Origin of the sequence: Motilimonas cestriensis (assembly GCF_021295315.1) — a bacterium.
In the GTDB taxonomy this organism is placed as follows: Bacteria; Pseudomonadota; Gammaproteobacteria; order Enterobacterales; family CBDFNC01; genus Motilimonas; species Motilimonas cestriensis.
The window spans coordinates 38,883-96,553 of record NZ_JAIMJA010000012.1; the positions used below are offsets into that span (position 1 = coordinate 38,883).

General features: G+C 44.5%; 52 protein-coding genes and 7 tRNA genes (1 of these 59 only partly in view). 25 read left to right on the top strand and 34 right to left on the bottom strand.

Features of this window, described 5'->3' with window-relative positions; all coding sequences use genetic code 11:
- Positions 1–45 precede the first annotated feature (45 nt).
- The 10 genes from K6Y31_RS12625 to K6Y31_RS12670 all read right to left on the bottom strand — a co-directional run bounded on the left by K6Y31_RS12625 (position 46) and on the right by K6Y31_RS12670 (position 4,647).
- Positions 46–121 (bottom strand) — tRNA-Gly (locus K6Y31_RS12625).
- Positions 122–317: 196 nt separating this feature from the next.
- Positions 318–404: transfer RNA gene (locus K6Y31_RS12630), tRNA-Leu, on the bottom strand.
- An 18-nt stretch (positions 405–422) separates the two neighbouring features.
- Positions 423–496 (bottom strand) — tRNA-Cys (locus K6Y31_RS12635).
- A gap of 14 nt (positions 497–510) precedes the next feature.
- A tRNA-Gly gene (locus tag K6Y31_RS12640) sits at positions 511–586 on the bottom strand.
- A gap of 198 nt (positions 587–784) precedes the next feature.
- A tRNA-Leu gene (locus K6Y31_RS12645) sits at positions 785–871 on the bottom strand.
- A 20-nt stretch (positions 872–891) separates the two neighbouring features.
- Positions 892–967, bottom strand: a tRNA-Gly gene (locus K6Y31_RS12650).
- 217 nt (positions 968–1,184) lie between these two features.
- Entirely contained in the window at positions 1,185–1,730 is a 546-nt protein-coding gene (pgsA, locus tag K6Y31_RS12655) for a CDP-diacylglycerol--glycerol-3-phosphate 3-phosphatidyltransferase (protein ID WP_233053200.1), read from the bottom strand.
- Positions 1,731–1,767: 37 nt separating this feature from the next.
- A complete protein-coding gene (uvrC, locus tag K6Y31_RS12660) occupies positions 1,768–3,600 on the bottom strand; it encodes an excinuclease ABC subunit UvrC (RefSeq protein WP_233053208.1) in 1,833 nt (610 codons plus the stop codon).
- 80 nt (positions 3,601–3,680) lie between these two features.
- Entirely contained in the window at positions 3,681–4,325 is a 645-nt protein-coding gene (uvrY, locus tag K6Y31_RS12665) for a UvrY/SirA/GacA family response regulator transcription factor (RefSeq protein ID WP_233053210.1), read from the bottom strand.
- A 231-nt stretch (positions 4,326–4,556) separates the two neighbouring features.
- Positions 4,557–4,647, bottom strand: a tRNA-Ser gene (locus K6Y31_RS12670).
- Positions 4,648–5,010: 363 nt separating this feature from the next.
- Here K6Y31_RS12670 and K6Y31_RS12675 point away from each other — a divergent pair.
- From K6Y31_RS12675 to K6Y31_RS12685, 3 genes are all read left to right on the top strand, one after another.
- The gene (locus tag K6Y31_RS12675; RefSeq protein ID WP_233053212.1) at positions 5,011–5,667 is read left to right on the top strand and encodes a Bax inhibitor-1/YccA family protein; all 657 of its coding nucleotides are present in this window, start codon (positions 5,011–5,013) and stop codon (positions 5,665–5,667) included.
- A gap of 139 nt (positions 5,668–5,806) precedes the next feature.
- Complete coding sequence (yccS, locus tag K6Y31_RS12680; RefSeq protein WP_233053213.1) at positions 5,807–7,951, top strand: YccS family putative transporter; 2,145 nt, start codon at positions 5,807–5,809, stop codon at positions 7,949–7,951.
- Positions 7,952–7,986: 35 nt separating this feature from the next.
- The gene (locus tag K6Y31_RS12685; RefSeq protein ID WP_233053216.1) at positions 7,987–8,316 is read left to right on the top strand and encodes a TusE/DsrC/DsvC family sulfur relay protein; all 330 of its coding nucleotides are present in this window, start codon (positions 7,987–7,989) and stop codon (positions 8,314–8,316) included.
- Between the two features lie 82 nt (positions 8,317–8,398).
- Here the strand turns inward: K6Y31_RS12685 and serS are convergent, their stop codons facing one another.
- The 6 genes from serS to lrp all read right to left on the bottom strand — a co-directional run bounded on the left by serS (position 8,399) and on the right by lrp (position 15,153).
- Positions 8,399–9,685, bottom strand: coding sequence for a serine--tRNA ligase (serS, locus tag K6Y31_RS12690; RefSeq protein ID WP_233053231.1), 1,287 nt, complete (start codon positions 9,683–9,685; stop codon positions 8,399–8,401).
- A gap of 9 nt (positions 9,686–9,694) precedes the next feature.
- Positions 9,695–10,078: a fluoride efflux transporter CrcB gene (gene crcB / locus K6Y31_RS12695; RefSeq protein WP_233053232.1), complete on the bottom strand. Its 384-nt coding sequence runs from the start codon at positions 10,076–10,078 to the stop codon at positions 9,695–9,697.
- Complete coding sequence (locus tag K6Y31_RS12700; RefSeq protein WP_233053234.1) at positions 10,071–11,399, bottom strand: replication-associated recombination protein A; 1,329 nt, start codon at positions 11,397–11,399, stop codon at positions 10,071–10,073. The genes crcB and K6Y31_RS12700 overlap by 8 nt, the downstream gene beginning before the upstream one ends.
- A complete protein-coding gene (gene lolA / locus K6Y31_RS12705; RefSeq protein ID WP_233053243.1) occupies positions 11,399–12,019 on the bottom strand; it encodes an outer membrane lipoprotein periplasmic chaperone LolA in 621 nt (206 codons plus the stop codon). Before lolA ends, K6Y31_RS12700 begins: the two co-directional genes overlap by 1 nt.
- A 1-nt stretch (position 12,020) precedes the next feature.
- Entirely contained in the window at positions 12,021–14,579 is a 2,559-nt protein-coding gene (locus tag K6Y31_RS12710) for a DNA translocase FtsK (protein ID WP_233053246.1), read from the bottom strand.
- A gap of 79 nt (positions 14,580–14,658) precedes the next feature.
- Positions 14,659–15,153 carry a leucine-responsive transcriptional regulator Lrp gene (lrp, locus tag K6Y31_RS12715; RefSeq protein WP_232800566.1) on the bottom strand — a complete coding sequence of 165 codons (495 nt, stop codon included), beginning with the start codon at positions 15,151–15,153 and terminating at the stop codon, positions 14,659–14,661.
- 150 nt (positions 15,154–15,303) lie between these two features.
- Here lrp and ald point away from each other — a divergent pair, with 150 nt between their 5' ends.
- The 3 genes from ald to K6Y31_RS12730 all read left to right on the top strand — a co-directional run bounded on the left by ald (position 15,304) and on the right by K6Y31_RS12730 (position 18,847).
- A complete protein-coding gene (gene ald, locus K6Y31_RS12720) occupies positions 15,304–16,422 on the top strand; it encodes an alanine dehydrogenase (protein WP_233053248.1) in 1,119 nt (372 codons plus the stop codon).
- Between the two features lie 191 nt (positions 16,423–16,613).
- Positions 16,614–17,570 (top strand): thioredoxin-disulfide reductase, encoded by a 957-nt coding sequence (gene trxB / locus K6Y31_RS12725; RefSeq protein ID WP_233053256.1) that lies wholly within the window; start codon positions 16,614–16,616, stop codon positions 17,568–17,570.
- A gap of 14 nt (positions 17,571–17,584) precedes the next feature.
- Positions 17,585–18,847, top strand: a complete 1,263-nt coding sequence (locus K6Y31_RS12730; RefSeq protein ID WP_233053258.1) for a diguanylate cyclase — start codon at positions 17,585–17,587, stop codon at positions 18,845–18,847.
- Between the two features lie 11 nt (positions 18,848–18,858).
- On the opposite strand, the gene K6Y31_RS12735 is transcribed toward K6Y31_RS12730, so the two are convergent.
- Positions 18,859–19,362 carry an outer membrane lipoprotein gene (locus K6Y31_RS12735; protein WP_233053260.1) on the bottom strand — a complete coding sequence of 168 codons (504 nt, stop codon included), beginning with the start codon at positions 19,360–19,362 and terminating at the stop codon, positions 18,859–18,861.
- Between the two features lie 28 nt (positions 19,363–19,390).
- Here K6Y31_RS12735 and aat point away from each other — a divergent pair, with 28 nt between their 5' ends.
- The 3 genes from aat (at position 19,391) to infA (ending at position 21,093) form a co-directional block, all read left to right on the top strand.
- Positions 19,391–20,104, top strand: coding sequence for a leucyl/phenylalanyl-tRNA--protein transferase (aat, locus tag K6Y31_RS12740; protein WP_233053268.1), 714 nt, complete (start codon positions 19,391–19,393; stop codon positions 20,102–20,104).
- Entirely contained in the window at positions 20,065–20,790 is a 726-nt protein-coding gene (locus K6Y31_RS12745; protein ID WP_233053275.1) for an arginyltransferase, read from the top strand. The genes aat and K6Y31_RS12745 overlap by 40 nt, the downstream gene beginning before the upstream one ends.
- 84 nt (positions 20,791–20,874) lie before the next feature.
- On the top strand, positions 20,875–21,093 hold the full coding sequence (gene infA / locus K6Y31_RS12750) for a translation initiation factor IF-1 (protein WP_119910160.1): 219 nt from the start codon (positions 20,875–20,877) through the stop codon (positions 21,091–21,093).
- A 62-nt stretch (positions 21,094–21,155) separates the two neighbouring features.
- On the opposite strand, the gene clpA is transcribed toward infA, so the two are convergent.
- Positions 21,156–23,417, bottom strand: coding sequence for an ATP-dependent Clp protease ATP-binding subunit ClpA (gene clpA, locus K6Y31_RS12755; RefSeq protein WP_233053277.1), 2,262 nt, complete (start codon positions 23,415–23,417; stop codon positions 21,156–21,158).
- Between the two features lie 43 nt (positions 23,418–23,460).
- Positions 23,461–23,778 carry an ATP-dependent Clp protease adapter ClpS gene (gene clpS / locus K6Y31_RS12760; RefSeq protein ID WP_233053279.1) on the bottom strand — a complete coding sequence of 106 codons (318 nt, stop codon included), beginning with the start codon at positions 23,776–23,778 and terminating at the stop codon, positions 23,461–23,463.
- 218 nt (positions 23,779–23,996) lie between these two features.
- On the opposite strand from clpS, the gene cspD reads away from it, so the two are divergent.
- From cspD to K6Y31_RS12795, 7 genes are all read left to right on the top strand, one after another.
- Complete coding sequence (gene cspD, locus K6Y31_RS12765) at positions 23,997–24,209, top strand: cold shock domain-containing protein CspD (RefSeq protein WP_232800557.1); 213 nt, start codon at positions 23,997–23,999, stop codon at positions 24,207–24,209.
- A gap of 183 nt (positions 24,210–24,392) precedes the next feature.
- On the top strand, positions 24,393–25,064 hold the full coding sequence (locus K6Y31_RS12770) for a pseudouridine synthase (RefSeq protein ID WP_233053281.1): 672 nt from the start codon (positions 24,393–24,395) through the stop codon (positions 25,062–25,064).
- Positions 25,057–25,515, top strand: coding sequence for an NUDIX hydrolase (locus tag K6Y31_RS12775; protein WP_233053284.1), 459 nt, complete (start codon positions 25,057–25,059; stop codon positions 25,513–25,515). The genes K6Y31_RS12770 and K6Y31_RS12775 overlap by 8 nt, the downstream gene beginning before the upstream one ends.
- A 146-nt stretch (positions 25,516–25,661) precedes the next feature.
- Positions 25,662–26,783, top strand: a complete 1,122-nt coding sequence (gene mnmA / locus K6Y31_RS12780; protein WP_233053291.1) for a tRNA 2-thiouridine(34) synthase MnmA — start codon at positions 25,662–25,664, stop codon at positions 26,781–26,783.
- Positions 26,776–27,399, top strand: a complete 624-nt coding sequence (gene hflD / locus K6Y31_RS12785; RefSeq protein WP_233053297.1) for a high frequency lysogenization protein HflD — start codon at positions 26,776–26,778, stop codon at positions 27,397–27,399. The genes mnmA and hflD overlap by 8 nt, the downstream gene beginning before the upstream one ends.
- Before the next feature lie 79 nt (positions 27,400–27,478).
- Positions 27,479–28,846, top strand: coding sequence for an adenylosuccinate lyase (purB, locus tag K6Y31_RS12790; protein WP_233053299.1), 1,368 nt, complete (start codon positions 27,479–27,481; stop codon positions 28,844–28,846).
- Positions 28,847–28,900: 54 nt separating this feature from the next.
- Positions 28,901–30,064: a cupin domain-containing protein gene (locus K6Y31_RS12795; protein ID WP_233053301.1), complete on the top strand. Its 1,164-nt coding sequence runs from the start codon at positions 28,901–28,903 to the stop codon at positions 30,062–30,064.
- Positions 30,065–30,103: 39 nt separating this feature from the next.
- Here the strand turns inward: K6Y31_RS12795 and K6Y31_RS12800 are convergent, their stop codons facing one another.
- Both K6Y31_RS12800 and K6Y31_RS12805 read right to left on the bottom strand, forming a co-directional pair.
- Positions 30,104–30,958, bottom strand: coding sequence for a PA4780 family RIO1-like protein kinase (locus K6Y31_RS12800; protein ID WP_233053303.1), 855 nt, complete (start codon positions 30,956–30,958; stop codon positions 30,104–30,106).
- Positions 30,955–32,031, bottom strand: coding sequence for a peptidase M42 (locus K6Y31_RS12805; protein ID WP_233053310.1), 1,077 nt, complete (start codon positions 32,029–32,031; stop codon positions 30,955–30,957). The genes K6Y31_RS12800 and K6Y31_RS12805 overlap by 4 nt, the downstream gene beginning before the upstream one ends.
- A 507-nt stretch (positions 32,032–32,538) precedes the next feature.
- On the opposite strand from K6Y31_RS12805, the gene K6Y31_RS12810 reads away from it, so the two are divergent.
- From K6Y31_RS12810 to K6Y31_RS12840, 7 genes are all read left to right on the top strand, one after another.
- On the top strand, positions 32,539–34,281 hold the full coding sequence (locus K6Y31_RS12810) for an ABC transporter ATP-binding protein (protein WP_233053319.1): 1,743 nt from the start codon (positions 32,539–32,541) through the stop codon (positions 34,279–34,281).
- A 97-nt stretch (positions 34,282–34,378) separates the two neighbouring features.
- On the top strand, positions 34,379–35,935 hold the full coding sequence (locus K6Y31_RS12815) for an ABC transporter substrate-binding protein (protein ID WP_233053331.1): 1,557 nt from the start codon (positions 34,379–34,381) through the stop codon (positions 35,933–35,935).
- 108 nt (positions 35,936–36,043) lie between these two features.
- Entirely contained in the window at positions 36,044–37,018 is a 975-nt protein-coding gene (locus tag K6Y31_RS12820; RefSeq protein WP_233053333.1) for an ABC transporter permease, read from the top strand.
- 3 nt (positions 37,019–37,021) lie between these two features.
- The gene (locus K6Y31_RS12825; RefSeq protein ID WP_233053335.1) at positions 37,022–37,966 is read left to right on the top strand and encodes an ABC transporter permease; all 945 of its coding nucleotides are present in this window, start codon (positions 37,022–37,024) and stop codon (positions 37,964–37,966) included.
- 189 nt (positions 37,967–38,155) lie between these two features.
- The gene (locus K6Y31_RS12830) at positions 38,156–39,784 is read left to right on the top strand and encodes a methyl-accepting chemotaxis protein (RefSeq protein ID WP_233053337.1); all 1,629 of its coding nucleotides are present in this window, start codon (positions 38,156–38,158) and stop codon (positions 39,782–39,784) included.
- 148 nt (positions 39,785–39,932) lie between these two features.
- Positions 39,933–40,694, top strand: coding sequence for a hypothetical protein (locus K6Y31_RS12835; protein WP_233053339.1), 762 nt, complete (start codon positions 39,933–39,935; stop codon positions 40,692–40,694).
- Between the two features lie 288 nt (positions 40,695–40,982).
- Positions 40,983–41,459 carry a hypothetical protein gene (locus K6Y31_RS12840; protein WP_233053341.1) on the top strand — a complete coding sequence of 159 codons (477 nt, stop codon included), beginning with the start codon at positions 40,983–40,985 and terminating at the stop codon, positions 41,457–41,459.
- Here K6Y31_RS12840 and K6Y31_RS12845 read toward each other — a convergent pair.
- From K6Y31_RS12845 to prmB, 4 genes are all read right to left on the bottom strand, one after another.
- Entirely contained in the window at positions 41,456–41,893 is a 438-nt protein-coding gene (locus tag K6Y31_RS12845) for a hotdog fold thioesterase (RefSeq protein ID WP_233053350.1), read from the bottom strand. The genes K6Y31_RS12840 and K6Y31_RS12845 overlap by 4 nt on opposite strands.
- 76 nt (positions 41,894–41,969) lie before the next feature.
- On the bottom strand, positions 41,970–45,020 hold the full coding sequence (ydiJ, locus tag K6Y31_RS12850) for a D-2-hydroxyglutarate dehydrogenase YdiJ (protein WP_233053352.1): 3,051 nt from the start codon (positions 45,018–45,020) through the stop codon (positions 41,970–41,972).
- A gap of 162 nt (positions 45,021–45,182) precedes the next feature.
- Entirely contained in the window at positions 45,183–46,268 is a 1,086-nt protein-coding gene (aroC, locus tag K6Y31_RS12855) for a chorismate synthase (protein WP_233053377.1), read from the bottom strand.
- 18 nt (positions 46,269–46,286) lie between these two features.
- Positions 46,287–47,210, bottom strand: a complete 924-nt coding sequence (gene prmB, locus K6Y31_RS12860) for a 50S ribosomal protein L3 N(5)-glutamine methyltransferase (protein ID WP_282560174.1) — start codon at positions 47,208–47,210, stop codon at positions 46,287–46,289.
- 68 nt (positions 47,211–47,278) lie between these two features.
- Between prmB and smrB the strand changes: the two genes are divergently transcribed.
- Positions 47,279–47,824, top strand: coding sequence for an endonuclease SmrB (gene smrB / locus K6Y31_RS12865; protein ID WP_233053378.1), 546 nt, complete (start codon positions 47,279–47,281; stop codon positions 47,822–47,824).
- 14 nt (positions 47,825–47,838) lie between these two features.
- Here smrB and K6Y31_RS12870 read toward each other — a convergent pair whose 3' ends face one another.
- Both K6Y31_RS12870 and sixA read right to left on the bottom strand, forming a co-directional pair.
- Complete coding sequence (locus K6Y31_RS12870; protein WP_232800533.1) at positions 47,839–48,048, bottom strand: DUF1107 family protein; 210 nt, start codon at positions 48,046–48,048, stop codon at positions 47,839–47,841.
- Positions 48,049–48,534: 486 nt separating this feature from the next.
- Entirely contained in the window at positions 48,535–49,011 is a 477-nt protein-coding gene (sixA, locus tag K6Y31_RS12875) for a phosphohistidine phosphatase SixA (RefSeq protein WP_233053379.1), read from the bottom strand.
- A 175-nt stretch (positions 49,012–49,186) separates the two neighbouring features.
- Here sixA and K6Y31_RS12880 point away from each other — a divergent pair, with 175 nt between their 5' ends.
- Positions 49,187–51,997, top strand: coding sequence for an insulinase family protein (locus tag K6Y31_RS12880; RefSeq protein ID WP_233053380.1), 2,811 nt, complete (start codon positions 49,187–49,189; stop codon positions 51,995–51,997).
- A gap of 182 nt (positions 51,998–52,179) precedes the next feature.
- Here the strand turns inward: K6Y31_RS12880 and K6Y31_RS12885 are convergent, their stop codons facing one another.
- From K6Y31_RS12885 to apt, 7 genes are all read right to left on the bottom strand, one after another.
- Positions 52,180–52,560 carry a VOC family protein gene (locus K6Y31_RS12885; RefSeq protein ID WP_232800530.1) on the bottom strand — a complete coding sequence of 127 codons (381 nt, stop codon included), beginning with the start codon at positions 52,558–52,560 and terminating at the stop codon, positions 52,180–52,182.
- An 88-nt stretch (positions 52,561–52,648) separates the two neighbouring features.
- Complete coding sequence (locus tag K6Y31_RS12890; RefSeq protein WP_233053381.1) at positions 52,649–52,843, bottom strand: hypothetical protein; 195 nt, start codon at positions 52,841–52,843, stop codon at positions 52,649–52,651.
- A gap of 352 nt (positions 52,844–53,195) precedes the next feature.
- Positions 53,196–53,618, bottom strand: coding sequence for a bleomycin resistance protein (locus tag K6Y31_RS12895; protein WP_233053382.1), 423 nt, complete (start codon positions 53,616–53,618; stop codon positions 53,196–53,198).
- 138 nt (positions 53,619–53,756) lie between these two features.
- Positions 53,757–54,266, bottom strand: coding sequence for a peptide deformylase (gene def / locus K6Y31_RS12900; RefSeq protein WP_233053383.1), 510 nt, complete (start codon positions 54,264–54,266; stop codon positions 53,757–53,759).
- Between the two features lie 488 nt (positions 54,267–54,754).
- Positions 54,755–55,084, bottom strand: coding sequence for a YbaB/EbfC family nucleoid-associated protein (locus K6Y31_RS12905; RefSeq protein WP_232800525.1), 330 nt, complete (start codon positions 55,082–55,084; stop codon positions 54,755–54,757).
- Positions 55,085–55,147: 63 nt separating this feature from the next.
- A complete protein-coding gene (gene dnaX / locus K6Y31_RS12910; protein ID WP_233053384.1) occupies positions 55,148–57,637 on the bottom strand; it encodes a DNA polymerase III subunit gamma/tau in 2,490 nt (829 codons plus the stop codon).
- An 8-nt stretch (positions 57,638–57,645) separates the two neighbouring features.
- On the bottom strand, positions 57,646–57,671 hold the end of the coding sequence (apt, locus tag K6Y31_RS12915; RefSeq protein ID WP_233053385.1) for an adenine phosphoribosyltransferase. 520 nt of this gene lie beyond the right edge of the window; 26 of the gene's 546 nt are visible here — the last part of the coding sequence; the start codon falls outside the window, past its right edge; it ends in the stop codon at positions 57,646–57,648.

Sequence of the window (57,671 nt, forward strand, 5' to 3'; positions counted from 1 at the left end):
ATCAGGTGCATGGCCACTCTGCCATTCCGCCATATTGTATCGATTTGGAGCGGTACACGAGGCTCGAACTCGTGACCTCAACCTTGGCAAGGTTGCGCTCTACCAGCTGAGCTAGTACCGCATCACATTTAGTTCATAACTTAGATAAATCACAACAAAGGTTGCGTCTCTCTATGATGCAGCTGAACTAGTACCACATCACATTTAGCTCATAATCTAAGAGAGTCAATGCAAAGGTTGCGTCTCTCTATGATGCAGCTGAACTAATACTGCATCACATTTAACTCTATTGTAGCTGAGTTAGGCTTTGGAACTAATGGTGCCCGGGGCCGGACTTGAACCGGCACGCTCTTACAAGCGAGGGATTTTAAATCCCTTGTGTCTACCAATTTCACCACCCGGGCGACACTAAATTTTAAATATGGAGGCGGAACCCGGAGTCGAACCGAGGTCGTCTGATTTGCAATCAGGTGCATGGCCACTCTGCCATTCCGCCATATTGTATCGATTTGGAGCGGTACACGAGGCTCGAACTCGTGACCTCAACCTTGGCAAGGTTGCGCTCTACCAGCTGAGCTAGTACCGCATCACAATTAGCTCATAATTTAAGAGAGTCACTACAAAGGTTGCGTCTCTCTACGATGCAGCTGAGCTAATACCGCATCACACTTAGTTCATAACTTATGATAAATCACAACAAAGGTTGCGTCTCTCTATGATGCAGCTGAACTAATACCGCATCATAACCAACTCAATTAAAAGCTGAGTTAGACTTTAGAACTAATGGTGCCCGGGGCCGGACTTGAACCGGCACGCTCTTACAAGCGAGGGATTTTAAATCCCTTGTGTCTACCAATTTCACCACCCGGGCGACACTAAACTTTAAATTTTTGGAGCGGTACACGAGGCTCGAACTCGTGACCTCAACCTTGGCAAGGTTGCGCTCTACCAGCTGAGCTAGTACCGCATCACATCTACGCTCATTTCTCTACAGCTGAACTTACTGCTTGTTTTATGTAACTGCCAAGCTACATGGGCCAACTAAAGTTGCTTTCGCTGCTTCGTTGCCGGATGTGCTGCGCATTCTAATGATTAAAACGAACCAGTCAACACACTTTTTTAAACTTTTTGATTGCTCGCCTATAAATTACGCAAAGCGAATATTTATTAGTCAAACAAGGCCCTTATTGGCCACTGAGATCTTTCCAAGCAGCCGAAAGGTAGCTAAACATCGACCAGAAAGTAAGCGCTGTCGCGATATACAATAGTCCGAGACCAAAATATTCCATCCAGTCAGCTTGTTGCCAGATAAGTGCAATAAGCGCCACCATTTGTGCGGCTGTTTTCCATTTTCCTATCGATGAAACGGCTACATTAGCCCGCTTCCCTAACTCAGCCATCCACTCTCGCAGTGCCGAAATAATAATTTCACGACTGATCATCGTCAGTGCAGGGATAGTCACCCAAAGAGAACTGTAATGTTCAACAATGACAACCAGTGCCGCGGCAACCATCACCTTGTCTGCAACAGGGTCTAAAAATGCGCCAAATGCGGTTTGCTGTTTAAGTTTGCGCGCGAGGTATCCATCAAAATAATCGGTTACCGCCGCTAACCAGAAAAAGAACGCAGCCCAGAATGCAGCATGCTCTATAGGAAGGTAATAGCATAAGACGAATACGGGGATCAGAAAAACGCGAAAAGCAGTTAAAATATTGGGAATATTAATCATTATGGTTACAACGTTAAATTAGCGCATGGTCAGTCGGTTAATGGTGCAATGTATCATAGATCTTTTGTGCAAGCTCATGACTTATACCCGGGACACGAGCAAGATCATCTACAGATGCTTTTTTAACCTCCTGTAAGCCACCCAAATAGGTCAATATAGCTTGTCGTCGCTTTGGCCCAACCCCGGCAATAGACTCAAGAGTACTTTGTTTTCTTGCTTTATCACGTCGTTGCCGGTGCCCTGTGATCGCAAAGCGGTGCGATTCATCCCGAATATGTTGGATTAGGTGCAACGCAGGCGAATCTGCAGCCATTTCAAGCTCTTCATGAGTTTGCCCCATGATTAAAGTTTCAAGGCCTGCCTTACGGGTTACGCCTTTTGCTATGCCAATAAGTAAGGGCTCTTTTTCAACAAAGTTTGCACTAAAATCATCCAGTACGGCTTCCGCTTGGGCAAGCTGCCCCAAACCGCCATCAATAAATACGATGTCAGGAATATTTTCCACCGCCTGCAAATCGCGAAAACGTCGCGTCAGCACTTGTTTCATAGCCGCATAATCATCGCCAGGAGTAATGCCGCTAATATTGAATAGACGATAATCAGACTTCAGTGGCCCTTCTCGATTAAACACCACCGATGAGGCAACGGTTTTTTCTCCCATCGTGTGAGAGATATCGTAGCACTCAATCCGCTTAATAGGTTGCTCTAAATCTAATGCTTCTTGCAATAAATAAAACCGCTGCAGCATAGTGCTTTTATGACTCAGTTGGCTGGTCAGAGCCGACTGAGCATTAGTACACGCCAGCCGCAAAAACCCCGCTCTATCCGCTCGCACCTTCTCGGTCAGCACCACTTTATATTTAGCAAACTCCGACAGTGCAGCAGAGATCGCAGCCTGTTCTTCTAATGCTTGGCTAATCAATATTTGCTTGGGTATCACCCGCCCATTAGCACCAGATAAATAAAATTGACTGATAAATGCGGTAAATACTTCGTCTGCCGAACTGGCATTAGGTACTTTGGGGAAATAACTACGGCTACCAAGTACTTGCCCTTGGCGTATAAACAGTACATGAATACATGCCATGCCATTTTGGTAGGCAAAACCAATCGCATCAAGTTGCTCGCCTGCACCAGTGACACTTTGCTGCTCTGATACTTTGCGCAGTGCTTGAATTTGGTCCCGAAAGCGCGCCGCTTGCTCAAACTGTAATTGATCACTTGCTTGCTGCATTTTTTCAATCATCTGACCGATCACATCTTGGCTTTTACCTTGTAAAAACAAAGTCGCTAACTCAACTTGCTGCTGGTACTCATCATCCGAGACCATATTGGTACAAGGCCCTAAACAGCGCTTTAGTTGGTATTGCAAGCAGGGCCGTGAACGATTTTTGTAGTAACTATCTTCACACTGACGCACAGGAAAGATCTTTTGCATTAAATGCAAACTTTCTCGCACTGCACCGCCGCTAGGATAAGGACCAAAAAATTGCCCTTTCGATTTTTTACTACCGCGGTATACACCAAGACGGGGATGCTTGTGATCGGTGATAACAATATAAGGATAAGATTTATCATCACGCAGCAATACGTTATAGCGCGGCATGTATTTTTTAATGTAGTTGTGCTCAAGGATTAACGCTTCAGTTTCGGTATGAGTGACAGTGACATCAATCGCGGCAATATTTTTAACGAGAACGCGGGTCTTTTCATTATCAAGGTTAGAGCGAAAGTAACTACTAAGGCGATTTTTTAAATTTTTAGCCTTACCAACATAAATCACAGTTCGCGAGCTATCGTACATACGATAAACCCCAGGTTGTTGCGTCACGGTTTTGAGGAAAGCTGCTGAATCAAATACTTGGGTCATAACTTCTTACATAAGACAAAAATAAAAAAGGTGCCCTGAGGCACCTAGTTCACAATCAAACGTTATTCTTCAGATTGCGTTTATAGGGTATCCGCATCTAACATACCATGACGGATAGCTAAGTGTGTTAACTCTACGTCGCCACTGATATCCAATTTATTAAATAAGCGATAACGATAGCTGTTAACCGTTTTCGGGCTTAAGCTTAATTGTTCCGAAATTTCGGTAACTTTCTGCCCTTTGGTAATCATTAACATGATTTGAAGCTCGCGCTCCGACAGGTTTTTGAATGGATTCTCATCATCCGGGGAAAAATGAGCCAAAGCCATTTGTTGTGCAATTTCAGGAGACAAATAGCGTTGCCCTGCATTCACCACTCGAATTGCATTCAATACTTCATCAGGTGCCGCGCCTTTTGTTAAGTAACCAGCAGCGCCGGCCTGCATTACCTTGGTTGGAAAAGGGTTTTCAGTGTGGATCGTTAGTACAACTATTTTGATATCGGGATTGTATCTTAAGATTTTACGGGTGGCTTCTAACCCACCAATACCCGGCATGTTCATATCCATTAGGATGACATCAGGATTATTATCCCGGCACCACTGCACTGCAGCTTCGCCACTTTGAGCTTCACCCACTACCTTGATGCCACGAATGTCTTCGAGAATACGTCGGATCCCTGTTCTTACCAACTCATGGTCATCAACAAGAAATACGTTAATCAAGAGAATTACTCCGCACAATACTGATAGACCGTTTCGGAATTAAAGCGGTCTTTGCTTGATGATAACCAAACTAATCCAATTAAAAAACACAAAAGCAGTATATCGGGTACATATTTGCAAATTTGCAACACAACGCAAAGAAATGAATTTAAAATTATAATAAGCAATTGTTTCTGTTGTTATTTGTGGGATTGGTTGGTTTTTCTTTGGAATCGCATAGCAGGAAAGAAATGGCGGAGGAGGAGAGATTTGAACTCTCGGTGAGCTATTAACCCACGCCGGTTTTCAAGACCGGTGCATTCGGCCACTCTGCCACCCCTCCGCAGCGGGGCGCATAATACTGGATATAAACCGGTGATTGCAAATAAAAAATCCACTTTTCAGTGATTTTTCTTAAACTGCTTGTTTTGGCGCCATTAATTCATTTTTCTGTGACAAGAAAGCCTAAGCTAGGATAAACTAATATCACTGATATCTTATCATCGGCAGTTCAACAGGTTAATTTGATCTAAAGTGTGATAATGTCAGTACTTGAAATAATAGGGGCTAACCCAAACTAATAATTAAATAGTACCGTTCTTTTATATTATAGCGTGAGTGACTAACTAGTAATCATGCTACAACACAGAGCAACGGTGTAAGATGCAAAGCAGATTCGTACAACATTTTTTACGAGGATTCAGCAATGAACCAATATAGCCAAACTCAAACGGTTGAACGCGTCAGCGAAACCAACAAAGTGCTCCGCAATACCTACTTCCTACTCGGCCTAACTTTAGCCTTTTCATCTATTGTTACAGCGGTGTCTGTAGCTTTGATGGCACCACCAGTGCATTGGGTCGTGTTTCTAGTCGGTGCTTATGGTCTTATGTTTTTAACGGAAAAAAATCGTAACTCAAGTTTAGGCTTGGTATTTGTTTTCCTATTTACCGGCTTTATGGGTTACACCTTGGCGCCAATGATAGGTATGTTCCTGTCTGCTGGTGCCGGCGAAACGGTGCTGACCGCATTGGGTGGTACTGCGCTTGCGTTCTTTGCCACATCCGCTTACGCACTCACCACTAAACGAGACCTATCATTCTTAAATGGCATGATAGTAACCGGTTTTGTCGTGCTAATTGTTGCCATGATCGCTAACATCTTTTTAGCTATGCCTGCATTATCTCTGGCTATTAGTAGCTTATTCATTCTGTTTTCATCTGCAGTGATCATGCTAACGACACAGAACATTATCCGAGGTGGCGAAACCAACTATATTTCAGCAACCGTTACCTTATATGTATCCATCTACAATATCTTCGTTAGCTTATTAAGCATCTTAGGTATTGGCGGTGACGACTAAGTCGCTTTAGGTTAGCCCTTGGCTTAATCTAAATCATGAAAACTCAAAAAAGCCCCTACTGAAAGGGGCTTTTTGTTTATGGATGTTTTACACTGAAAGCTGTTTGATTTCATCGATGTTTGGATAACCTTCCCCTCCTATGCAACCCTTACTCAATCTGATCCAAGACCAGCTTCGCACATTAATGACACACACTTATTTTCATGCCGGAACGCGAGTCTTGTGTGCCATTAGCTTTACACTATTGCCAGCCCTGTTATGGCAACAAACGGAATTGTCTCTTACTCTTGCTCTCGGTGTGGTCGCTTGTGGTATTGCCGAAACTGACGATGCCAGTGTCAACCGATTAAAAAGCCTAAGCATCACCTTAGTCTGCTTCTTAATTGCGTCATTTTCTGTTGAGTTGCTTTATGCCACACCAACTCTGTTTGTTATTGGTTTAGCCAGCTCTACTTTTATTTTTATTATGCTTGGCATTTTTGGCCAACGGTATGGTCAAATCGCCTTTGGCGCGCTAATTATCGCGATATACACCATGATCGGCTACCAAAGTGACCACCCTTTTTATATTCAACCTCTAATGCTCACTGCTGGTGCCTTATGGTACGGGCTATTTTCACTTATGTGGGCATTTGCCTCACCTTACCGTTCACTACATGAACAATTAGCTCAGCTGTACTTCAATCTAAGTCGTTATCAGTTGGAGAAATCACGCTTTTTTGGTAGCAATCAAACCGATTGGCTGGCGGTAAGGCAAAACCTCGTTGTGCAAAATATCAACGTGGTGAACAGTCTCAATATTTGCAAAGATACACTCAATAACCGTTTGCACGACTCGGGCAAAAAAGAGCGTCTTGATTTGTTATTGCAGTATTATCTGATCGCGCAGCAAATACATGAGCGGGTCACGGCCACTCATTACCAATACAGCCAGCTAGAAAGTGCTTTCTCTGAAACGCAAATGACGCAAGGGTTTCACCAGTTAATTTCGCAATTATCTGAAGCCAGTCACCAGTTAGGAAAATGTATTTTAATGCGTAAGAGTTATACCGTGCCAGCATCATTAAGCTGGACGGTAAAAGCCCTGCAGGATCAACTGGAGCACCTCAATAATAAACACCATTTTGATACTTCGTTATTTACTCCTTTATCTTTTGTACTCAAAAACTTAACGGGTATTCATAAACTTTTATTAGAAGCCAGTGAAATCAGCCATACAGGCAGCCGCCTATTGGACGATGCTAAATTATCAACTGAGCCCAAAATTGCAACATGGGATCGCATTACACACCACATTAAAAGTCGCTCTGCCATATTTAGACACGCGATTCGCATGAGCCTGTGTTTTGTCACTGGCTATTTACTCTTACAGTATTTGGATCTAGAGAAAGGCTATTGGGTGCTGTTAACTTGCTTATTTGTTTGCCAACCAAGCTTCAGTGAAACACGTAAGCGATTGATTCAACGTGTTATTGGCACCTTTATCGGGGTCGCGATTGGTTTTCCATTGCTCTACCTATTACCCGGTGTGTACGGCCAATTTTTTGTCTTAGCCCTATCAGCATTCTTCTTCTTTACTTACCTGAAAACGAATTACAGCATTGCTGTAATTTTCATTACCGTATTTGTGATGATGGTGTTTAACTTACTATCAGGCACAGGTTTAGAGGTGGTATGGCCGCGAATTCAGGAAACCGTATTGGGTAGTGTGCTTGCCGTATTAACCGTGAGTTTTATTTTGCCGCAGTGGCAGTACAAACGCATTCCAAACCTGCTGTCATTATCATTGCACGCCAATTTAAATTACTTTGAACACGTCGTTGAGCAATATCATGATGGCAAGCAGGAGTCTCTCCCCTATCGTATCGCGCGCCGCGATGCACATATTGCCGACATTAATCTGGCCAGTGCTTGGCAAAATATGCTGATAGACCCAGGTTCAAAGCGAAAACTAGTTAAAGAAAGTTACGCTCTTACTAATCGTAATAATGCCTTATTAGCCTATATTTCAGCCTTAGCTGCGCATCGAGCCCCCTTTAGTGAGCTTGAAACGCGGCCCGATCTCGCGCCAATTTTGGCATTAACCAGACAAGCATTGAATAAAGCGATTCAAAGTATTGAAACCCCCGATTGTGGTCACACTGAAATAGAGGCACAATTACCGCCACTAAAAATCACCGAACTGACCCCAGAGCAGTTGTCAATTGTGCAGCAGCTGCAATTGATTGCTAATACCGCTACGGATATTCAAGCCCTTGCTTGTAATATCACCAACGTAAAGTAGGTCAGAAACGTTAATTGAGCGTAAAAGAGAAGATTATGTACACCATTAATGGCGAAACCATTGCCACCGACAAACAGGGCTATTTACTTGATCTTAACTTATGGTCAAAACCATTAGCTGAATTGATTGCAGAGCAAGAAAAGATCGAAATGAGCGAAGCCCATTGGGAAGTGGTGTTGTTTGTCCGTGAATTTTACCTTGAGTTTAATACCTCGCCTGCCGTGCGCGCATTAGTAAAAGCCATGGGCAATAAATTTGGCCCAGAAAAAGGAAATAGCCGCTACTTATTTAAACTATTTCCACAAGGTCCGGCCAAGCAAGCCACCAAGATAGCTGGCCTGCCTAAACCGGCTAAATGCCTTTAACCAGTACTTTGCCCAACTAAAGCAAATAAAAACGCCGCTGTTATCAGCGGCGTTTTTATTATTAGACGTAAATAGCTTACTATCAGCCGAGGTGCGTTAAGCCACCCATGTAAGGTACTAGCGCAGCGGGTACCTCAATGCGACCATCCGCCAATTGATAGTTTTCTAGCACCGCAACCAAAGTACGACCGACCGCTAAACCAGAGCCATTTAAGGTATGGATAAGTTCAGGCTTTTTCGCGCCTTCAGGGCGAAAACGAGCTTGTAAACGACGCGCTTGGAAATCACCCACATTCGAACAAGATGAAATTTCACGATAGGTGTTTTGCGCCGGTAACCATACTTCTAAATCAAACGTTTTAGTTGCGCCAAAGCCCATGTCACCAGTACATAGCGCCATTACGCGATACGGCAAGCCTAGCTTTTGCAATACGGCTTCCGCATGACCGGTTAGCTCATCTAACGCTGCAAAACTCTTTTCAGGATGCACTAATTGCACCATTTCAACTTTGTCGAACTGATGTTGACGAATTAAGCCACGGGTATCACGGCCGTAAGAGCCCGCTTCACTACGAAAACACGGTGTGTGCGCCGTCATCTTAATAGGTAAGTCAGATTCAGCGTAAATCGTATCGCGCGACATGTTTGTTAGCGGCACTTCAGCTGTTGGGATCAAAGATAAACCTTGGCCTTCTTCTGTCGCTGGCTGGGTATGGAAAAGATCGCCACCAAACTTAGGCAACTGACCGGTGCCATATAAGCTGTCAGCATTGACTAGGTAAGGCACGTACATTTCGGTGTAACCGTGCTCAGTGGTATGCAAGTCCAACATAAACTGCGCCAACGCACGGTGCATACGAGCAATTTGTCCCTGCATCACAATAAAACGTGAGCCGGTAATTTTAACGGCTGCAGGAAAATCTAACCCACCCAAGGCTTCGCCTAAATCAACGTGATCTTTAACTTCAAAATCATAAGCCTTTGGCTCACCCCAACGGCGAATTTCAAGGTTTTCAGTCTCATCTTTACCGACAGGCACCGACTCATGAGGTAAATTAGGAATACTTAATGACAGCTCATTAAGCTCAGTCATCAATGCCGTTAGTTGCTCTTTAGCCGCATCAAGCTCTTCACCGAACTTATTCATTTCAGCGCGCAGCGGTGCAATGTCTTCACCCCGTTTGGCGGCAGCACCAATAGATTTGGATCGACTGTTACGCTCAGCTTGTAGATTCTCAGTGCGAACTTGTAGCTCTTTACGTTGATTTTCTAATGTATGGAGCTTTTCCACATCAAGTTCATAACCGCGTGAGGCCAATTTGGCCGCAACTTCGTTTAAATCACCACGCAAAAATTTAGGATCTAACATGCTTAACCTTTAACTTTTTATTATTAATTGGGTGCCGATCCATGCAGCGATAAGACAAACCACCACATTGATAACGACATTTAATACGGCTTTGATTAGCTCACCTTGTTGGATGAGTAATAAACTGTCCATGGAAAACGTGGAAAACGTGGTTAACGCACCGAGTAGGCCAACGCCAATTAACTGTTTCCAAGGATTGGTATTGAGAATATTTTGCTCTAATAAAGCAAATATAACGCCCATTAACAGTGAGCCAATCACATTGACTATCAGTGTACCAAAAGGGAAGCCCTTTCCAAAAGTAGCAAGGGCCCAATTACTGATAAGAAAGCGCAAACACGCCCCTGTCGCGCCACCACACGCAACAAATGCCAGTGCTGTGTAATTAGTCATAGCGTTTATTCTCACTTAATTGGTCTTGCTCGCGCAGCCAATTAAGCTTATCTGAAATTTGTTTTTCCAAGCCGCGCTCGGTTGGAAAGTAATATTGTTGATGAGCGAGTGATTCCGGGAAATAGTTTTCACCTGCGGCATAAGCATTAGGTTCATTATGAGCATAGCGATACTCTGCGCCATGCCCTAACTCAGCGAGTAGCTGGGTTGGCGCATTACGTAAATGTACTGGTACAGGCGCATCGCCATGCTCCTTGGCATCACGAAGGGCCGCTTTAAACGCGTTATAAACAGCATTACTTTTTGGTGCACAAGCCAGATAAACAATGGCCTGTGCAATCGCGCGCTCACCTTCAGCAGGGCCAACGCGACTAAAACAATCCCAGGCTGACACCGCGACTTGCATGGCACGTGGATCGGCATTTCCCACATCTTCTGATGCAATAGCTAAACAGCGCCGCGCAATATACAAAGGATCGCAACCTGCTGTTAACATTCGAGCATACCAATAAAGCGCGGCATCAGGCGCTGAGCCACGAATGGACTTGTGCAAGGCAGAGATTAAATCAAAATAGATATCGCCTTGCTTATCAATGCTGGCCAATGGCCTACCCGCCACCGCTTTGAGTAAATCCTCAGTCAATCGTTTCTCGCCATTGACTAAGTCGGCCATATCAACCATCAATTCAATAAAATTAAGGACTTTACGGCCATCGCCCCCCGCTAATTGAACAGTCTTTTCTGCCAAACCATCAGCTAGCGTGACCGACACATCGGTAAAACCTTGCTTAACAGCACGCTCTATCATGGCTAATAAGTCGGTTGTTTCGAGCTTTTTTAACACATAAACACGGGCTCGCGATAGCAGTGCGTTATTGAGTTCAAACGAGGGATTTTCTGTGGTGGCACCAATAAAAGTAATGGTGCCATCTTCGATGTAAGGTAAAAAACCATCTTGCTGGCTTTTATTAAAGCGATGCACCTCATCGACAAATAACAAGGTACGTTGGCCCTGCTGACCATTTTGCTGCGCGCGCTCAATAGCAGCACGAATATCCTTTACCCCTGACGTAACCGCCGACAAACGCTCAACCTTGGCGTCACAATATTGAGCAGCTAACTCGGCTAAAGTCGTTTTACCTGTGCCCGGCGGTCCCCACAAGATCATAGAATGACAAAAGCCCGCTTCAAGGGCTTTTCTTAAGGGTTGCTCAGGGCCGATGATATGTTGCTGGCCAACATAGTGTTCTAAGCTCGTTGGCCGCATCCGCGCCGCCAACGGCCTAAAGTCAGGCGCAAAATTAAGACTTAAGTTATCCATTAACGCTGGTCATCAACCTCTACGCCTTCAGGGATAACAAACTCGAAGTCACTGTCTTTAAATGTACTTTTCGAATTAAACTCTGACAGCACAAACTGACTGGTTTGGCCTTGGCGCTCTTTAATACTAAAACCGATCAGTTGATCTTTTTGATTAAACTTCATAGTGAATTCAGCAATACTGGCTTGTTCATCCTTTGGCTTAATAACAAATTTTTGCTGTTGAGCCACAACCTCGTATTGCTGCCAAACTGCCTTATCGGTCGATGCCAATAATAGAAAAGGTGTTCCCGCAACGGCGTCGGCTTGATCGAGCAAAGTGACTTGCTCAACAAATGGGCTGTAAACCCACACCGTATTACCATTTGACAACACTAACTCTTCATCAGGCATCAATACTTGCCAGCGAAATTTATCCGGATGGGCAACGTTAAGCTCTCCTGATGCTTCTTGAATCACTTTTCCATCTAAATCTAATACTTGCTGCGAAAAGTTAGCTGAGAACTGCGATACTTTATGTAGCTTCTGCTGTAGATCTTGCGCGGCATCGGCCCACACTGAGCTTGAAAACAACATCAATGAGGTGAAGCCTGATGTTAATAATAACGATAATTTGTTCATCTTAATTCCTTGGCGGAGGGGGAGCTAATACTTCACGATTGCCATTATGGCCCGGCGCGCTCACTATGCCTTGTTGCTCCATTTGCTCAACAATACGTGCCGCGCGGTTGTAACCTATTTTAAATTTACGTTGTACACCTGATACAGAGCCACGGCGTGTTTCTGTTACAAAGGCAACGGCTTCATCATAGAAAGCATCAACTTCTTCGTCAGACTCAGACATTTCACCCGGCAACATATTTTCGGCAGTGGTATCGCCCGATAAAATATCATCAATATAATTTGGCTCACCACGTAACTTCCAATCTGCAACCACTTTATGTACTTCATGATCATCAACAAATGCGCCATGAACGCGCGTTGGAATAGAGGTACCTGGCGGTAAATATATCATATCGCCCATTCCCAATAATGATTCCGCACCTTGTTGATCCAAAATAGTGCGCGAATCAATTTTACTAGACACTTGAAACGCCATTCTGGTTGGGATATTAGCCTTGATTAAGCCAGTGATGACATCTACTGATGGACGCTGGGTCGCGAGAATTAAATGGATCCCCGCCGCACGCGCTTTTTGCGCAATACGCGCGATTAGCTCTTCTACCTTCTTACCGACAATCATCATCATGTCAGCAAATTCATCAACCACTACAACAATACTCGGCAGTTTAGTCAATTCCGGTGCCAGCTCATCCATGCTGTCACCCGGCTTCCAGAGGGGATCAACCATAGGGTTACCCGAATCAATCGCGGCCTTCACCTTAGCGTTATAACCTTTTAAGTTACGCACACCGACCGCTGACATTAGCTTATAGCGGCGCTCCATCTCACCGACACACCAACGCAGCGCATTGGCCGCATCTTTCATGTCGGTTACCACTTCTGACAGCAGATGCGGAATGCCTTCATATACCGACAACTCTAGCATCTTAGGATCGATCATGATCATCCGCACATCTTCCGGTGATGACTTGTACAATAGACTGACTATCATACAGTTAACACCAACTGATTTACCTGAGCCGGTGGTACCCGCCACCAGCAAGTGCGGCATTTTCGCGAGGTCGACTACCACAGGTTTACCAGCAATATCACTGCCCAACACCATGGTTAAAGGCGAGCTGCTTTCGGTGAACAATGGACAATCAATCACTTCGCGTAAATAAACCGTTTCGCGGTATTTATTTGGTAACTCAAGACCGATATAAGTTTTGCCCGGAATAACTTCAACCACGCGCACACTAATGGCCGATAAAGCGCGCGCCAAATCTTTAGCTAGACCACTGATTTTACTGACCTTGATGCCCGGCGCTAAATCTAATTCAAAGCGGGTTATGACTGGGCCAGGGAAAACCTCCATCACCTTTGCTTGCACGTTAAAGTCTAACAACTTGGCTTCAACCAAACGGGAAACTTGATCCAATTCCTCTTGGCTAATCGGATTTTCTGACTTATTGGGTCTGTCGAGCAGGTCAACCGATGGCAAAGGGGCTAACGGTGGCATCGCCTGTTTTTTCTGCAAGTCAGCGACTGCAGCTGCCAAGGTTGGCTGCTGGCTGCTGTTTTTACTGACCATCTGCGCCACTTTAGGCGAATCGGTAGCGTCAGTAGGAGGATGAGAAAAAGAGGGTCCGAAATCATCCTCGTCGTCATCTAAGTCTGGCATCCATGGCATATTCAAATCATCAAGTTCAGTATTAACTTGCTCTTGAGCCGCAACTGCAACAGAAGGCGATTGCTTGCTCACTGCTTTAGCCTGCTTATCTTGCTCGTTTAAGGAAGATTCAAACTCAGGTAATATTTTATCGAGGCTCGGTAAAGGAGGGTCATTACGCTCAGAGTTATCCTCTTTTTGTTTTGGCAACTCTTTAGCAAACAATACATCTTCCGATTCTTGTTTCAATTTATTGGCACTGCGCTGGGCTTTAAACTCGCGCCATGCAGTCGGGGCATGCAATAAAAAGCGGCCAAACTTAATGCAGTATTCACCAAGCTTATCGATAAACATCAACAATGAGATACCCGTAAAGAGGGTAAACCCCGTTGCAATAAAGCTCAATAAAATAAGGGTTGAGCCTAGCAGACCAAAATAGCTAACCATCGATTGAGACAAAATATCCCCAATCACGCCACCACTTGAAAAATAATAAATATCATCAAAGTTAAGGGCAGCCAGTGCTGTCACCCCAAGGACGATAAAAATAAATCCGATAATACGCAAACCAAGAGCTAAATAATCTAAAGAAAGCAGTCCCTTTGGCTTCCAAAAAAGCAGCCAAGCAACGGCAACCGTCACAAATGGCATTAAATAAGCGGCAATACCAAAGGCGAACAACAAAATATCAGCCAACCACGCGCCAGCCGCGCCACCGGAGTTATGGATGGTGCCTTCCCATGCCGTTTGCGTCCAACTGGGATCAGAAGGATGAAAGGTGATTAATGACAGCATCATGAAAATTGCAAAGGCATGACAGATAATAAGACTGACTTCTAGAATACGGGCAACACCAGATAGAGAAGACATGGGTTTTGCTTGGGTCAAGCTCAATTCCTTGTTCATTTTAAACGCCTGAAGAGAAAATAAAAAAAGCGGCATTTAGCCGCTCTTTATTGTATCCATTTCAATGCTGAGGTAAAGCTTAGCGAGTCTTTATCACTAAAGAATTAGACTGTTTCACTTCTTCCATTACGACATAAGTTCGAGTATCGTTTACACCAGGTAAACGTAACAGTGTTTCGCCTAACAACTTGCGGTAAGCCGACATGTCACACACTCGAGTTTTAAGTAGGTAATCAAAATCGCCAGAAACAAGATGACATTCTTGGATTTCTTCTAATTCCTGAACCGCACTATTGAATTGTTCAAACACATCTGGTGCGCCGCGATTAAGGGTTATTTCAACAAACACCAACAAGGACGCATCTAGGTATAATGGGTTTAGAATTGCCGTGTAACCTTTAATATAACCTTGGCGTTCAAGGCGGCGAACACGTTCTAAACAAGGCGTCGGGCTTAAACCAACACGCTTAGAGAGCTCAACATTAGAGATTCGGCCATCTTTTTGTAACTCATTTAAGATGTTACGGTCGATGCGATCCAAATCCTTAAGTGGTCTAGTATTTACTTCCATCATTATTATATTCCATTTAATTACATCCCAGTAAAATAATATCACGCTTTAAATTTAATTATAGGTGCATAAGCGGTTATTTTTCCGCCTATACTAGCGTGATAGCCTTTTATTTTTTCTCAACCCAGACCCCAACACATAGCGAGGTAAATAATGATCATTGGCGTACCAAAAGAAATCAAAAATCACGAGTACCGCGTTGGCTTAGTTCCATCTAGTGTGCGAGAACTAACTCGCCTAGGCCACATAGTCAATATTGAAACTAATGCCGGTGCAGGAATTGACCTCACCGATGCTGAGTTTGCAGCAGCTGGAGCAAACATAGTTGCCAGTGCTAATGAACTATTCTCAAAATCAGAGATGATAGTCAAGGTAAAAGAGCCGCTAGCGTCAGAAAGAGCATTACTCAAACCTGAACACGTGCTTTTTACCTATTTACATTTAGCGCCAGATCTGCTCCAAACTGAGGATCTTATCAAGAGTCGAGCCACATGTATAGCATATGAAACTGTTACTGATAAAAATGGCACGTTGCCATTACTGTCACCCATGTCAGAGGTAGCAGGTAGAATGGCCATCCAAGCTGGGGCGATGGCGCTCGAGAAGTCTTGGGGTGGCAGAGGCTTACTGTTAGCAGGGGTCCCCGGGGTAGCACCGGCTAAAGTACTCGTGATTGGCGGAGGAAAAGTTGGCCAAAATGCCATTAAGATAGCGATTGGTATGGGTGCTAATGTGACTGTTTTAGATAAAAATATTAATACCTTAGAAAAATTGGATCAGCAATATGCCAATACCCTAACCACCCTTTATTCAAATGCTGAAAACTTAGAACAAGAAGTTATCCGTGCTGATTTAGTGATCGCCGCCGTACTCCTACCCGGCGCAGCGGCCCCCAAGCTCATCAGCAAAGCCTTGCTGAAAAAAATGAAACCGGGCGCGGTGATAGTCGATGTTGCGATAGACCAAGGGGGTTGCTGTGAAACCTCTCACGCCACCACCCATGATGATCCTATTTATATTGTTGATAACATAGTGCATTATTGTGTAGCCAATATGCCCGGCGCAGTTGCTAGAACGGCCACTTTCGCTCTCAATCATGCCACCCTCCCCTATGTTATTAAACTTGCAGAGCTGGGAGCAGTGGAAGCGATGCGTCAAGATCCAGGCTTACTGGCAGGACTAAATGTTTTTAATGGTCAAATAACCAACGAGCAAGTCGCCATTGGCCAACAAAAGCCCTGGATCTCAGCCGAAAAGGTGCTTAATTTATAAAAAAACTCAAAAGGAGCTTATATTTTCAGCTCCTTTTTTTATAAAATATAACAAATTGTTCTGTTAACATATTTATCTATTGACCATTTTCGCCACTTTGCGGTGATTTATTCTGCAGATATATTTCGCCGCTTTACCCACTGTTATTATTTCCATACAATCACCTCAAGCATTACTAGAAGAGACTTGCAATGAGCGAACCAAAACACTGTAAATTATTAATTTTAGGCTCCGGCCCTGCTGGTTACACTGCCGCTGTTTACGCTGCACGAGCCAATCTAAACCCGGTTTTAGTAACAGGTATGCAGCAAGGTGGTCAGTTAACCACCACCACCGAAGTTGAGAACTGGCCTGGCGATGCACACGGCCTAACAGGTCCTGCGTTAATGGATCGCATGAAAGAGCACGCAGAGCGCTTTGAAACAGAAATTTTATTTGACCACATTCACACCGTCGATGTGCAAAACAGACCGTTTACCTTAACTGGCGACAGCGGCGTGTACACTTGTGATGCATTGATCATCGCCACTGGTGCATCAGCACGTTACCTAGGCTTACCATCAGAAGAAGCATTTAAAGGTCGGGGTGTATCTGCATGTGCCACCTGTGACGGTTTCTTTTACCGCAATCAGAAGGTGGCCGTCATTGGCGGCGGTAATACCGCTGTTGAAGAAGCTTTATACCTATCTAACATTGCTTCTGAAGTGCACCTAGTTCATCGCCGAGAAGAATTTCGCTCGGAAAAGATTTTACTTGACCGCCTGCAAGACAAAGTAGCAAACGGCAACATCATCCTCCACTTAAACCGCACCTTAGATGAAGTATTGGGTGATGAAATGGGCGTAACGGCTATGCGCATCAAGGACACACAATCAGATGTGACAGAAAATGTTGATGTGATGGGTGTATTTGTCGCAATCGGCCACAGTCCGAATACCGATATTTTTAAAGGCCAGCTCGATATGAAAGATGGATATTTAACCATTCAATCTGGCACTCAAGGTAACGCAACACAAACCAGTGTTGCCGGTGTGTTTGCCGCAGGAGATGTGGCAGATCACATTTATCGCCAAGCGATCACCTCTGCTGGCAGTGGTTGTATGGCAGCATTAGACGCTGAGCGCTATCTTGATAATATAGCGAAATAAAAAATGAGGTAGGGATGAAAAAAATACTGGTCATTGAAGATAGCAGTACCGTTAGAAATATCTTACTGCAAGTGATCCAAAAAACCTTAAACATCCCTACCGACTCCGCAGAGAGCATGGCTCAATGCAGAGATCTGATTAAAAAAAATGGCAGCAACGCCTACTTTGCAGCCATGGTTGACTTAAACCTCCCCGATGCCGCCGCTGGCGAAGCCGTTGCCTATACTCTGGCTCATCAACTCCCCTCTATTGTTTTAACTGGCGATTACAACGAGACCATGCGCACTAAGTTACTCAATATGGGTGTGGTTGATTACGTCATTAAAGACAGTACCTATTCTTTTAATTATGCGATTAGCTTGTTACAGCGTTTACATAAGAATCAGTTTATAAAACTGCTCGTCGTCGAGGACTCAAAGGTAGCTCGCAGTTATATGGTGGATCTGTTAAAACAACACTTATTCCAGATTTATACTGCCTGTGACGGCGTCGAAGCACTTTCAGTACTAGAGCAAGAGCCAGATATAAAAATTCTTTTAACTGATTACAACATGCCGAATATGGACGGTTTTCAGCTGGTTCAAACCTTACGTAAACGCTTTGATAAAAATCAGTTAGCCATTATTGGAGTGTCATCAACCGATAACCCTTCTTTGTCGGCACGCTTCATCAAACATGGCGCCAATGATTTTCTTAGTAAACCTTTTATTCATGAAGAGTTATATTGCCGAGTGAATCAAACCCTTGATCATATTGAGCTCGTTGCAGAAACCCAAAATGCAGCCAACCGTGACTTTATGACAAAATTGTATAACCGTCGCTACCTATTCAATCAAGGCGCCCAAATTCATGCTAACGCAAAACAGGGCCAATATAGTTTGGCGGTAGTCAGCATGGATATTGATCATTTCAAAGAAGTGAACGATACCTACAGCCATGAAGTGGGTGATATTGTATTAAAGCATGTTGCCAATATGCTCACAATTTGCTTTCCAAAGTCTTTGGTTGCCCGCCTGGGCGGTGAGGAATTCTGTATTTTGATGACCGATACCGACAACGAACTAGCCAGCGCTCGGCTTAATAAATTTCGCGAGAAGCTAGCACTGAGTCCAATCTTAGCCAATGACCAAGATATTTGGATAACCGCCAGTTTTGGTGTCACCAACTTTATTGATGACACTCTCGACAGCCAGCTTAATCGTGCTGACCGATTACTTTATGAAGCAAAAAACGATGGCCGCAATCGCGTTTACAACGACACCGATGCTAATTTTTAGTTTATCGTGTTTTAGTAAGCAATATCGACTCTGACGCCTTCATCGAAATACAATAGACGAACGGCGTCTCCTCGTTTAAATCGCATATTAGAATCATTGTCTTGAATGACATTAATCAGTTCGCCTTGCTCTGTTTTCAGCAGCAGTTCAACCAGCTGATATTCCATGATAACAGGCGTTTGTGAACGGTAATCGGCCATCCCCGCCCCCAACACAGCGCCAGCTGTGGTGGCAACAACTTGCCCTGTTCCGCCACCAAACTGATAGCCAATTAAGCCACCGATCAGTGCCCCCGATAAGGTATGCCAGCCATTACGAGTCGATTGGATCACTTGTTGTTTAGTTATATTTCTTACGGAGTCTACCGAAGCAAATACAACTTGATTCACAGGCCGGGCGACATTACGCTGGTAAAGATCGGCCCCGTGAGCGTTAAGTGAAATAAAGCTCGAGCTGAGTAAAGCAACGCTAATCAAAACGAGTCGCATCGACGAATAGCATTTATGATGCGCCATAATTACCTTCTTATTTAGCTGAATGTTCATGAATCATTTTATAACGCAATTAAGCCAGCAAGCGAGTTTATTTCCTGATCCAAGTTTAGCATTAACAGAGCCCGATGGTTTACTGGCGGTAGGCGGTGATCTAAGTCCTGCTCGGCTGTTAGCAGCTTATCGCAAAGGTATTTTTCCTTGGTACAGCGATGATCAACCCATAATGTGGTGGAGCCCTAGTGAGCGGGCAACGATAAAACCGAGTCAAGTGCACATAAGCCGCTCAATGGCGCGCTTGATTCGTCAAGATAAATTTGAAATAACCGTCAATGTTAGCTTTACTGAAGTAATAAAGGCCTGCGCCGATGAACGCAAAGACGATGGCACTTGGATCACGCCTGATATGCAACAGGCTTATACCCAACTGCATCAACTGGGTCACGCTCACTCAATTGAGGTTTGGCAACAAGCGCAGCTAGTGGGCGGTATCTACGGCGTCAGCATCGGGCGTTTATTTTGCGGTGAATCCATGTTTCACCGCGCAACTAACGCATCCAAAATAGCCTTTATCGCATTATGTCAGCATTTCAAGCAACATGGTGGTAACTTAATTGATGCACAAATTCCCAATCCACATCTCACTTCACTCGGGGTCAAGTCACAAACGCGAGCTGATTTTCTCATTCAAGCACAACAGCTGACAAAAGAACCAATAGGAACGCAATGTTGGACAAAACAAACGATCCATCTGAAATCATCTTAAAAGTCGGCCTCACGCCTGAGCACCCTTGTAGCTACTTACCGGAAAAAAAAGAACAGCTATTGGTCATGATGGACCCAGGTATGTTCAACCCTCATGATTATGAGCGACTCCTGAGTTTAGGCTTTCGTCGCAGTGGGAAAGATATTTATCGCCCCCACTGCCTTCATTGCCAACAATGTCAATCAATTCGCTTGCCTGTTGACCACATTAAACTAACAAAAAGCCAAAAACGCGTAGCGAATAAAAACCAAGGATTAGTCGTCACCATCAGTCATCAGAATAAGCCCGAATATTTCGAACTCTATCAAAAGTACATTAATGCCCGCCATCAAGACGGAAGTATGTATCCGGCCAACCTCCTCCAATACGAACAATTTGTCCTTGCACCTTGGCTGTCACCACATTACTTAGAGTTTTATGACCAAGAGCAACTTATTGCTGTGGCAGTAACCGATGTCGGCGCATCGAGCTTAAGTGCGATGTACACCTTTTATGACCCCGATTTTGAACATTTGTCTCTTGGCACCTACGCCATTTTGCAGCAGTTACACTATGCCGCAACGCTCAAATTACCTTGGTTATACCTTGGATACCAAGTCGATGACTGCGAAAAAATGAATTATAAGACCCGATTTTCGCCTTATGAGCGCTTGATCCGCGGTGATTGGCATAAATTCACGAATTAAATTGAGCGATTTCTTTACCCTTTCATGCAAATCTGGCATTATTCGGCGGTCAAAAAATAGCTTAAATTGCAAACCGAGGACTCGATGGCGAAAGAAGACAATATTGAAATGCAGGGAACTGTGTTAGACACACTACCAAATACCATGTTCCGTGTAGAACTAGAAAATGGTCATGTTGTGACAGCACACATATCCGGTAAAATGCGTAAAAACTATATCCGCATTCTCACTGGAGATAAGGTGACTGTTGCTTTGACACCTTACGACTTATCCAAAGGACGTATCGTGTTCCGCGCAAGATAATCTTCGCCATAAAAAAACCAGCTTTCGCTGGTTTTTTTTGGTGTCAACTTTAGTACCCAGCGCTAAGCGACGGGCTCTCCCACCTCTGAATAATTAAACTTAAGTTCATCATCTTTAAGAGACACACGCACATCTCCTCCGCCAACTAATCCACCAAATAAAATTTCATTGGCTAAAGGCTTTTTCAAATGCTCTTGAATCACTCTCGCCATTGGACGAGCGCCCATAGATTTGTCGTAACCTTTAGTCGCAAGCCACTCGCGTGCATCTTGATCGACCACCATAGATACACCTTTCTTATCAAGCTGCGCTTGCAGTTCAACAATAAACTTATCGACAACTTGGTAAATCACATTGATATCAAGATGATTAAACCAAATAATGTTGTCTAAGCGGTTTCTAAACTCTGGTGAGAAAGTACGATTGATCTCGTCTAACGCGTCATAGCTTTGATCTTGCGCTTTAAAGCCAATGCTATTTCGCACCGTCTCTTGCACGCCCGCATTAGTGGTCATCACTAAAATGATATTGCGAAAATCAGCTTTACGACCATTATTATCGGTTAATGTCCCATGGTCCATCACTTGCAACAGTAGATTAAACACATCTGAATGCGCCTTTTCTATTTCATCAAGTAATACCACGCTGTGTGGGTGCTTGATGACGGCATCGGTTAACATCCCCCCTTGGTCATAGCCAACGTAGCCTGGAGGCGCACCAATTAAGCGAGAAACCGCGTGACGCTCCATATACTCTGACATATCAAAGCGAATAAGCTCAACACCCATTACTTTCGCAATTTGTTGCGTCACTTCTGTTTTACCAACCCCTGTTGGGCCTGCAAACAAAAATGAGCCCACCGGCTTCACTTCATTACCTAAGCCAGAGCGGCTCAAACGGATCGCATCAGTCAGCGCTTCAATGGCATTATCCTGACCAAACACCACCATTTTTAAATTGCGTGATAGGTTTTTCAAAATATCTTTGTCAGAAGCCGAAACCGATTTTTTCGGAATGCGGGCCATTTTTGATACGATGGCCTCAATATCGCCCACATTAATGGTTTTACGTCGTCTGCTGATCGGCAATAAGCGTACACTTGCCCCCGCTTCATCAATAACATCAATCGCTTTATCAGGTAAGTGACGCTCGTTGATGTATTTCGCACTTAATTCAGCCGCTGCGCGTAATGCCTTAGCGGTGTAACGCACATCATGATGTTGCTCATAGCGAGGCTTAAGCCCCATTAATATACGTGTTGTATCGTCAACAGACGGCTCCACAATATCAATTTTTTGGAATCGACGTGCCAAGGCGCGATCTTTCTCAAAAATCTGATTATATTCTTGATAAGTGGTTGAACCAATACAACGCAATAGACCATTACTTAATAACGGCTTAATTAGGTTCGCCGCATCCATTTGTCCGCCTGACGCTGCCCCAGCACCAATAATGGTGTGAATTTCATCAATGAACAAAATGGCGTTGTCTTTTTTCTCAATTTGTTTAAGTAAGTTTTTAAAACGCTTCTCAAAATCGCCACGGTATTTAGTGCCCGCCAACAACGAGCCCATATCTAATGAATAGATAGTGCTATCAGCAATTACATCAGGCACTTCGCCGTGCACAATACGGTAAGCTAAACCTTCAGCAATCGCAGTTTTACCTACCCCTGCCTCGCCCACTAACAGCGGATTATTTTTACGACGGCGACACAGCACTTGAATACTACGATTTAGCTCCTCATCACGGCCTATTAACGGGTCAATTCGCCCCTCAAGAACCAGCTGATTTAAATTAGCGGCATAATTTTCAAGTTTAACGCTACCTTCCTCCCCCGCCTCATCCATCATTGGCGAGTCTGGACCTGAATTATGTTCATTGTCATCGTTTTTACGAATACCATGAGACAAGTAATTCACCACGTCTAAGCGTGACATGTCGGATTTTTTCAAAAAGTAAACTGCTTGTGATTCTTGCTCACTAAAAATAGCCACCAGCACATTCGCGCCTGACACTTCGGTATTACCCGAAGATTGAACATGAAACACCGCGCGTTGCAACACCCGCTGAAAACCTAATGTTGGCTGAGTTTCACGATCAATATCATCAACTGGAATAAGTGGCGTTGTTTGCTCGATGAATTCAGTGATTTCTTTACGTAATGCGTCAATATCAGCATTGCATGCCTTAAATGCATCACTGGCAGACGGATTGTCTAACAAGGCAAGTAATAAATGCTCGACCGTCATAAACTCATGACGATTTAACCTAGCTCTTTTAAATGCGTCGTTAAGTGTATGCTCTAGCTCTTTATTTAACATATGACACTCCCAAAAATACTACGACGAAAAGACGAACTCTTAATCAATCCTTTTCCATGGTGCACAATAAAGGATGTTCATTGTCTCGTGCATAGGTGTTGACTTGAACTACTTTGGTTTCTGCAATCTCTGCAGTAAATATGCCACAAATACCTTTTCCATGGTGATGAACGCTTAACATGATCTGTGTGGCCTTATCCATGTCCGCGTTAAAAAAACGTTGTAACACTTCTATCACAAAATCCATCGGTGTGTAATCGTCATTATTTAATATTACCTTATACAACGACGGTGGTTGGATTTTGGTTTTAACTTCATCGAGTAACTGATTATCGTGATTAGGTTCGTGAATTTTGCTCATAGTAAAATACTAGTATCTCTGGTGGACGAATGCGAAATAGTTTTTGTCACGATGAACATCACAAACAGACCGATTCATTTGCAATAACACCTTGACTATGTCTGGATTTTTACTAAATTGATATATTGATGATATTTATCATTATACGTTGATATCTTAAAGCGTAACAGACATGATTTTTTAGGGTTTATTTCAATCAACAATAAGGATGCAGATGTATGGCAACCGGTACGGTTAAATGGTTCAACAATGCAAAAGGTTTTGGCTTTATTTGTGCTGAAGAAGGCGGTGAAGACATATTTGCACATTATTCAACCATACAAATGGAAGGCTATCGCACACTGAAAGCCGGACAACAAGTGCAGTTTGAAACGCACGCAGGTCCAAAAGGCTCACACGCCACCGAAATTTGCCCCTTAGAGCAAAAATAAGGCTTCTAGACAAAAAAGCAGGGCCTCCTGCTTTTTTGTATTTTACGCACTTTGGCTCAAAAAAACACCTGCTTCATTTTGAACAATATCATTCAGCAATAAATAGCCGTTTTATCTCTTTTATCTCTCTATTTCTTTGCTATCATTGCGCCATCAACTTAACGACACACTGATTGATCCGCTATGGGAACACAGCCAACGCGACAGAGCCAGAAACGCCCAACGAATAAGTCGGCAACCAGTATTACCAGACGAAGAACGGCATTACGTAAATCTAAACCTTTTAATAAGCCGGCTCCAGAGCCAAGCCAAACGCGCGTCATTTTATTTAATAAGCCATTTGACGTGCTCAGTCAGTTCACTGACGATACTAACCGCGCTACATTAAAAAACTTTATTGATATTCCAGAAGTTTATGCTGCAGGGCGCCTAGATCGTGACAGTGAAGGCCTATTAGTGCTAACCAATAACGGTAAGCTGCAAGCAAAAATCACCTCACCAAAAGCCAATACCAGTAAGACATACTGGGTACAAGTGGAAGGTGAACCAAGCGACAAGCAACTGGAACAATTAAGAAACGGCGTTGAACTCAAAGACGGCATGACCTTGCCGGCACAAGTCGAAGTGATGGCTTCGCCAGAACTTTGGCCACGGAATCCGCCTATACGAGAGCGTAAAAACATCCCTACTACTTGGCTAGCCATAAGTATTAGTGAAGGACGTAATCGTCAAGTTAGGCGCATGACGGCACATATCGGCCACCCAACATTACGTTTAGTCCGCTACCGTATAGGCAATTGGACCCTAGACGGCATTAATTCTGGACAATATAAAGAGGTTTCAGACCATGTTTAGCCCCCATGTTACCGTAGCTTGTATCATCAAATACAAGCAAAAATACTTAGTTGTTGAAGAGCTGGATAACGGCCGAACGGTATTGAATCAGCCCGCTGGCCATTTAGAGTCTGACGAATCACTTGTTGCCGCGGTATCACGTGAAGTATGGGAAGAAACAGGTTTATCTATTACTCCGCAAGGGTTAGTAGGCAGCTATTTATTTACCAGTCCAATCAACAACATCACGTATTTACGCTTTTGTTTTTATTATGAATTCGAACAAGCGCCGCCAGCATGTAAACCGCAAGATGCTGACATTATTAACTGCCATTGGCTTACTCTTGCCGAGCTTGAAGCTGAACAAACTAAATTGCGTAGTGCCTTAGTGTTAGAAGTGATTGAAGATTTTGCCGCCGGCCAACAAGCCGACTTGTCGTTGGTCAAACACTATCCTCTTGCCACCGTTTAAGGCTATTTAAAATGGTAAGTGAAATAACGCTGTTGACGGCAAAAAATCGCCATTAAAGAAATAACTGTGGTCTAACTCACAAAGCTGTTTTAGGCCGCTAAATTCTGCTAGAATCACGCCCGTTTTTCCCCAGAGAATAAATTAATATGACAGACAATAGTCAAACTAAAGTAATCGTTGGTATGTCCGGCGGTGTCGATTCTTCCGTATCTGCGTATTTATTGCTTCAACAAGGCTATCAAGTTGAAGGCTTGTTTATGAAAAACTGGGAAGAAGATGACAACGAAGAATACTGCGCTGCAGCCGAAGATTTAAAAGATGCCCAAGCCGTTTGTGACAAACTGGGCATCCCTTTGCACACCATCAACTTTGCCGCAGAGTATTGGGATAATGTTTTTGAACATTTTCTTGAAGAATACAAAGCGGGTCGTACGCCCAATCCCGATATTCTATGTAATAAAGAAATAAAGTTTAAAGCCTTCCTTGAATTTACCAGTGAAGAGCTCGGCGCAGACTACATCGCCATGGGTCACTATGTACAAAACCGTTGTGTTGATGGCCAATGGCAAATGCTGCGAGGCCTAGACGACAACAAAGATCAAAGCTATTTTCTCTACACCTTAAGTGCAGAGCAAGTCGGCAAAACTTTATTCCCTGTTGGTAATATTGAAAAACCGCAAGTACGCAAGATTGCCGAAGAACAAGGTTTAGTCACTCATAACAAAAAAGACAGCACCGGCATCTGCTTCATCGGCGAACGTAAATTCACCGACTTTTTACAGCAATATTTACCTGCACAGCCGGGCAACATTGAAACCACCGAAGGCGACGTAATCGGTCAACATCAAGGCTTGATGTATCACACCCTCGGTCAACGTAAAGGCCTACACATTGGCGGTTTACAAGACGGCAATGGTGAACCTTGGTACGTCGTTGAAAAAGATCTGGTGCGCAATGTATTAGTCGTCGGCCAAGGCGCTGACCACCCTGCGCTATTTTCCTACGGTTTTGACGCCACTCAAGTACATTGGGTTAACCGCACTCCACTTGCCGCACCACTGCGTTGCACAGTGAAGACACGTTACCGTCAACATGATGTGCCCTGTGTGGTGACGCAAACCGGGCCTGACAGCTTGTCGGTGATATTTGACGAACCAGAGAAAGCCGTCACACCGGGGCAATCTGCCGTATTCTATTTGGACGAAGTCTGCCTTGGCGGCGCCGTCATCGATCACCAATACCGTGAGAAACCGACTGCAAATGAGTAAAGAACTATACGACCGCACCATTGCCTTTGCTGGCATTTGGCAAGCCGCCTCTTTGGTCGAGGAAGTAGCCCGAACAGGTAACTGCAACCAAGAGCAATTAAGCCACACTTTAAATGCATTGTTAGTGACGAATCCAGATTCAACACTGTCGGTATATGGTGAGCTAGCTAGCCTAAAGCGGGGCTTTAACGTATTGGTCGAGCAGCTAGAAAACCAAACAGATCCTAAAAATATTGCCATCACCCGCTACGTGATCGGGTTACTTGCGCTGGAGAAAAAACTAGCCAAACGCAATGATGCCATGAATGTGCTAGCCGAACGGATCACTCAGGTGAAGCGCCAAACTGCCCACTTTGAGCTGGTTGACGAACAAATATTAGGTAACCTCGCCGATATCTACAGCGATGTGATCAGCCCGCTAGGACCACGCATTCAAGTGCAAGGCAATCCTGACCAGTTAAAGCAAACTCGGGTGCAACAAACCATCCGCGCCTTATTGCTATCGGGAATTCGTGCCAGCGTACTGTGGCGACAAGTCGGTGGTAAACGTCGGCACATTATTTTTTCGCGTAAAAAAATGATCGAGCAAGCCAAAATCAATTTGGCGCGAATTTAACAACCAATACAACTCAGTCAGCTGAGCTGGCTGTCATAATCAAGTCAGCTCAGCTGACGCATGCAAACAGGAGTAAGCAATGGAACTTTCAGCACTAACGGCTGTGTCTCCGGTCGATGGCCGTTACGGCAGTAAAACTGCACTGTTACGTTCGATTTTTAGTGAATTTGGACTGATTAAATACCGAGTGCAGGTAGAAGTTCGCTGGTTACAAAAATTAGCCGCTACCACAGGCGTAGCCGAAGTACCGGCATTTAGCGCTGATGCCAATGCGGTATTAGACGCCATTGTTGCTAACTTCTCAGAAGAAGACGCACAACGTGTTAAAACCATTGAAGCCACCACCAACCACGACGTCAAAGCGGTTGAGTACTTCTTAAAAGAAAAAGTTGCGCAACATGCTGAGCTTGATGCGGTGTCTGAGTTCATCCACTTTGCTTGTACTTCAGAAGACATTAACAACACCTCTCACGGCTTAATGCTAACGGAAGCGCGTAATGAAGTGGTATTGCCTTACTGCGATAAAATCGTTGCAGCTATCCGCGGCCTAGCAAAAGCATACCGTGATACGCCTATGCTATCTCGTACTCACGGTCAGCCTGCTTCACCTACTACCTTAGGTAAAGAAATGGCTAACGTAGTCGCGCGTTTAGAGCGTCAAGTTAAGCAAATCAAAGCGGTTGAATTTTTAGGTAAAACCAACGGCGCGGTAGGTAACTACAACGCCCACCTTAGCGCTTACCCTGAAGTAAACTGGGAACAATTTGCCGAAGAGTTTGTTACTGGCCTAGGGCTAACTTTCAACCCTTACACCACACAAATTGAGCCACACGATTACATCGCCGAATTCTTCGATGCTATCGCGCGTTTCAACACCATCTTGCTTGATTTTGACCGCGACATTTGGGGCTACATTTGCCTAGGTCACTTTAAGCAAAAAACCATTGCCGGTGAAATTGGTTCATCAACCATGCCCCATAAAGTTAACCCTATCGACTTTGAAAACTCGGAAGGTAACTTAGGCTTAGCCAATGCTATTTTTGATCACCTTGCGGCGAAACTTCCTGTTTCTCGTTGGCAACGTGACCTAACCGATTCAACGGTATTGCGTAACTTAGGCGTGGCGATTGGTTACTCTGTGATTGCGTACGAAGCAAGCTTGAAAGGTATCAGTAAGCTTGAAGCCAACGAGCAAAACATGGCTGACGATCTAAATGGTAACTGGGAAGTATTGGCCGAGCCAATTCAAACCGTGATGCGCCGTTACGGCATCGAAAAGCCATACGAAAAGCTAAAAGAGCTCACTCGTGGTAAGCGTGTCAACGCACAAGGCATCGCTGAGTTTATTGACACTTTGGAACTTCCAGAGTCAGTAAAAGCTGAACTTAAGCTATTAACGCCTGCTAATTACATCGGTATTGCGGTGAAATTAACAGACGATCTATAAGCGACTTAATCGCACTATTAATTAGCCGCAACTAGTCTCCTAGGCGCGGCTTTTTTGTCTCTACCATCTAAAGAGCTTACCCGTATGACCATGCAATTACAGCTGGATATTAATCACTTCTTATCTACCTATTGGCAACGCAAGCCGTTGTTTATCAAACAAGGCATTGCCAATTTTAGTGATCTTATCAGCCCCGAAGAAATGGCTGGTTTAGCCATGGAAGAGGAAGTGCAATCACGCATGGTGATGCGCCGTGATGATAAGTGGCAAGCCCAGTGTGGCCCTTTTACCGACTTTAGTCCATTGGAGAGCAATGGCTCAACCTTACTGAATCAGGCTGTTAACCATTGGCATGCCCCCTGTGGCGATTTAGTTGATTTATTCCAGTTTATCCCAAATTGGCGATTTGACGACCTAATGATCAGCTACTCAACCCCAGAAGGTGGCGTAGGCCCTCATATCGACCAATACTGCGTTTTCATTATTCAAGGCCAAGGTAAGCGCCATTGGCGCGTCGGTGAAAAACAAGATCTCGAAGAGTTTACCTCAGACCAAGCCCTTAAACATTGCGGTCCGTTTCAAGCCTGCATCGACGTGGTGATGGAGCCGGGTGATATTCTCTATATTCCGCCTGGCTGCCCACATGAAGGGTACGCAGTTGAAAGCTCACTTAATTACTCCGTGGGTTTTCGCGCCCCGGACCAAAAAGAGCTACTCAACGATTTTACCGACCACTTATTGCAGCAAGATCGCAGTTACACCCGTTACAGTGATCCAGAGCTAAGGGCAGAGCAAAATTATGGGGAAATAAACGCCCATGAAACTAATAAGCTCACGGCGCTATTAAGTGATTTAGTTAATCAACCCGATGTCATCTTGCCTTTTTTTGGCCAGCACTTTTCCAGCTCCAATCATGAATTGGACATCTTACCGCTGGCGGAACAAGAGCAATGGGATCAAGCCAGCTTAATTGACGCATTGGCAGCCGGTGAATATGCCGAGAAGGTTGCTGGGTTAAAGTTTATCTATTTAACCGAACTAACCAACACTGTATTTGTGAACGGTCAGCAATATCAAGTAGACAGCGCAGCATTAAAGGATTACCAGATTTTGTGTCAAGGGGGTTGCAATCAAATGAGCGTATTACGAATTTTACAAGGTCAGCATCATCAACCTTTATTAGATTGGTTTAATGCTGGATATTTGTATTTAGTCTAGGCTACTCGCCACCGTGAACGGTGGCGGTTTAGGGATAAATTAATCTTCTAAGGTTTCTTGTTGGCGCAATTGCTTGGTTTCGGCTTCTAATTGCGCAGCAAAAATTTCGTCTAACACCGAGTCGACATTAGCGGCTTGAGCTGACTCTTTAAAGTAGCCCGTTAACTCCGTATCGGGTGATAAATCGCCCACTTCATACAACGCCCACATTTCTTTAGCGTATTGAGTAGTCAACAGCTCAGGAGCATACTGGCCGTAATAAGCGCGCATATTATTAACATCACGCTCAAACATCCATTTCGCATTGTTATTAGCAGCAGCATTCACGGCTTGGGGTAAATCAATGATCACCGGACCGTAGTCATCCACCAACACGTTAAACTCCGACAAGTCGCCGTGCACTATGCCAATACACAGCATTCGTTGAATGTAGTTAATCATCACTTGGTGGTCTTCAATCGCCTGCTCAGCTGACATACTGACATCATTAAGCCTTGAAGCCACAGTGCCATCTTCTTCTGTCACTAGCTCCATAATAAGCACACCATCAAAACAACCGTAAGGCTGCGGTACACGCACGCCTGCCCGCTCTAACGCGTATAAGGCATCGACTTCGGCATTTTGCCAAATTTTTTCTTGTTCATTACGACCAAAATTCGAGCCTTTCTCCATCGCGCGAGCACGACGGCTATTACGCACTTTACGCCCTTCACGGTATTGCACCGCTTGCTTAAAACTCCGTTTCGCTGCCTCTTTGTAAACCTTAGCGCAGCGAATTTCATCACCGCAACGCACTACGTAAACGGCGGCTTCTTTGCCACTCATCAATTGGCTTATCACCTCGTCAACAATGCCGTCTTCTACTAAAGACAAAATTTGCGCAGGTACCTTCATATAACGTTTTGACCCTCGGTTGTGATCCCTGATAATTCTAATAAAAGAGATAAAAATGCGTCACTTGAGCCTAATAATGCCGACTCTTCCATGGTGTGATAGCCCATTGTTGGGACTTGTAAAGTAGTGCCTTGAACGAAGCCGTTTGATGCCGCCGTGATCCGGCCTAACTCGGTACTGCCTAATGATGCAGGCTCCCTTCCTTCAGCCAAAGCAATGTTGTTTTGCGCTTCAATATAAGCATCTTTGTACGCATAAGATATGCCATTACTGAGACAGATCTGCTCTAATTTATCCGTTAACGCTTCATTAAAGCTCGCATTAGCATCGCGACGACGCAACACCACTTGCTGCGCTTCTAAGCTAGCGCGATCAGGAAACGGACTGGTGTCCACCACAATAAGCTTATCCGTTGCGCCATTAAAGCGGCGAAACCATTCTAATAAATAGCGCCAACTGCTGCCTGATTCTTCTTCAGCGGTGAAAAAGGCCGTACCTTGGAAACCTAAACCGAATAAATGTACTAATGCCGCAGCCGTCATCACATTATCTAGCTGACCCGTGAGTAAGCCGTCTTGCATTTTTAAGCTATCGGTAAACGCCACTGGTGTGCCCGCCACTAAGTGCTCTAACCCTTCTACTTCAAAAATAAGGTTATTACGAAACTCACAAATGTAAGCATTTTTGATCATGCCAGCACCGCGATATGAACCAGACCAAGGCTCATAGGCCGTTAGCGGTACGTTGCGAAACCGATCTACTATCTTGGTCATTAACTTTTCAGATACCGAGTTACCCAGTAAGTCAGAGCGGTGACCGGTAACAAATGCCGCATATTGAAATTCATTTGGGCCGGTACAAATTAAGCCATGACGGTCAATATGCGCTGAAAACATAGCACTTTCTGGCTGGTTGCCTTGGGCAACCAGTAATCCTTCGTACCAAGTCACTTTAGCACCACGCTCTTCCAGCTCACGCTGGAGCACCCGAAAAAATGAATGTTCAGCCCCAACTACACTTGGTTGGCGGATCAAAACGCGCAATAAATCGATAAAGTTTTGGTGTTTATTCAATGTTAGCTTCCAAGCTCGGCAATCATCATTTGGGCACAATAAATCCATTTTCTCTTTCATGCCATGCATATTTGGTAAATAAGATGAATAATTTAAAGCCGCTCGCTAATTAGACATTTTTTAACTTGAACGCTACAAGTAATGTAATTAGTCGAAAAAACCAAATAAGCGAGATGATTCAGATAATGACATCAAAAACAGATCTACAGCTAGATGACAAATAAAGAATAGGTTTAACTACTACCAAAAATCACAAAATAAGAATTTTTATCCTTAAACCCAGCATAATAATTTGCATGGAGTTACGTACCAATGTGAATATAAATGTTGTTTAAATGAAAATAATTCAAAAATACCGCTTTTTTACACATAAATATTAGATTTTTATGTCGCGAATATGTGATCAAACAGCTTTACATATTATTCACTAAGATCTAATTTAGCCCACCATAAAGCTAAATTAATTCACTATAGTTATAGCCTAAATTAAAAACAAAGGACTTAGGATTGAGTCAGAGTAAGCATATGTCACTACTTGAAGTGCAGCACCTTCAAATTGAATATCCCTCACGCCATGGCGTGATGGTGGCGGTCAAAGACCTTTCTTTATCAGTTGAAGCGGGAGAAATTGTCGGCATTGTTGGCGAGTCTGGCGCGGGCAAATCAACCATCGGCAACGCCGTTATCGACCTACTAAGCCCACCGGGTGTCATAGCCAACGGCGAGGTATTGTTAAATGGTGAAAAAATTTCCGGTCTCACTCGCGAGCAAATGCGCACGGTGCGTGGCTCAAAAATTGGTTTTATTTTCCAAGATCCGATGACCTCACTCAATACCCTGTTCACCATTGAACAACAAATGGTCGAAACGGTGTTAGCTAATGAAAAAGTAACCTATGAAGAAGCATATCAACGCTCGATTGACATGCTTAATGCCGTTGGTATACCTAAGCCTGAGCTGCGCATTAAACAATACCCTCATCAGTTTTCTGGCGGCATGCGCCAACGTGTGGTGATCGCCATTGCCTTGATTTGTAATCCACAATTAATCATTGCCGATGAGCCAACCACCGCGCTGGATGTTTCGATTCAAGATCAAATCCTGCAATTGATTAAAACCCTGTGTAAAGAGCGTCAAGTCGGCTGCATGCTAGTCACACATGATATGGGCGTAGTATCGAGTGTGACGGATAAAGTGGCCGTGATGTACCGCGGCGAGCTAGTCGAAATGGGCACCACCAGCCAGGTATTAGGTGCGCCGGAACATGAATACACTAAAAGCCTGATTTCTGCGGTGCCGCGCAGTGACATTAAACTGGTGCGCTTTCCAATGGTTAATTACATTGAAGCAGCAGAAGAGTTACACCAACTGGATATTGCCAATCACTGGCTGGGTCAATCTCAAGACCAAAAAGCGTATCAAGGGCCATTGCTTAAAGTGGAAAACGTCAACTTGCGTTTTACGACTAAAGACTCCATTTTTGCCAGTCGCCGTGAATACGTGCAGGCCTCCAATAATGTGTCATTTGAAATAGTTGAGGGCGAGACATTCGGCTTAGTCGGTGAAAGTGGCAGTGGTAAATCAACTATCGCGCGTGCCATAGCCGGTTTATATGCGCCGCAAAGTGGCAAAATCACCTTTGAGGGCATCGATCTTACCGCACTTAAAAATGAGCAAGCGCGCCGACCAATTCGCCGTCAAATGCAAATGGTGTTTCAAAACCCATACACCTCCATGAACCCAAGAATGAAGGTGGCTGACATTATTGCTGAGCCGATTCGCTTTCACAAACTGGCCGAAAATAATCAACAAGTGGACCAAATTGTGGCCGATTTACTCGATCACGTCGGGCTGGGTCGCAAAGCAGGCATTAAATACCCCCATGAATTTTCCGGTGGTCAGCGCCAGCGTATTTCTATTGCGCGTGCCCTAGCAACAAGGCCACGGTTCTTAATTTGTGATGAGCCAACGTCAGCATTAGATGTATCAGTGCAGGCGCAAATATTAAATTTATTGAAAGACCTACAAGATGAATTAAATCTCACTATGCTGTTTATTAGTCATGACTTGCCCGTGATCAGACAAATGTGCGATCGCGTGGGTGTGATGCGACATGGCAGCTTAGTTGAAGTAGGTGAAAGTGAACAAATCTTTACTTCGCCACAGGATGAATACAGTAAGAGCTTGATTTCTTTAATGCCTTCATTTGAGAACTTGAGTAAAGCACACTTACAAATTGCATCATCCTAAGTAAAAATTAAGTAACACATAAACAAGTCGCAATATAGCGATAGCAACAGCAATAAACCTAAATTTAAATGCAAAACAACAACATTGGAGCGTATAAATGAAATACGGATTGACAAAAATCGCAGGGGCCCTACTTGCGGCCGGTTTCGCTTTAAATGCACAAGCTGCAGACATCACCATTGCTTACGCATCAGACCCTATCTCAATGGATATTCATGAGCAGCTATCTGGGGGCATGATGCAGTTCTCGCACATGAGTTTTGACCCACTGGTGCGCTGGACTCAAGATCTGCAATTTGAATCTCGCTTAGCTGAAAAATGGGAGCGTATTGACCCATTAACCATGCGCTTCCATCTGCGCAAAGGCGTTAAATTTCACTCTGGTAACGACTTCACCGCCAAAGACATTGCATGGACCTTAGACCGCCTTAAAAGCAGCACCGACTACAAAGGTCTATTTGAAGTATTTGGTTCAGCGAAAATTGTCGATGACTACACCATCGACTTAGTCACGACTAAGCCTTACCCACTACTACTTCCGATGGCGACTTATATTTTTGCCATGGATTCAGAATTTTATACCGGCGTTGACGAAAACAACAAAGACAAAGCCGCGGTAATTAAATTTGGTAACACTTTCGCCTCTGGTCATTTATCTGGCACCGGACCATTTGTGGTAAAAAGCCGAGAGCAAGGCATCAAGTGGGAATTTGAGCGCTTTGACGGCTATTGGGATAAACAATCGCCAGGTAACGTAGACAAGCTAACATTAGTGGCGATTAAAGAAGATGCTACTCGCGTAGCAGCCCTATTATCAGGTGATGTCGACATGATTTCACCCGTGGCGCCGAACGATCATCAGCGCGTCAAAGACGCTAAAAATCTTGAGCTGGTTACCCTACCTGGTACCCGTATCATCACTTTCCAGATGAACCAAAAAAGTAACCCCGCGTTGCAAGACGTGCGGGTACGCCAGGCTATCGTCCATGCCATTAATAATAAAGGCATAGCGAAAAAAATCATGAAAGACTTTGCTACTGTTGCGTCACAGCAAAGTCCCGCTGGCTACTTAGGCCATGTACCTGAGCTTGAAGTGCGCTACGACTTAAAACGCGCTAAAGCGCTAATGAAAGAAGCAGGCTATGAGAAAGGCTTTAAACTTTCGATGATCGCGCCAAGTGACCGTTACATCAACGATGCCAAAATTGCTCAAGCAGCAGCGTCCATGCTAGCAAAAATCGGTATTAAGGTTGACTTAAAAACCATGCCAAAAGCGCAATATTGGCCAGAGTTTGATAAATGTGCCGCTGACATGCTAATGATAGGCTGGCACGCAGATACCGAAGACAGCGCTAACTTCACCGAGTTTTTAACCATGACCCGCGATGAAAAAACCGGCATGGGTCAATACAACTGTGGTTACTACTCAAACCCAGCTGTCGACAAACTGGTGAATGACGCCAACGTAGAAACCGACACAGAAAAGCGTGCAGCGATGCTTAAGCAAGTTGAAACCACCTTGTATAACGAAGCAGCCTTTGTGCCGTTACACTGGCAAAACCTATCATGGGGCGCGAACAAAAAGCTCGATATGAAACCTGTGATTAACGTGATGGAGTTTCCTTACTTAGGTGACCTTGTGGTCGCAGAATAAGCCAGCTGTGCGCTGAGTATATTTTTTACTCGCACCAGACATTAAAACTCAAGAGGGGGCGTTGCCTCCTCTTTTCTCTTTTCCTTCTTTGAGTTGTTAGGAAGTAATATGTTTACCTTTTTACTGAAAAGGTTAGTGCAAGCGACCATAGTGATGCTCGTCATCAGTTTAGTGGCCTTTGCCGTCAAAGATAACCTAGGCGATCCACTACGAGAGCTGACCGGACAATCAGTTTCAGAAGCTGAGCGTCAAGCTATGCGCACCGAAATGGGCTTGAACGACCCCTTTGTGGTGCAATACAAGCGTTTTTTGATTAACGCAGTACAAGGCGATTTTGGTACCTCCTATACCTTTAACCGCCCTGCCCTAGAGGTGATACTCGACCGGCTGGTAGCTACGTTAGAGCTGGTGTTTGCCGCTACCTTGATCATTATCTGCTTCTCCATTCCCCTTGGCATATATTGTGCGATTAATCCGAAAAAATGGTTTAGTAAGTTGATCATGGCCGTTTCCAGTATCGGTATTTCCATCCCTGTGTTTTTGACCGCGATTTTACTGATGTATGTATTTTCCATTGAGCTCGGCTGGCTACCCGCTTATGGTCGTGGTGATACCGCTAATTGGCTCGGTTGGGAGTCTGGCTTTTTTACCTTAGACGGTTTATCCCATCTTATTTTACCGGCCTTTGCTTTGGCTTCTATCATGCTGCCATTGTTTATTCGCTTAGTGCGCAGTGAAATGATTGAGCAATTAAGCTCAGAATACGTCAAATTTGCCTACGCTAAAGGCTTGCCGCAGCGCCGTGTTTGGTATGTGCATGCACTAAAAAATACCCTATTACCGCTACTCACCGTGGGCGGTGTGCAAATTGGTACCATGGTGGCCTATACCATCTTAACGGAAAAAGTATTCCAATGGCCGGGCACAGGGTTCTTGTTTTTAGACTCGATTCAACGCACCGATACCCCAGTAATCACCGCTTACGTGATTGTGGTCGGGCTTATTTTTGTTATCACCAATACCATTGTTGATTTGCTTTACGGCTTAATCAATCCAACGGTTAACTTAACGGCTAAGGGGTAAATTATGACAACAGCTGTCACCGCTAGCCTAAGCCGCTGGCAAAAAATCAAACAATCTGATTTTGTGTATTACTTTTTACGCGATAAAGTCGCGATGCTCAGCTTCGCCGTGTTTTTAACCTGTGTGATTGTGGCATTAGCTTCACCTTGGATCGCTCCTCATGATCCTTATGCTCTTGAAAGCATTGACATCATGGATTCAGAGCTACCGCCCGTATTGTTCAGCGATGAAGGCGATGAGCGATTTTTCCTCGGTACTGATAACCAAGGTCGCGACATACTCAGCACCATTATGTATGGCATGCGCGTTTCTCTTACCATCGGTATTTTAGCGGTTGGGTTACAACTCTTCTTAGGCATCGTTATTGGTCTTTGCGCGGGCTATTTTGGCGGTAAAATTGATAGCCTGTTAATGCGTATTGCCGATGTGCAACTGTCTTTTTCCACCATGATGGTCGCGATTATCGTGTCGGCGATATTCCAAGGCGCCATGGGCTCGGAAATGTACAGTCAATATGCCATTTTAATGCTGGTATTAATTATCGGTATTGCCGAATGGCCGCAATATGCCCGTACAATTCGCGCTTCGGTGCTCGCAGAAAAGAAAAAAGAATACGTTGAAGCGTCTTTGATCATGGGACTTAAAGCACCGCGAATCATGTTTCGCCATATTCTGCCGAACTGTTTATCGCCCATTTTGGTTATCTCAACGGTGCAAATTGCCAACGCCATTATGAGTGAAGCGGCATTATCGTTCCTCGGTTTAGGCATGCCAGTGACGCAGCCGTCTTTAGGCTCGTTGATCAGCATCGGCTTTGAGTATATTTTCTCAGGCTCATGGTGGATAACGGTATTCCCGGGTATCGTCTTAGTTAGTTTGATCTTAGTGATAAACTTACTCGGTGACTGGTTAAGGGATTTCTTTAACCCTAAGGTTTATAAAGATTAACCGACAAAGAGCAGCCAAAAAATGGCTGCTCTTTTCATCTGTAAATGCAATGCTAATCGCACTTTTCGCTACCCATTCACAGTTAAACTAAATATTTTAAAGTTTTCTTTAGTAATCTGACTATTACCCGATGTAAGTTAGTAACTGTTATATATTGATAGTTATATGTTTTAAGCAACGGGGTACACTATGAATCTAAAAGTCTCACAATCACTTTATCTCGCCTTCGGTGCCATTTTATTAATGATGGTAGGCATGAGTGTGGTTGCCTGGTACAAGGTCGACCATGCCAGTAAGATTGCAGATAATATCGCTACTGATGATGTACCCGGCGCAATGATAGGTTTGCGCATGCTTAATCTACTTAGCCAGATGGAGTTGACCGCGTTTGAATACCTAAGTGGGGAAACAGAAGAAGCTGAAGTATACAAAGAATTGCGAAATGAATTTGACCCTTTATTTGAGCAACTCTCACAATTAGAATCAGATACCGAGGCTAACCGCACCAAAATGGTTAACATGGGAAAAATCATTCAAGAATATGAACAGGCTCTTGAACAAAAAGTTTTCGCTACTTATCAACCAAATCAGGCTTCGCCCGAACAATTACTGTCGGCCTACACCAACTTAAATCAAATAGAAAATGACCTGTATAACGAGCTACAAGACCTGCTTCAGACCATGGCCGAAGAAGAAGCTACGGACGTCAACTCAGGCATGGCGGTACAACTTAGTACCCTAAATGAGATGCAAACTGGACAAATCGCCATCACTACTATAGCGGTACTGCTTGGGCTAAGTATTGCGTTCATATTATCTCGTTCTATCACCACACGCTTAGAAACCTTAGTGAAAGCAGCTGACGATATTGCGCAAGGTAACTTAGCAATGACCCTCACGCCGAGTCACAAAAAAGATGAAATCAGCGCACTGACTAACTCTATATGTCAGATGCAGCACTCATTACGTGATCTCATCACCGCCATTAGCGGTGTCTCTAACCAAGTCAAAACCGCCAGTGATGAACTAGAGCAAAGCAGCTTACAAGTTCAGTCAGCCAGTGAAGAGCAAGCCAGCAAGGCGGATTTAATCGCCACGGCAGCCGAAGAAATGAATGCAACAGTAGAAGATGTCGCGCAGCAAAGCGCCAATGCCAGCCAAGAGGCCAAAGCCGCTGGCGACCAAGCCCTAGCCGGTAGCAAAGTCATGGATGAAATGGTCAGCAGTGCCCATAGTACTGCCAGTCGCATCGAGAATATGTCTGACGGTATCGTAAAGCTGGGCCAACGTAGTGATGAGATTGGCTCGGTGATCAAAGTCATTACCGATATTGCCGATCAAACCAACCTCCTGGCTCTGAATGCCGCCATTGAGGCCGCCCGCGCGGGCGAGCTTGGCCGCGGCTTTTCGGTGGTGGCAGAGGAAGTGCGCCACTTAGCTGAGCGAACCAGTAACGCGACTAAAGAAGTATCTGAAATGATTAACGCGATTCAACGTGAGACCAAAGCCGCGGTGAAAAACTCACAAGAAAGCCGTGAACTCGTGCAACAAGGCGCAGCCATCAGTGAAACCTCTCGCCGCGCGCTAGAAGAGATTGTCAGTAAGGCGACGCAAGTGGAAGCCATGATTATGGCCATAGCCACTGCGACAGAGGAACAAACCGCAGTAACTAGAGAGATAGCAAGCGACATTACCCATGTCAGTGACGGCGCCAGTAACAGTGTTCAGCTGTCAGCGCGCAGTGCACAGCAAAGCCGTCAATTAACAGAAAATGTGCTTGCACTCGACAAAATGTTAAGCCAATTCCGCTTATCTTAATCCTAAAACCATGAGCAATAACGTCAAGGTCATTAAGACTTGACGTCTGCGACATCAGAGGGCGGCCAAATACTTTTTGTAACTTTGTTCTAATTCCACAGCCAATACTATACTAACAATCTGGCGTTCCTTAATAGGATCAAAGCGTATGGGATTGTTTCGTCTTTTTTGTCTTGTACTAATGATGCTCTGGCTCAACCTTTCTAGCGCTTGGGCAGAAGACTTACTGGTGGGGAAATCCTGCCCAGTCAGCTTTCAAAACCAGCCTCTGGGTATTTTAGTCTTCTCTAAAGAGTGGTATCACAATGGTCGTGAGCGGGCGTCCTATACGCCTTATGACAATGCCACTGGTGTCGGCATTGAAATACACTTTTTAAGCAATCAAGCAGGTGGACTCAAGCAGCAAAATGTCGCTCGTTGCGATCGCTATCGTCTACTGCAAATTCGTCGCTCAAATTTGCGCTTATCTGAAGATGAGCAACCGATGCAAATTGATGTCCCCCATCAGTTTGAAGAGCCTTTTTATGATCACGCCCCGCTAGAGCATGGCTACGGTACCCACGCCAGCCCAATCGATATCAACGATAAACCTTGGCCAATAAGGCCGATGCGCGCCTCAACAGTCGCACTCTATGACACCCCCTATGCCTCGGATCACTATGGCAAGGAAGGCGAGCCGATTAACGTGATGTTTGAAACCTGCGTCGTCTGCCAGCGAGAGGACCAATACGATAACTTATTAGCCTGTGGCAGTTGGGGGTATCAACGTGACTACATGGGCGGTTATGTGGGTTGGTCTGAGCCCGAGTTTATTCATCCTCAATGCCTCAGCCAACCTAGCCACAATTTTAAGCACACCTTAGACCAGCAGCAAATGGTAGATTATCGTTATTGGCTCGACTGGCGCTAACCCCTTTATACCCAAAACAGCATCAAGATGCTTGGGTATAAAGGTTTGTTTATACATGTATCAATTATAGAAATCGATATTACCAATAAAGAGTATCAATTATTTCTAACTTATGTCGGTATTGGCTGAGCCTAGCTTGAAAATATGCCATTCCAGACACAAAATATAAATCAAACACCAGCGCTACTCCTGTGTTTGTCGATATCAAGCTTTCGCTAGACCAACACGTTACCCATTAAAAGCGCGTTAAAATTTTGCTAACCTTATTTCGTAAAGATAAAGAGTCCTATGTCAATTGTTCTTAGAGAATTAGAAGGCAGAAGCTACATTCATGTCCGTCGTAAAGTAAATAAAGTACAAAAGCAGCGCTTTATTAACATTGATGGCTTGAGCCGAGAAGAAATAGCCCTTAAAAAGCATGAAGCCAAAAAGCTCGATGAGCAATGGCGCGACGAACAAGGTGAATTACATCAAGAAAGCTTTATCAAACATTTCTACGAAGACGGCCACTTTAAACACATCAAGGTAAAAGCACCTGATCACAAGAATGGTTGGCGCATCGGTTTTATCGTGAATCCTAAAAATGAAAAAGCCACCACTTGCTCTCGCAGCATTGAGCGCAATGGCTTTGATGAAGCGTTTAAGCAAGTTTACGAATATCTATTGGCTTACTATCACTTCTCACCGAAGAGCATGCACGCGCGTATTCTCGGTGATATTTGGTTACAAGATCTCAAACGTGAATACGCCGCAATGCAGCATTAAACTTTAGGTGTAGGCTCAGCAATCACCGCCAAGGTTAATCGTGAACAACAGATTAGCCTTGATTTCTCATCAGTAATGTTAATATTCCAAACTTGACTGCGGCCACCAATATAAACGGCAGTGGCTTTGCCTGTGACGAAACCTGAGCGCACACTGCGTACGTGATTAGCGTTAATTTCTTGACCGACACACACTCTGCCCAGTGGCGCCGCTAGATTCCCCGCCACACTGCCTAAGGTTTCCGCTAACACCACCGATGCACCGCCATGTAACAAGCCAAAAGGTTGATGTGTAAAGCTAGCAACAGGCATGGTTGCCACTAAATAATCATCCCCTAATTCGGTGTAACATATTTGCAGATGGGAGACTAAAGTATTTTCACTTAAAGCATTAAGCCGAGCTAAGTGAGTTGGTTTTTTCCAAATCCTAGGCATCTGATACTCCTAAACAAAAAACGGCAGTAAAACCCAGTTTTACTGCCGTCTCATATTCTCGCTCGCGACGAAAAAGTTAAACCAAAGACAGAAGCGCTTGCACCGGATGCTTCAATTTTTCACCTTCAAAGCGTTTCACTTGGCTACGACATGAGTAGCCTGTTGCTAAGCATTGGTTATGATCGTGCTTCGCCAACTCTTGCTGCCAACTTAGGCTATAAATGCCCTTTGAGTTTTCATACTGCTTGGCGTCGTGACCATAGGTTCCTGCCATGCCACAACAACCGACACTGACTTCTTTTAGCTCAGCACCAAATGCTTTGAAAATTTTCTGCCAATCACTGGTTGAATTCGGCAGATTGGTCTTTTCAGTACAATGGCCAAATAAGTAGTAAGACATTTTATTTGCCGTCATCGGTTTGATATCAGCTAACTTAGGCGTTAGCCATTCTTGAAATAGCTCAACCTTAAAGTTGCCGCGTTCATCGCCTAAGGCTTTGTTGTATTCATCGCGATAACAAAGCACCAATGCAGGGTCGGTGCCTATCATTGGGATGTTAAGTTGTGCTACCTGATTTAAGAACTCTGCCGCTGTTTTGGCCGTTTTGGCAAAGTCGCGCAAGAAACCTTTAATGTGTTGCGGTTTGCCATTAGGTTTAAACGGTAAGATCACTGGATTAAAGCCCAGCTTTTCAGCTAATAAAACCAAATCACGCACTACATCCGCATCGTAATAACTGGTGAACGGGTCTTGCACTATCAATACCGTTTTATCGCGCTCAGCCGTCGACAACGCCGCTAACTTGTCCATATTAAATGCCATGGCACTATGGCCAGATAGCGAACGGGCGAGTGTCGGTTGACTTAATACCGGAATATCTACCATGCCCGTGGTTTTCGTGGCAATTTTTTGTACCCAATCTTGCTTTAAGAACACATTAAACAAGCCCGGCGCTTTTGCCATCAAAGGTGTGTAAAGCTCAGAGTAGCCGACCAAGTAATCTTTTAATGAGCGTTGATAGCGACTGTAATATAAAAACATAAAACGCGATCTAAACGTTGGCACATCCACTTTAATCGGACATTGGCTCGAGCAGGCTTTACAGGCCAAACACCCTTCCATCGCTTCCATCACTTCGCCAGAGAAATCATATTGTCCGCGCTTTTTCGACCAAGTGTTTGCAAAACGCTTCACCAAACTGACATCGTTTTTGCCCGCAAGTAACTCTTTTTCAAGTTGGATAATATCCACGTTGTTATTCACTAACTGACGTAACCATTCGCGCATTAAGCCGGCACGGCCTTTTGGCGAATGACGACGGTCTTGCGTAATTTTACTCGATGGACACATAGGTGATGAGGCATCGTAGTTAAAACAAAGACCGTTACCGTTACAGTCTACTGCTTCAGTAAAGCTATCACGTACTTGCACTGGAATTTGGCGATCATAAAAGCCGCGTTTAACGGCATCAACGCTAACCAGCGCCTCATCAGACTCATAAGGGGTACAAATTTTACCGGGGTTAACGCGGTTATCTGGATCAAAGGCAGACTTAATCTTACGCAGCTCACTGAATAAGGTATTACCAAAAAACGCCGGACCGTATTCCGAGCGAAACCCCTTCCCGTGCTCGCCCCACATTAAACCTTTGTATTTCGCTGTCAGCGCCACCACTTTATCGGAAACATCGCGCATTAATACTTCTTGTAGTGGATCGCACATATCCAACGCAGGACGCACGTGTAATACACCTGCATCAACATGGCCGAACATGCCGTAGTTTAAGCCTTTGCCGTCAAGTAGGGCGCGAAATTCCATAATAAAATCTGCAAGGTTTTCTGGTGGCACACAAGTGTCTTCGGCAAACGCAACCGGCTTAGCACGGCCTTTAGCGGCGCCTAATAAACCCACTGCTTTTTTACGCATACCATAAATACGATTTAAGCCCGCTAAATCATCACACACTTGGTAGCCAATAATGCCATCTTCACCATTTGCGATTTTGTTATCTAGCAATTGACAAAGGGTGGCGATTTTTTCAGCTTGCTTATCTTTATCATGCTCGGCGTATTCCACCATGTTCAAGCCGTCCATTTCTTTGTCAGGCACGTCTTGAATCAAATCAGATACGCTGTGCCACACAATGTCTTGCTTGGCTAAATTCAAGACTTTGGAATCAACGGTTTCAACACTCAGGGCATTGGCTTTGACCAAAAATGGCGCATTGCGCAGCGCTGACTCAAAGCTATTGTACTTTACATTGATAAGGGCACGATATTTAGGGATGGGTGTAATATTCAGTTTAGCTTCGGTAATAAAAGCCAATGAGCCTTCAGAGCCACATAAAATTCGGCTTAAATCGACCGCACCCGTTTCAGCGTCATAAACGTGCTTTAAGTCATAACCGGTTAAAAAGCGGTTTAACTTAGGAAAGCGTTGTTCAATTTCTTGCTGCATGGCTTCACAAGTGCTGAGCACTTGGCGGTATATTTTACCCACGCTGCCCTGCAGCTCGGCCAACTGCTTAGCTTGCTCGTTACTCACAGGGGCTGAATCTAATACCGTACCATCGACTAATACCGAGGTAAGCGCCAATACATGATCACTGGTTTTACCGTATTTCAGCGAGCCTTGACCCGACGCATCGGTATTGATCATACCGCCAATAGTGGCGCGATTACTGGTTGATAAGTCTGGCGAGAAGAAGAAGCCATGTGGGCGCAATGCGTCGTTGAGCTGATCTTTAATCACTCCCGACTGAACACGTACCCAACCCTCAGCCACATTGACTTCTAACACCTTGTTCATGTGACGAGATAAGTCCACCACAATGTCTTGAGTCAGTGATTGGCCATTGGTGCCGGTGCCACCCCCACGAGGTGAAAAACGTACTTGCTGATATTCAGGCTGACTGGCCAATTGCGTTAAAATAACCAGATCTTGCTGGTGCTTTGGCAATACCACGGCCTGTGGCAAACTTTGATACACCGAGTTATCGGTGGCAACCGCTAAACGACTGGCATAAGACTTTTCAATATCACCAGCAAAAGCTGTTGCGGCTAATGCATCTAAAAAAGATAAGGCGTTTGAATCAATGTTTTCTTGATGACTTAAAATGGGGATCATTTGCTCACAGGTCCCTGTAATACACGCATAATAATAGTGAGCCGATTATACCAAAATACGCTTAAAAATCCTGTCTATCTCACAGTTTTAAATTGCTTAAAAACAAAAAATGCTGCTTTCGTTAAAAAGCAGCATTTCGTTTCAACTAGCAAAGCTATAACCCTATATTTTAGGGGTTTGCGTCACTACATCGTTATTTTGTGCACGGTGGCGCAGGTAATGATCCATTAAGGTAATGGCCATCATGGCTTCAGCAATCGGCACAGCGCGAATGCCCACACAAGGATCGTGACGTCCCTTAGTGATCATTTCCGTCGGCTCACCATCCACCGTAATGGTTTTACCCGGAATAGTGATACTAGACGTCGGCTTAAGGGCAATGTGCGCAATAATGTCCTGACCCGTTGAAATGCCGCCTAACACACCACCAGAGTGATTTGATGTGAAACCTTCTGGCGTTAATTCATCGCGGTGCTGGGTGCCTTTTTGATTGACCACGTCAAAGCCATCACCAATTTCAACACCCTTCACGGCATTGATGCTCATTAGCGCATGGGCCAAGTCGGCATCAAGGCGATCAAATACCGGTTCACCTAATCCTACAGGCACTTTTTGCGCAACCACAGTGATCTTAGCGCCAATTGAATCGCCCTCTTTTTTCAAGTCGCGCATGTATTGGTCAAGCTGCTCTAACTTACTGGCATCAGGGAAAAAGAACGGGTTTTGTTCAATTTGGTCCCAATCAATGGTCTCGGCTTTGATATCAGCCATTTGGCTCATATAGGCACGCACGGTAATGCCATGCTTTTCAAATAGGTATTTTTTCGCGATTGAGCCAGCCGCCACCCGCATTGCGGTTTCACGTGCACTGGAGCGACCGCCGCCACGATAATCGCGATGACCAAATTTCTGATGGTAAGTGTAATCAGCGTGACCGGGACGAAATAGTCCTGAAATAGCCGAGTAATCTTGCGAACGTTGATCGGTATTTTCAATCAATAAGCCTATGCTACAGCCGGTGGTTTTACCTTCAAATACACCCGATAGAATACGCACTTGGTCTGGCTCACGGCGCTGTGTCGTGTAGCGCGATGTACCCGGTTTACGTCGGTCTAAATCTGCCTGTAAGTCGGCTTCTGAAATTTCTAAGCCCGGTGGTACGCCATCGACGACGCATCCCAAAGCCACACCATGGCTTTCACCAAAAGTAGAAATTCTAAATAACTGTCCGAAACTGTTCCCTGCCATGCCTTTACTTCCTAAAAATTAAACGGAAAACACCTGTTGATGCTGCTTTAATTGTGCTTGTGTCAACATAAACACCCCGTGGCCACCTTGCTCAAATTCAAGCCAAGTAAACGGCACATCTGGGTATGCTTGTTCGAGGTGGATTTGTGAATTCCCGACTTCTACAAATAATACGCCATTTTCAGTTAGCATATCTGCTGCTTGCGCCAGCATACGGCGCACTAAATCTAATCCGTCAAAGCCTGCCGCTAAGCCTAGTTCAGGCTCATGGTGAAACTCATCGGGTAAACTGTCCATGTCTTCTTGGTCCACATAAGGTGGATTAGATACGATCAAGTCGTACTTGTGGCCTTTCAACTCATCAAATAAATCTGACTGCATCGGGAAAACTTGTTGCTCTAAACCGTGATCGCAAATATTGATTTGCGCCACATCAAGGGCGTCAATGGAAATATCTACCGCATCCACTTCGGCCTCAGGAAAAGCATGAGCACAAGCGATCGCAATACACGCACTACCGGTACATAAATCTAATACTCGCGTAGGCTGCTCTGACACCCAAGGGGCAAAACCTTGTAAAATTAACTCAGCGAACGGTGAACGCGGCACTAATACACGTTCGTCAACGTAAAATTCTAGTCCTGCAAACCAAGCTCGATTAATTAAATAGGCGGTTGGGATACGTTTAACAATACGTTTCACCACCAAGGCCACCAGCGCTTCACGCTCACTTTTTGTCAGTTTAGCTTGGCTCACATCGGGGCCAATATTAAGAGGCAAATGTAAACTTGGCAAAATTAATTGCACCGCTTCATCCCAGGCGTTATCACTGCCATGGCCATAAAATAAGCCATTCGCACTAAATTGCGAAGCGCTCCAGCGGATCATGTCGCCGATGGTTTGCAGTTCTGCAACAGCTTCGGCTTGCAAATTCTTGTCCAAATTTCACTCCAACTCGGTTAGTATTGCCGGTTTTACACTCATTCAATTGAATTATCAGGGGCCCAGAGATGACAAACAAAGAAGATCTAGACGACTTTTCTCTGTTTAAAGATGCAGTATCCGGTGCCCGTAAGATAAAGCAGGATACCATAAAACCGGATAAACCTAGGATCAAGGAAAAAATTCAGCGCCAAGAAATAAAACATGACCGCGTACGTGATGAGTTAGAGAAGGATTATTTTTCTGATTTGTACGAGCCGCACCTCGAAGAGCAAGGCCCAACGCGCTATATTCGCCCCAGTGCGGATAAGTATGAGCTTAAAAAGTTGCGCCGTGGTGATTACGCGCCAGAGATTTATTTGGACCTGCATGGACTAACCCAACAGCAAGCCAAAGCTGAGTTAGCCGCCTTAATCCGAGAATGTAAAAAACGCCACTATCAAACGTGCTGCGTGATGCATGGTATTGGCACTCATGTCCTCAAACGCAAAACGCCGCTTTGGTTGGCACAACACCCTGATGTGGTGGCATTCCATCAAGCGCCGTTAGAATTTGGCGGTAATGGCGCGCTGTTAGTACTGATTGAAATAGAAGAAATGTACGCGCGCCGTTAAAACCGAATCAACGCTTATGCTGCTGTGGCTAAACGTAGCGCTTTAATATGCTTGTTCACCTCTGAAGCGGTTTTTTTATAATGTAATGGCGCCTGCTCTGTAAAGAGTAACTTCGCTTGGTTAAATTCAAACCGTCCCACGCCTTGAATAAAAATTTGGCCTTTAAAGTAGCTTTTCACGTATTTTGCAATTTTCACTGGGTTATACACTTTAAACTCTTTCATTACCTGCTCAGCTCTTATGTTTTAAGAAACCCGAGCAGCATAAAGAGACTGTGTGACAGTTTTATATCAAACAATTGTCATCTTGGTGACAAGATCTATACCCAAACTACTTGGAGTTGCAGGTAGGTGGCAAGTGAGTGAACCTCATGAGCATAGATATACCCAAGACACCTCAAGATGCAGGATTCAGAGCCGCTCATTCTGTTTAGTTTGAGGCAAAAAGACGAAGTAATGGTGATCCCTTGCGAGGCTTTTTAACGAAAAAATGAACATAATGAGCGGCTCCCAAAGGGCGAGTTTTGTAGGCTGTTATGCTTTGTTGCTGATTTTCAACGTAGAACAACTATGTCTCAAATCAGCGTCGCGCCTAACAGCCTACAAATTCTCGCTGAACAAGCATCTTGAGGTAACTTGGGTATAAACTATGTGATTGGGGTGAACGAGCTTAGCCAACACCGCTGCAGCTTCAAGTAGAAAGGGTATATATCAAAATTGAAATAAGCTATGGGGGGCGTGTAAGAAGTGTAATTGGCCTTGTAGATCATCGTCTAGTTCAATGCAAGCGATGCCGCTGGTGGCAAAAATAGGCGAGCCTTCATCAGGGCAGAGCTCACCCACCAAATAACCCACCAAAGGCAGATGGGAAACAATAAGTACTTGTTTCATGCCTTGCTCTGCTAACTGAAATAAATGATTAGCCACGGCAGTCGTATTGCCTGAAGGTGTTAAAAAAGCTAACTCCTCAAGTGACGAGGCCTGAGGCAAGTGGGGTTGAATAGCATTGAGTGTCTGCTGGGCCCGTAAATATGGGCTGCACAAAATATGATCTAACTCGCTCACCTGCGGCGCCAACCAACGCGCCATTTTTACCGATTCATCATGTCCTTGTTGCGTAAGCGGACGCAGCGCATCGGTTTTTGCCATCATTTCTGCTTGGCCATGGCGCATAATATAAACAAGCATTAAACATCACCTGAAAGAGCTTTATAAGTAATGGGCTAGTTTACGTTGCTATCGCTTTTGGTAAAAGCACTTGCATCAAATTAATGAGATTTGTTTGCTAGCTAATTTTTACGCCATAATAACAAATACAAATGAGAACGCCTTGGTTTTATGCTCTTTTTAGGTCATTGTGGTAATGGGCCTTGTTTCTTTTAAATACACCGGAGCCGCTATCTTGCTAAAAAGTCCTAATGACAAAAAAGACTACCAATTTTTAACCTTAACGAATCAGCTTAAGGTGTTGTTAATTCACGACCCTAAGGCAAGCTCTGCAGCAGCCTCAATGGCGGTGAATGTCGGCCACTTCCACGATCCTATTGAACGCCAAGGCATGGCGCATTTTCTTGAGCATATGTTGTTCTTAGGCACTGAAAAATACCCACAAAGCGGCGAATATCAGCGTTTTATTAATCAGCACGGCGGCAGTAATAATGCGTGGACCGGCACAGAGTTCACCAACTTCTTTTTTGATATAGACCCCCAATATCTTGAAGCCGCCTTAGATCGTTTTAGCCAATTTTTTATCGCGCCACTTTTTACCTCAGAATTAGTGGACAAAGAACGTCAAGCGATTGAATCTGAGTACCAACTTAAGCTTAATGATGACGTGCGCCGACAATATCAAGTGCATAAAGAAACCGTTAACCCCGCCCACCCTTTTGCCAAGTTTTCGGTCGGCAACAGCCAAACCCTAGCCGATACCGAGCAAAGCCTAGCGCGAGAGGACTTAATCGCTTTTTATCAACAGCAATACTGTGCGTCGCGGATGACGTTAGTGATTTCGTCTAATCATCAATTAGATGAGCTCGCACCATGGGCACAGCACTACTTTGGCAACATCATCGACAAACAACTGCCTAAATGGGCAATTGAAGCGCCGCTCTATACCGAAGCTGAACTGGAACTTGAGATACATGTACAACCAGTGAAAGACCACAAGAAACTGTTTGTGGCTTTTGCACTACCTTGTATCGATCACTACTACAAAACTAAACCCCTCACCTATCTTAGTCATATTTTAGGTAATGAGTATCCAGACAGCCTGTTTTCAGTGCTAAAACAACAAGGTTTAATCAACAGTTTAAGCGCTGGTGGCGGGGTCAGTGGCTCCAATTTTAAAGATTTTAATATTTCATTTGGTTTAACAGATAAAGGGCTAGCAGAGCGCGATGAAATAGTTAATCAACTGTTTGCCTATATTGCTCAAATAAAACAACAAGGCCTCAACAGTTGGCGCTACCGTGAAAAGCAAGCCATTGTTGAGCAAGCGTACCAATTTCAAGAAACCAGTCGCCCTATCGACGTGGTGTCTCATTTAAGCATCAATTTACATCACTACGAGCCTGAGCATGTGATCTACGGCGACTATATTATGGCCGGATTTGATGAAGCGGAACTGCGCCAGTTACTTGACTACTTTTCCCCCAGCAATATGCGCATGTTAGTCAGCGCAGCAGGGCTGACTACCGATAAAGAAGCCGCTTGGTACTTTACCCCTTATGCAGTGAAAAAAATTGAGCCTGAGCGAATTGCCCACTGGCAACAAATCGGTATCAACCCGTTACTTAAATTACCCCCGCCTAACCCCTTTATCGTCTTAGGGTTAAACGGCACGCAAACCGGCCCCACCACAGAAAAGCCAATTATTCTAAGAGATCAGGCTGGGTTTCGTGTTTGGTACAAAAAAGACAATACCTTTAACGTCCCTAAAGGCAGTCTCTACATCGCGGTTGATTCAGAGCACGCGGTAAAAAGTATTCGCCATATTGCCATGACACGATTGGCGGTAGAGTTATTTTTAGACTTGCTCACCGAAATCACCTATCCCGCCGAAATAGCAGGACTAGGCTATCGTATCTACTCTCATCAAGGTGGCTTTACCCTGCACTTTAGTGGCCTAACCGCAAAGCAATATTTATTAGTGCAACTGGTGCTCAGTACCCGTAAATTCGGCAAAGTTGACTCTGACCGATTTGAGCACATTAAAAGCCAACTCATCCGCAGCTGGAAAAACCAAAAGCAAGGCAAACCTATTTCACAGCTATTTAGTCAGCTCACCTCACTGCTGCAACCTGCCAACCCACCCGCCAGCTTAATGGCCAAGGCGATCAGTGACGTCACGGTAGACGAAATGCCCGGATTTGTTGAGCAGCTATACAAACAAGTACATATTGAAGTGCTTGCTCACGGCGATTGGCAACAACAAGAAATTGAGACCTTAGCCGATTACTTACTGAAAGAGCTGGCACCAAACAGCACGCCGGGGGCAGAAACTAAGCGCAGATTAGTCGATATATCCCGCAAAGGCAGTTTAGTGCGCGAGGTAAATTGCGATCATAATGATTCCGCCATGATAGTGTATTACCAATCAATGCACACCACACCGATGCACGTGGCCCGCTACACCTTAGCTAACCATATAATGTCTACCACCTTCTTTCATGAATTACGCACGCGTAAGCAACTTGGCTATGTCGTGGGCAGTGGCAACTTGCCGCTCAATCGTCATCCGGGGATAATTTTTTACATTCAAAGCCCGGTCGCCGGGCCACAACATTTATTACGCTGTATTGACGAGTTTATTGACACCTTTGCTTTAGTGTTAATGGAGCTCACCCAAGCGCAATGGGAAATAAGCAAACAGGGATTAATCAGCCAAATAACCGAAAAAGACGCTAACCTAAAAAGCCGTAGCCAACGTTACTGGGCTAGCATAGGTAATAAAGACTGGCGTTTTGACCAACGTGAACAAGTGGCCAGTGCCTTAGAAATAATGACGCGTGCAGATTTGATCCGTTTTATCACACAATTAAAATCACGTATTTCCGATAGAGTGATCATGTGCAGTTACGGCTCAGCGCACGACGGCAGCGATAAACTCACCCAAGGTAACTTTATTTGGGATCCGGGCGAATTTAAACTGATGGCACCGAAATTTATTAATTAACCCCGAACGCGAAATTTGCCGGAAAAAATACTCTATCCATTGATAGCGGACTAAAGCAGCGCTGGAGTTAATTGACAATCTTGCCTGTTTTGGCGTAAAACAATAAGCCGAGCAATGCTCGGCTTATTTCATCGCGGTAATATCAATAAATACAAGCCATTACATCATGCGCAGCGATCACACTAAGAGACGAAATGGGTAGCACAAACCTTGTTACCTGACGGATCGCGTAAATAAGCCAAATACAACTTACGCTGTCCATTTCCTCTCACACCTGGTGGCTCTTCACAGGGAGTACCACCACTAGCAGCGCCCGCTTTATGCCATGCATCTACCAATTCTGGACTACTTGCTTTAAAACCAATCGTCATCCCGTTACCCGACGTTGCCACCTCGCCATTAATTGGCGACGTAATCGCAAAAACGCCTGCGGGGGTCACATAAAAACAACGCCCCTTCTCGTCAAACACACCTTCCGGATGACCTAAAACCGCCATCACAGCATCATAAAACGCCTTTGATGCAGCAATATCATTTGCACCAACCATTACGTGACTGAACATACTTAATCCTTATTGATTGAAACGTAAAAACTACACCTCCCTGAAGACACTCGACATTCGGTAACTGGACGGAACTCAAAAGACGTCTTCACTGCTGTGGTTTTTCTTTACGATTACTTATTTTACTTAAATACAGAAATGGGACGAACCAAATTGCAATAAGTATAATGACAATGTTTTGCGTTAAATCTTTATCTGCAATTAAATATGAACTGACTAACATTACCACGGCAAATAATATTGAAATGGCAATGTTTGCCTGCATTGCTTTTTTACGATTCATTTCTTCACTCCTTAAAAAGATTGAAAACGACCATAGTTGAAAAATTCATTATTAAGTGCCAAATACTGCGCTAAACCATTTTTTGCTACTTCAAAAAATTGATTTTCACAGGATTGTTCATACAGGGCAAACGCATGAATATTTTTTGAGCGTTTAGTGGTGTTTTCTTAGACGAATATCTGCCGCAAGGATGCGGCAGTTAAGCTATCAGGGATGATTTCACGGCGTTTCGTATAAGAAAATTCCACTTTGTTCGCTTGGTTGATTGTATTTTGTACACTCATGCGCTCGCCCTGATTATTCATACTCCTGACTAAAGGCTCATTCATTAATTCATGTATGACACCGATTGTTATTTTGTTGCACCTGAATTATCGCAGCAAAATCGAAACAAATACCCGTCAGGATCTTGCACAATAAATTGCTTCTGTATGGCGACGAGATCTGCGCATTGGTATTCTTTAGTCTCTAGTTCAAGATAAATAGAGTTGGGTGCGCTGGCCTTTACCCTCGAATATAAATCATCAATATCAGCAACATCCCATTGAAAATTGACGCCTCGACCAAATGGTTTCTCCATTTCACCAGTAAGCCATCGCCGCCCCACCCCAGCGATACCTTCAGCCATAATATCTACGCCGCCTAAGGTGAAATAAACAAATTGCTCTTCAATTCTTTCATATTTCACTTCAAAGCCAAATACTTCAGTATAGAATTTTTTTGTTACTTCAATATCTTCACAATAGAGTTCTGGGACTAACTTCAAGTTGGACATGTAAACCTCTTATCATTACGGTGGCCATATTTGTTATGGCCACCAATGAAAATGTAAAGTGTACAGCGTATCAATACATGCTTATTAGATTAAAATTGCAATAAAAATAATTAACACTTGTTTTAAATCGCCTTTTAACTAGGCCCTTGCATTTTCTTTGATGTATTTCTTAACCTTTTTCAGTGCTACTTGACGCTTTAGGGGAGACAGATAGTCAATAAATATATTGCCTGATAAATGGTCAATCTCATGCTGCATGGCGATAGCCAGAAAGTCATCGCTCTCAATTGTGATTGGCTTACCTTCTCTGTCTAAAGCGGTTACCACAACCGACGTAAAACGCTCGACATCGGCATAATAGTCAGGAATCGATAAACACCCCTCTTGCCCTAGTGCTTTATCTGTTCCGCTGACCACTTCTGGATTGATCAGAACTAACGGTTCATTGCGACTATCTGACAGATCGATAATGACAACGGCTTCCTTGCGACCAACTTGAGTAGCAGCGAGTCCGATGCCATTGTCTGTCGCGTATAAGGTTTCCAACATATCATCAATCAATGTTTGTACTGATTCAATATCCTGCACTTTCTCGGCCTTAATTTTAAGCCTAGGATCAGGAGCGGTGAGAATCTCTAAAATGGCCATATTTACCTCTTTATATTATGCCCAGTAGTGCTCAAAAGAGCTGTTAATACGTCGCGACTATTCATTTAGTTCTGCCAAACAATAAAATGTGACTGTAATATGACGCGACTCTTTGCAATAGCCATATCTTAATGCAATGGCGCACTTTATATATTGAACTCTTGTAATGCTAGCAATGCCGCTTCGGCAACTCAGGCGACATGGAGCGAAGTAATTCATCTAATTCTGTAATTCCTGACATAATAGTTTCTTGAAAGTTGCTGGTAGAAGGACGATCCAATGCTTAACTTAACTCAGTTGCGGACCTTTAGTGTTTTTACTGAACAAAAGCCGTATAAGTTTTGCTGCTCACACTCCTATTTTTTATTTACGCTAAATAGCTAAGTAAGGCATGGTTACTTAGGCAAAAGTCAGGCACAAAAAAGCCAAGTTAGCTTGCTTTTAACAAGGCAACTTGGCTTTTTACCATGGCTTAGTTAGCCAAAGTATTAGAACGGCATTTTCATACCTGGTGGTAGTTGCATACCGCCAGTCACGTCGGCCATTCTATCTTTGCTATTTTCTTCAACGCGGCGCACAGCATCATTGATCGCAGCAGCCATCAAATCTTCTAACATCTCTTTGTCATCTTCCATTAGGCTAGGATCAATTTCAATGCGGCGCACATTATGATTACCAAGCATGGTTACTTTAACCATGCCTGCGCCGGCTTCACCGACCACTTCCATTTTGGCAATTTCTTCTTGTGCTTTTTGCATTTTGTCTTGCATTTGCTGGGCTTGCTTCATCAAGCCAGACATTCCACCTTTACCAAACATATTCTTTCTCTCATTCAGGTTAATGGTTTAAATGTTGGGGCAACCCAACTTATTTCAAGGGCATTATAAGGGTTTTATACTTTCTTCATCCACTGACGCGCCAAAACGCTGAATAAAGAAGTTAATGGCCTCATCTTGTTGGATATCTACTTTTGCTTGAGCCAATCGAGCAAGATAAATGGCTTGCTCAATTTCCACCGGCGTTTGCATGGTTTGATGCTGGCCTATTACAATTTCAACCTGCTCTACATTGGGCAATACGCTTTGCAACGCCGCTGTGATCTGACCTAAATTACGAGCATTGTCTAAATGCTGACTGCTGGGCTGTAACATTAATTGCACTGCATTTGGCGTTTGAATACAGACACTGTTAATGGCGAGTTGACGTAATATGCCCACTAAGCCCATTTGTTCAATCAGCTGACACCAAGGGTCGTTATTTTGCGGTGAAAACTTACTCGCCATGTCGGGCATGGCACGGGTATATTCGGCTTCGGTTCTAGCCGATATTGCGGGCGTTGGCGCTTCAACAGGCGCGCTTTCAACCGATTGAGCTTCGCCTGTGTCCCATGGCACATCAGCGAGCGGCGCAATTTGTGAACTAGGCCTACTTGCCACTGGTGTGACTGGCGCTTGTTGCTGCGTTACTTGCTGGTAGGACGATTGCTGTGACGCAGGTTCGCTCGCTGGCGAGGCGTCAAAACCGTCATTTGTATTTAAGTGTTGCGGTGTAGATAAACTGGGGTCGTATTCATCGGTTTGGAAATACTGCGCATAGTCGTTGTCATAGGCCTCTAGCGGCGGTAATTCATTAAATCCCTCTGGAATATCATTGCTCGGCGCAGACGATTGCGAAACAGGCGTTTGTGAAACATGAGATTGTGAGACAGGCGCAGCGGCCAGCGGCTGAGGTTCAACACTCGGTTTAGCTGGTGCGGTCACTTTTTTTACCACCGGCTGTTTTTTACCTGCCTCTAACGCCAGCTTTCGACTGCGCAGCATATTACGGGTTTCAAGGGCATTACTGACACTTGGCATGGCGGGTTGCACTGATGCAACCTGTTGCGCTATCTGCGCCGGCGATTGCGACGCCATCTCGCTCTGCTGGGCTATCTCCTCATTTGGCGGAGCATAATGAGCGCTTTGGCTTGGTGGCTCAGCGTTGGGTTGCCCGTGAATGTCTTTGTCGAGATGACTTGTGAAATCATCATTATGACTAACGTGAGGAGGTTGTGCTGTTTCCACAGGTTCAACCTCTGGTCTAACCCCAGATGAAACCTCAGCTGTAAGCTCTACTTGAGGTGCCGGCGGTGTTACTTGCACCGCTTGAGTTGGCGCACTTGTTGCTGATTCAGTCAACTTCGCAGGGCTAGTCTGAGCTGGTGCATTGACGGACGGCTCGGCCAAGCTCACGGGGTTGGTTACATTGACAGCGGAGCTAACTGGCGCAGATGGCAAGCTGGTGGCGACTTTTGCCGGGTGAAAAGCCAGCATGCGCATTAATGTCATTTCAAGCCCGACTCTCGGCTCTGGAGCCAAAGGTAAGTCTTGCTTGCCTTTTAATGCAATTTGGTAATAAAGCTGTACTTGCTCTGGCGACAATTGTTCACTGAGTAATTGAATACTCTCACTGTTGTCTAAACCATTTAGCGTCGATGGCAGCATGTGAGCAAGAGCAACTTGGTGCAAGGTGGCGGCTATTTCATTGTGCACTAAGTCAAAGTCTGGCCCAAGGGTCACTAACTCCGATACTTTGTCGAGGGTATTTTGCGCGTCACCTGCAGCAACAAAGTGCAATAATTGAGTCACTTGATGATGGTCTAAGGTGCCCAACATGGCTAAAACAGGCTGATAATTCACAACCCCATTACCAAAGGCGATAGCTTGGTCGGCCAAGCTTAAGGCATCTCGCATACTGCCATGAGCAGCTTTGGCTAACGCCTGCAGCGCGGCAGGTTCATAGCTGTGTTGCTCTTGACCGAGAATGTAGCCCAGTTGCTGATTGATGTCGTCACTGCTTAAACTCTTTAAATGAAACTGCAAGCAGCGGGACAAAATGGTAATAGGTAGCTTTTGTGGATCTGTCGTCGCTAATAGAAATTTAACGTATTCTGGCGGCTCTTCTAAGGTTTTAAGCAAGGCATTAAAACTGCTTTTCGAGAGCATGTGCACTTCGTCAATAAGGTAAACCTTATAGCGACCTTGTGCGGGCTTATACTGCACATTATCAAGTAACTCACGCGTGTCTTCTACTTTAGTGCGCGACGCGGCGTCAATCTCTAGTAAATCAACAAAGCGTCCTTGATCTATATCTTGGCAATGATGGCAAACGCCACAAGGCTCTGATGTCACGCCTTTTTCACAGTTTAGGCTTTTTGCAAGAATACGCGCGATACTGGTTTTGCCCACGCCCCGAGTACCACTAAACAAATAAGCGTGGTGCAAGCGATTTTGGTCAAGTGCATTCACCAGTGCTGTTAGCACATGTTGTTGCCCCACCACTTGTTTAAAGTTGTGTGGTCGCCATTTACGTGCCAGCACCTGATAGCTCATGGTTTTAATTACTCACCTTCAAATTGGATAAGGC

Bases quoted from the DNA above. Each gene is read 5' to 3' on its own strand.
- cspD (WP_232800557.1), top strand. From the start codon at position 23,997: ATGGCAACCGGTACGGTTAAATGGTTCAACAATGCAAAAGGTTTTGGC.
- lrp (WP_232800566.1), bottom strand. From the start codon at position 15,153: ATGATGGAAGTAAATACTAGACCACTTAAGGATTTGGATCGCATCGAC.
- K6Y31_RS12820 (WP_233053333.1), top strand. From the start codon at position 36,044: ATGTTTACCTTTTTACTGAAAAGGTTAGTGCAAGCGACCATAGTGATG.
- mnmA (WP_233053291.1), top strand. From the start codon at position 25,662: ATGACAGACAATAGTCAAACTAAAGTAATCGTTGGTATGTCCGGCGGT.
- K6Y31_RS12685 (WP_233053216.1), top strand. From the start codon at position 7,987: ATGTACACCATTAATGGCGAAACCATTGCCACCGACAAACAGGGCTAT.
- K6Y31_RS12730 (WP_233053258.1), top strand. From the start codon at position 17,585: ATGAAAAAAATACTGGTCATTGAAGATAGCAGTACCGTTAGAAATATC.
- hflD (WP_233053297.1), top strand. From the start codon at position 26,776: ATGAGTAAAGAACTATACGACCGCACCATTGCCTTTGCTGGCATTTGG.
- K6Y31_RS12775 (WP_233053284.1), top strand. From the start codon at position 25,057: ATGTTTAGCCCCCATGTTACCGTAGCTTGTATCATCAAATACAAGCAA.
- K6Y31_RS12890 (WP_233053381.1), bottom strand. From the start codon at position 52,843: ATGAATCGTAAAAAAGCAATGCAGGCAAACATTGCCATTTCAATATTA.
- infA (WP_119910160.1), top strand. From the start codon at position 20,875: ATGGCGAAAGAAGACAATATTGAAATGCAGGGAACTGTGTTAGACACA.
- yccS (WP_233053213.1), top strand. From the start codon at position 5,807: ATGCAACCCTTACTCAATCTGATCCAAGACCAGCTTCGCACATTAATG.
- def (WP_233053383.1), bottom strand. From the start codon at position 54,266: ATGGCCATTTTAGAGATTCTCACCGCTCCTGATCCTAGGCTTAAAATT.
- K6Y31_RS12700 (WP_233053234.1), bottom strand. From the start codon at position 11,399: ATGGATAACTTAAGTCTTAATTTTGCGCCTGACTTTAGGCCGTTGGCG.
- K6Y31_RS12800 (WP_233053303.1), bottom strand. From the start codon at position 30,958: ATGAAGGTACCTGCGCAAATTTTGTCTTTAGTAGAAGACGGCATTGTT.
- clpA (WP_233053277.1), bottom strand. From the start codon at position 23,417: ATGTTAAATAAAGAGCTAGAGCATACACTTAACGACGCATTTAAAAGA.
- ald (WP_233053248.1), top strand. From the start codon at position 15,304: ATGATCATTGGCGTACCAAAAGAAATCAAAAATCACGAGTACCGCGTT.
- serS (WP_233053231.1), bottom strand. From the start codon at position 9,685: ATGTTAGATCCTAAATTTTTGCGTGGTGATTTAAACGAAGTTGCGGCC.
- smrB (WP_233053378.1), top strand. From the start codon at position 47,279: ATGACAAACAAAGAAGATCTAGACGACTTTTCTCTGTTTAAAGATGCA.
- aat (WP_233053268.1), top strand. From the start codon at position 19,391: ATGAATCATTTTATAACGCAATTAAGCCAGCAAGCGAGTTTATTTCCT.
- purB (WP_233053299.1), top strand. From the start codon at position 27,479: ATGGAACTTTCAGCACTAACGGCTGTGTCTCCGGTCGATGGCCGTTAC.
- uvrC (WP_233053208.1), bottom strand. From the start codon at position 3,600: ATGACCCAAGTATTTGATTCAGCAGCTTTCCTCAAAACCGTGACGCAA.
- K6Y31_RS12835 (WP_233053339.1), top strand. From the start codon at position 39,933: ATGGGATTGTTTCGTCTTTTTTGTCTTGTACTAATGATGCTCTGGCTC.
- K6Y31_RS12885 (WP_232800530.1), bottom strand. From the start codon at position 52,560: ATGTTCAGTCACGTAATGGTTGGTGCAAATGATATTGCTGCATCAAAG.
- K6Y31_RS12895 (WP_233053382.1), bottom strand. From the start codon at position 53,618: ATGTCCAACTTGAAGTTAGTCCCAGAACTCTATTGTGAAGATATTGAA.
- K6Y31_RS12675 (WP_233053212.1), top strand. From the start codon at position 5,011: ATGAACCAATATAGCCAAACTCAAACGGTTGAACGCGTCAGCGAAACC.
- K6Y31_RS12845 (WP_233053350.1), bottom strand. From the start codon at position 41,893: ATGCCTAGGATTTGGAAAAAACCAACTCACTTAGCTCGGCTTAATGCT.
- lolA (WP_233053243.1), bottom strand. From the start codon at position 12,019: ATGAACAAATTATCGTTATTATTAACATCAGGCTTCACCTCATTGATG.
- clpS (WP_233053279.1), bottom strand. From the start codon at position 23,778: ATGAGCAAAATTCACGAACCTAATCACGATAATCAGTTACTCGATGAA.
- trxB (WP_233053256.1), top strand. From the start codon at position 16,614: ATGAGCGAACCAAAACACTGTAAATTATTAATTTTAGGCTCCGGCCCT.
- ydiJ (WP_233053352.1), bottom strand. From the start codon at position 45,020: ATGATCCCCATTTTAAGTCATCAAGAAAACATTGATTCAAACGCCTTA.
- dnaX (WP_233053384.1), bottom strand. From the start codon at position 57,637: ATGAGCTATCAGGTGCTGGCACGTAAATGGCGACCACACAACTTTAAA.
- K6Y31_RS12840 (WP_233053341.1), top strand. From the start codon at position 40,983: ATGTCAATTGTTCTTAGAGAATTAGAAGGCAGAAGCTACATTCATGTC.
- sixA (WP_233053379.1), bottom strand. From the start codon at position 49,011: ATGCTTGTTTATATTATGCGCCATGGCCAAGCAGAAATGATGGCAAAA.
- K6Y31_RS12830 (WP_233053337.1), top strand. From the start codon at position 38,156: ATGAATCTAAAAGTCTCACAATCACTTTATCTCGCCTTCGGTGCCATT.
- K6Y31_RS12880 (WP_233053380.1), top strand. From the start codon at position 49,187: ATGGGCCTTGTTTCTTTTAAATACACCGGAGCCGCTATCTTGCTAAAA.
- K6Y31_RS12825 (WP_233053335.1), top strand. From the start codon at position 37,022: ATGACAACAGCTGTCACCGCTAGCCTAAGCCGCTGGCAAAAAATCAAA.
- crcB (WP_233053232.1), bottom strand. From the start codon at position 10,078: ATGACTAATTACACAGCACTGGCATTTGTTGCGTGTGGTGGCGCGACA.
- pgsA (WP_233053200.1), bottom strand. From the start codon at position 1,730: ATGATTAATATTCCCAATATTTTAACTGCTTTTCGCGTTTTTCTGATC.
- K6Y31_RS12870 (WP_232800533.1), bottom strand. From the start codon at position 48,048: ATGAAAGAGTTTAAAGTGTATAACCCAGTGAAAATTGCAAAATACGTG.
- aroC (WP_233053377.1), bottom strand. From the start codon at position 46,268: ATGGCAGGGAACAGTTTCGGACAGTTATTTAGAATTTCTACTTTTGGT.
- K6Y31_RS12710 (WP_233053246.1), bottom strand. From the start codon at position 14,579: ATGAACAAGGAATTGAGCTTGACCCAAGCAAAACCCATGTCTTCTCTA.
- K6Y31_RS12905 (WP_232800525.1), bottom strand. From the start codon at position 55,084: ATGTTTGGTAAAGGTGGAATGTCTGGCTTGATGAAGCAAGCCCAGCAA.
- K6Y31_RS12770 (WP_233053281.1), top strand. From the start codon at position 24,393: ATGGGAACACAGCCAACGCGACAGAGCCAGAAACGCCCAACGAATAAG.
- K6Y31_RS12815 (WP_233053331.1), top strand. From the start codon at position 34,379: ATGAAATACGGATTGACAAAAATCGCAGGGGCCCTACTTGCGGCCGGT.
- K6Y31_RS12745 (WP_233053275.1), top strand. From the start codon at position 20,065: ATGTTGGACAAAACAAACGATCCATCTGAAATCATCTTAAAAGTCGGC.
- K6Y31_RS12735 (WP_233053260.1), bottom strand. From the start codon at position 19,362: ATGGCGCATCATAAATGCTATTCGTCGATGCGACTCGTTTTGATTAGC.